The following is a 57,671-nucleotide window of genomic DNA, read 5'->3' as shown; positions in this document are numbered from 1 at the left end:
GGATGCATGGCCTTGTACTGCTAGGCCATATAACATGCGACTGTTTGCATACATGCCGCTGTTATAAACTGACAATGCAGCAGTCAAAATAATAAAGTTCAGTAAATGTGCTGCCCAGCCAATCCCAAGTTGGCTAAAAATCATCACAAATGGACTTTTATCTAAACCACCGAGGTCAAGCTGATTCCACGGAATGAGTGACATGATGATAGCAAGCGAAGCCACATAGAAAACCAAGATTCGAAAGATGACTTGGTTAATGGCTTGTGGAATACTTTTTTCTGGATTTTCAGCTTCAGCAGCAGTCATTCCAATTAGTTCAATACCGCCAAAAGCAAACATTAAAAAGGCGAGCATATAAAATAGGCCCGAGAACCCATGCGGGAAAAATCCGCCATGCTGCCATAAGTTTGCAAAGCTAGCGATAGAATCACTACCCGCGGTAAGCAATAAATATAAGCCAAACACGATCATGGCAATGACCGCCGCAACTTTAATAATAGCTAACCAAAACTCAGATTCGCCATAAAATTTAACGTTGCCTAAGTTCAAACATGTGACCAAAACAAAGAAAAATAAGGCTGATATCCAAGCAGGAATGTGGGGCCACCAGTAATGCACATATTTAGCAACTGCTGTCAGTTCGGTCATCGCGACCAGAATATAAACCACCCAATAGTTCCAGCCCGATAAAAAACCGGGGAATTTCCCCCAATATTTTTGTGCAAAGTAACTAAAGGAACCAACCACAGGTTCTTCTACGATCATTTCACCCATTTGGCGCATAATTAAAAATGCGACCAAACCGACAATGGCATAACCTAAAATAATAGAAGGACCAGCAGACTGGATGACTTGTGCAGAGCCTAAAAATAAACCTGTCCCGACAGCACCACCCATAGCGATTAACTGGATATGGCGATTTTTAAGTCCGCGTTTTAATTGGGAAGATGAATTGCTCAAAATATATGCGCTGAATAAAAAAGCTGGCGCTATTGTAATAGATTGGTTAGGGATAACCTAGTTTGAAAAGGATTTTACTCAGCTAAATAAAAAGGATCCGTACAAAGCTATACGAATCCTTTTTATAAAATGATGTTTTTATAAATTAGAAAGATACCATTTTGCCCGGATTAATCATTGCACCAATACCATACATACTTTTTGCGAGTGGAATAACAACGGGAGCAAGGGTACGACCAAAAATAATATTTTGATGATCAATTTTAGATAACATTTCGAAGTCGTTAGATTGCTCAACAAAGTCATTTGCAATCGCTTTACCAATACGTACCGTCTGAGCAACGCCGTGACCACTCCAACCATGAACAGCATAAATTGGGAATTTATGACCAAACTTACGGCTATCTACTGCACCATTTACGGTTAAATCGGTCGTGCCACTCCAGACAAAATCCATCTCTAAATTTTTAATTTGAGGGAAAACCGTATGAATTCGATGTTCTAGATAATTTAAAGTTTTCTCTGGACCCCAGCAGGTTCCTGTACCTTGGCCACCAAATAATAAGCGGTTGTTAAACACGGGACGGTAGTAATCAATCTGGAACTGAGTGTCATAGACCGGATGCCCAAATGGGAGTAGCTCTTTTGTATCAAGCTCTAGCGGGGCAGTCGTCGCAACATAGGTATAAAACGGAATTGTGGTATTGTTTTGCTCTGATAAAAGTTTAAACGAAGCATGGTGCACGGCTAACACCACAGACTTTTTAGCTTTTACGACAGCATTTGCTGTTTGAACATAAATACCATCTGCTTTTTCTTCTATTGAAATAACTTCTGTTTGCTCATAAACAGTACCGCCATTTTGGCAAAAGCCATAAATTAAACCACGGTTCAAAGCTAAAGGATGAATTTGTCCACCTAACTCATCAATTAAGCCACCTGTATAGTAGTCAGATTTAATATAGTCCATGAGTTCGTGTTTACCCACAATGCGGGTATGGTCTTCACCTAAATATTTTCGTGCATCGGCGCCTTGTGTTAAACCAACTAAATGCCCTTCATGAACGGCGGCGGTAATGTGGCCGTATTTGCGGTCAAAGTTGAGTTGGTATTTTTCCGAGATGTCATCAATGAGTTGCATCGCTTCTGTAGAGGTAAAATGCCAGAGTTTTTTGGCATCTTCATAACTCAAGCGATCGGCCATTTCTTGAGCTTCCCAGCGAGCTAAACCAGGGGTAAGTTGTCCGCCATTGCGTCCAGAAGCTGCGCTACCAATGCGATTTTTTTCTAATAAAACAGTCTCTACGCCTTGTTCAGCTAAATGTAAGGCTGTAGATGAACCTAATAAACCACCACCAATAACCACGACATCACATTCAATATCAGCTTTTAAACTGTCAAAAGTATGCCAATCAGAAATTGAGCTTTCATAGTAGTTCGCTGGGTTATCTACCGATGTGCCTTCTATAGTGGTAGCCTCAAATTTTGCATGTTTCGGATTTAACCAGCTCCACTCTTTGCCTACCTGTAGAGATTTACTTGGTTTATATTCCACGTCTTTTAAAAGTTGAGGTTTAGAAATAATTTTCATGACAAATTTCCTTAAATATTAATAAGCATTACTAATAGCAATGCTTTGTTTTTTAATCGTTTTATAGATAAATAGGAGAATACCCAAAGCTAACCAGAAACATCCAAAAATCAGTGAAGATGAGTCAAGATTAAGCCAGAGGCAAATAATGCTGATTACAGAGATAAGCGGTAAAAATAGGTTTAGAAATTTGTTTTTAAAACCTGCGCGCTGTTTATCTTTAATATAAAACTTCATAAAAACAGAGAAATTTACGGCTGTAAAAGCGGCTAGGGCACCAAAGCTGATGAGGCTTACGACTTGGGCTAAATCTAGAAAAACCGCGGACATTGAAATAAGACCAACAAACAAAACCGAAAAAAATGGTGTACCTAATGAGATATGAATTGTCCCAAAATACTTTTTAGGGAAAATATTATCGGTACCCATTATATACAGTAAACGTGAAGCACTGGCATGAGAGGCAAGGCCAGAGGCGACTGTGTTCATAATTTGTCCGCATAAGAATACGGATTGGAAAAAAGCACCACCCACGTAAAGCACAATTTCAGGTAATGCTTCTGAAGGGTGTTGAAAGCGTAGATTATTTGGAAAATATAGCTGAATAAACCAAGCGGCTGTGAAAAAAATAAGCCCGCCAGCGAGAGTTGTTAACATGACTGCACGAGGAATATTTTTGGTGGGTTGTTTGGTTTCATTAGAAAGCGTGGTAACCGCATCAAAGCCCAAAAATGAAAAGCACAAAACTGAGGCACCCGCAACGAGTGGGAGTAAAGATTGGTGCTCATGCCAGAGTGGCGCCAAAGTAAGCACATGCTCATAACCTTGAGTCGAGCCAATACCCTTAATCACTAAATAAACAAAAATGACCATGAGTATGATCGGTGCAAACACAAACAACAGGCTTAAATTGGCGAGTAATCGAATGCGGAAACAATTCACTAAAGTGACTAGGCTTGCCGATACAAGCACCCAGAACCAGTAAGGCAGGCTTGGGATAAGGGCTGTGAGATAAATCGCAGCTAGCAAAACATTAATGAGGGGTAATAACAAATAGTCGAGTAGTGAACACCAACCGACAAAAAAACCACTTTTAGGCCCTAAACTTTCAGCGGTATAGCTATATGCTGAACCTGATTTTTCTGAATTTTGACTAAATCTTGCATAGCTCCAAGCGGTGAGTAGCATGGCGCCAAGTGCGAGTAAATATGCCAGTGGTACGTGTCCATTGGTAATTCCAGAGACAATACCGAAGGTATCAAATACCGTCATAGGGGTCATGTAGGCAATACCAATAATCGTGACTTGCCAAAGAGACAGTTTTTTTAAGGAAGACGTTTTATTTTCCATGTCATTTCAACCTCAAATTCGTTGTTTTGCTTTTCATCCGGAAAAGCGATGCTATTTTTGAGCCAAAACTTCCCCTAGACCTGAATAAACAAGTCTGTTTGGAGAAACTTTGAACAAAAGCTAGGGGCTGTTTCGCTTTAGTGATGCCCTAAAGCAAGATCAGATATTTATATTTTCGGCTTCACTCTAGATCACGACCAGTTGTAAAGATTGACACGGTCGTGCCAGAAACTGCTCGGGGCTTTGGCCTTTAAATAATGTGCCTGTTCTGATGGTGATATCATTTGAAGTAATCACTCGAGAAGAGTCGTTAATCACAATTGCTTTTTGTTTAATATTTTTAAGCTTCGGCATAAGAATTTTTTCCAGTGCGGAAACTAAGATATCGGTAGCAATCACACCGATAAATTGATCATGAATCATGACTGGATGGGCAAGGGTGATGGTGTATGCACCATTGCAAATATAGTCGACATAGGGTCCATGAATGCACGGACTCTTATTTTGAGCAGGTTTATGGAACCATTCAAAAGAGCGAAAATCTAAAAATCGCTGAGCATTTTGATAGTTTTCAAGTTTAGCTTGTTGTAACTGATCTTCTTTTTTATACCACCATTCGAGTGTCCAATAATCTTGCTCTTCTTGCGTTGCAGGGCTATAACTTGCAAAACCAATACCCTGACTGTAATGGCTTTCCTGTAAGGCCTTTTTAATTTCCTTTTGTAAAGCTGAGCGTTCTGAACCTGAAAGCTTAATGTCTTTTGTTTTTTCAGGTTCATGTTTTGAAAGAATTTTGCTCGCTTTAGTTGCCAGCTTTTCTGTAATGGCTGTCGTTTCTTCAACCACCGTCTTTAACAAATTTTGAAGCTCTTCTATATCTAAATGTTGGGTCATTCCTATAACTCCTAAAATTCCGTATTTCTCACTCGATATTTTATAAGTGCTCTACTTTATTGTTTTTATTCGATAGATAACTTATATCGAAGCATTTGGTCTGTTAGCATCGAAATGATTTTTCGCGCTTGAATAACAGCATCATCTTCATTGCCTTGAACAAAAGATGATAAAAGTTGGTGGTATTGTGCGACGACCAATTGATGAAATTGATCCTCTTGATAAAGCACAGCAATGAGCGGTGCCCATTCGGCTTGTATGGTTAACTCTTGATTTGCCAGTCGAGCTGATTGAGCAAAAGAGGTAAGTGTTAACAAACAACGTAAATCAAGTTGGGCACGCGTGTCTGGTTCAACTGCTTGTTCAAATTGATCAATAAGCTCTTTGATTTTACCCAGTTCATATTCAGTAGTTCTTTGTGCTGCCAAATATGCACCATGGCTTAAAATTGCACTATGAAACTCGCCTAAATCAGCTAGATATTCATTGGAAGCCTGACGCAGAGGGTGCTTGTTTAAGAGTAAATCGGAAGGCAACTCACAAACAAAGCTTCCGCCGTTTCGCCCGCGTCGTGTATCAATCAGACCTTTTACGCGTAAAGTATTTAAAGCTTCACGGACCGTAATGGGTGACACTCCCATTAAGCGAGCTAGATCCGCCTCGTTAGGAAGCTGTTCATTGCTTTTGAGCAATCCAGAGATAATTGCATTTTCCAAGCGTTCTACAACTTGTTCCGATCGAGTTGCCTGAGCGATAGGTGCAAAAATTATCGTATATGCTGACATGGCGAATTCTCTAAAAGCTAAGTCAGAGACTTAGCTTAATGAAACGGATAAATGATTAAAACACGCCATATTGATGGACTGCCTGTTCATCTTCAGGCACAGCTGGTATTGCATCCCAAAGTTCAACAATTTTGCCATTATCTACACGCCATAATTCAAAATAGGCATGTCGATTTCCAGCAATGCTTCCCTCAGAATGTGTCAAGACAAATTGACCATCAGCAATGGAGCGGTGAGTTTTGGAGTATACCAAACCTTGTCCTTCATTACGGATATTGTTCAAAAAATCAATGACTGCTTTAACACCATCGCCAATGTCTGGACTATGTTGAATGAACTGATCGTTGTGAGTGTATTCTTTAAATGCTTCGTAATTGCCATCAATTAATGACTTCTTAAAGAAAGAGGTCACAATCTCACGATTTTCCTCTGGGTCATGGTGAGTGACGATTTCAGTCGGACCATCTAATTGAGTTCTACCACTCACATTTGGCGCGGCTTCTGCCACCAGACCATCCCAGTGTTCCACAATTTTGCCGTCTTTTACTCGGTAAATATCAAAGCCAACTAACGGGTTTTCATCTAATCCTTGAAAGCGGCCATGAATTGCAACCAAGTCACCATCTGCTAGTACACGTACAGCTTCGTGTTGCATGTCAGGACAGTCTTCTACCAATTGGCGAAGGCCCGAAATGCCATTTGCAACCAGTGGTGAGTGCTCTATAAAGTCTTCAGAAAAATAACGGTCCAGAGCAGTGGTGTCGTGCAAATTAAATAGCTCGTGATGGGCTTTAGTCACCAAGTCTTTCATTTCTTGTTTATTCATTTTGATCTCCTTTCAAAACTCATTGTTATTATTCATTTGAACTCATCACATGTTTAACGCGAGTATATTCTTCAAAACCGTAGCCAGATAAATCTTTACCATAGCCTGACTTTTTGAAACCGCCGTGTGGCATCTCTGCGGTTAAAGGAATATGGGTGTTAATCCAAACTGTACCGAAATCGAGTTCACGAGACAGACGAGTGGCGCGGGCATGGTCTTTGGTCCAAACACTTGAAGCTAGGCCATACTCAACATCGTTGGCTTTTTCAATCGCATCATTTTCATCTGTAAATTTTTGAACGGTAATCACAGGTCCAAAAATTTCATTTTGAATGGCTTCGTCGTGTTGTTTTAAGCCACTAATAACAGTTGGTTCAAAATAGAAACCTGGGCGGTCTGCCTGTTTTCCACCTGTTTCAACTTTGGCGTGAGCAGGTAAGTTGTCGATAAACGCTTTAACGTTTTTCAATTGGTTGGCATTGTTAAGTGGACCATAAAGCGCGTCTTGATCATCGGGTTCACCAAAACGGGTATTTTTTGCAGCTTCAACTAACTTACTTAAAAATTCATCATGAACAGATTCAGCCACAATTACACGTGTTGCTGCAGTACAGTCTTGGCCTGCGTTGAAATAGCCTGTTAAAGCAATCATTTCAACTGCTTTGTCGAGGTCGGCATCTTCAAAAACCACTACAGGTGCTTTACCACCAAGCTCAAGATGCGCTTTCGCTAGATTTGCTGCGGCAGAAGCTGCAACTTGTAATCCGGCACGAACTGAGCCTGTAATAGAAACGAGTGCAGGGGTCTTATGTGATACAACTTTTGAACCGACCTGAGCTTGGCCTAACACCACGTTAAATGCACCTTTAGGGAAAAATGGTGCAGCAATTTCTGCCAGTAAAAGCGTACTTTCAGGCGTAGTATCACTTGGTTTAAGCACTACTGTGTTACCTGCGGCTAAAGCTGGAGCAATTTTCCAAACAGCCATCATGAGTGGATAGTTCCAAGGTGTAACTTGCCCAACTACACCGACAGGTTCGCGGCGAATAGAAGAGGTTAAACCTTCTAAATATTCACCTGAAGCAGTGCCATTGAGTAGGCGAGCAGCACCTGCAAAGAAACGAACCTGATCTGCTGATGCACCCACTTCTTCAGATGCAATTAAGTGTTTTAACTGACCCGTATTACGACTTTGAGCCTCAATTAAACGCTCCGCATTTGCTTCAATAGCATCTGCTAAATTCAGTAATGCTTTTTGACGAGTCGATGGTGTACTACGTCCCCAAATTTTAAATGCTTCTTTTGCAGCAGTATAAGCAGCATCAACTTCTGCCTCGGTTGCATTCGGTGATTGTGCATAAACTTCACCAGTCACTGGGCTTACCAAGTCGAAATAATCATTTCCTTTGCTAGCAACATATTCGCCGTTAATAAAGTGTTTTAGTTGAGTTTTAGCCATTTTTTATACCTTGTCCTTAGGTTTTAACATATAACATATAACATATAACATATAATACTATATGTATTATGTTTTAAATTTTCTGTCAAATGCTTTGATGAGAGGATTGAGTGAAAAAAGTTGGGATTTAAATCAAATTAAAATTTAAGTTTTTGATTTGATTATTTAAAAAAATTAAAAAATTTATTGAAGATTTTTAGGAAAGATTCATTGTCGTAATAGTTCAATAGATTTGATAAAAAATCATAGAATAATTTTTCTCATCGAAAGCAGTTTGATGAGCCAAACATTGTGCTTAGCTCATCAATTTCGAGTTCTTATTTATTGAAATTAAAGTGAATGATTAGGTCTTATGACTCGCAAGAAGAATGCTGGTTTCACTGTTATAAATACCTGAAATGTTCCTGATTCTTTCTAAAACTTTATCGAAGTTTTCTAACGTGTCAGAACGTAGCTCGACCAAAATATCCCATTTGCCATTGGTTTTATGCAAACATTCCACGGCACTTTCTAGGCGTAATTCTTTAATCACGGATTGTGCTTTAGTGCCTTCAACCATAATGCTCATCCATGCACGGATGACGTTGCGTTCTGCATTGGGTTTAAACCGTACCGTATATCCGGTAATGATGCCCGAAGACTCTAAATATTCGATTCTCTTTTTGACCGTTGCCCGTGAAACGTGAACTTTTTCGGCTAACTCGGTAACAGACATCCGTGCGTTATCTTTAAGTAAACCTAAAATAATTTGATCAATGTTATCCATATTGTAATTGTCAATTATCAAATTGGTAAAAAATAATTCATTTTTTGCTGAATTACAAATTTTGTGAATCAATTTGATTTTGAATAATAGGGTCATCAGCTAACCCTCATAATTTTAATTTAATGGACTAGATAAAATGAATAATTTTGCAGTTTCACGTAGTGACTTTAACGAGTGGATGGTTCCAGTTTTTGCACCGGCAAATTTCATTCCGGTACGTGGTGAAGGTTCACGTATTTGGGATCAAGAAAATAAAGAATATATCGATTTTGCAGGCGGGATTGCAGTAAACGCATTAGGTCATACACATCCAGTGGCAGTGAATGCTTTAACAGAACAAGCAAAAAAACTTTGGCATGTAGGTAACGGTTATACAAATGAACCCGTTCTACGCCTTGCAAAACAACTCACCGATAATACATTTGCAGACAAGGTTTTCTTCTGCAACTCAGGTGCAGAAGCCAACGAAGCTGCTTTAAAACTGGCTCGTAAAGTTGGTTTAGATAGCGGCGTTGCTGGCAAAAGTGGCATTGTGGCATTTAATAATGCTTTCCATGGCCGTACCTTATTTACCGTTTCAGCGGGTGGTCAACCTAAATATTCACAAGACTTTGCACCACTTCCAAATGGTATTAACCACGTTGCCTTTAATGATTTAGAAGCTGCAAAAGCGGCCATTAATGAGCAAACTTGTGCAGTTATTGTTGAGCCGATCCAAGGTGAAGGCGGCGTTATTCCTGCTGACATCGAATTTTTAAAAGGCTTAAGAGCACTGTGTGATCAGTTCGGTGCCTTACTTATTTTTGATGAAGTGCAAACGGGTGTAGGCCGTACAGGTGCACTTTATGCCTATATGAACTCTGGTGTTATTCCAGATGTGTTAACGACTGCAAAAGCACTAGGTGGCGGTTTCCCAGTCGGTGCAATGTTAACAACCGATAAGTTTGCTCCGCATTTTTCTGTCGGTACACATGGTACGACTTATGGTGGTAACCCGCTAGCAAGTGCGGTTGCTGGTGCAGTATTTGAGTTTATTAATACACCTGAAGTTCTGAAAGGCATTAAAGAGCGTCATGATTATTATAAAAAAGCTTTAAATCAATTAAATGAAAAGTATGAAATCTTTGAGACGATTCGCGGTGAAGGTTTATTGATTGGTTGTGCTTTAAAAGACAAATTTGCTGGTAAAGCAAAAGATATTAATAACCTTGCGGGCGAAGAAGGTTTACTGAGTCTTATTGCTGGTCCAAATGTTGTACGTTTTACGCCATCTTTAATTATTCCATTTGCTGATATTGATGAAGGTCTAAAACGCTTTGAACGTGCGCTTGCTCGCTTTGTAGAAATTCAAAAGGATGAACAAGCAGCATGATGATTATCCGTTACATCGAACCTAAAGATGTTAATGACCTTTACCTGTTGGCTCAAAAAGCGGGTTTTGGTTTGACATCTTTGCAGCCAAATATGGAAAAACTTGCTGCTCGTATTGAACGGGCGTGTAAGACAGTCGCAGGCGAACTTCCAAAGGCAGATCAGGTTTACTTATTTGTTTTAGAAGATACTGAACTCAATAAAATTGTCGGTGTTTGCGGTATTGAAGTCGCACTTGGCTTAAAAGAGCCTTGGTATAACTTCCATGTAGGAACACAAGTTCATGCATCTGAACCCTTAAGTGTTTATAACGCTTTACCTACTTTATATTTGAGTAATGACCATACCAACTGTAGTGAGCTTTGTACTTTATTTTTAGACCCTGACTATCGCTTAAATAAAAATGGCAAATTTTTATCTAAAGTCCGTTTCTTATTTCTCTCAGCATTCCGTCAATATTTTGAAGAAACGATTGTTGCTGAAATGCGTGGATACTCTGATGCAAATGGACAGTCACCATTTTGGAATGCGGTAGGTCACAAGTTTTTTAATATCGAATTTACCAAGGCCGATTATTTAAGTGGTGTAGGGCAGAAGGCTTTTATTGCTGAGCTGATGCCAAGACATCCCCTCTATGTCGATATGTTACCTGACGATGCTAAAGCTGCGATTGGCATTGTGCACCCAAATACTCGACCAGCCTACAACCTCTTGCTTGAAGAGGGGCTACGCTATAAAGGCTATATCGATATTTTTGATGGTGGTGCAACGCTGCAAGCGGATATCGAAAATTTACGGGCGATTAAAGAAAGCCAGTCTGTAACGGTTCAAATCGAACAGCCTCAAAATATCGCTGTAGGGGATGAGTCTTACATTGTGGCCAATGATGATTATGAAAATTATCGCGCCATTCTTGTGTATAGCCAGCCTCATCAGAACATATTGCAGTTAACAAAAGAACAGGCAAAACAATTGAATGTCGAAAATGGCTCTTTAGTTCGCGTGCTAAGTGTTCATGTTAAACAAGTTTCGAGTCCAGAAGTGGTCAATAAACTCAAAGCCACTGAATATTTGCGAATGGCTGTTAATTAAGCGGAAATTACTATACATTTCACCAAATTTAAGAAGGAATAATATATTATCGCTAGCGCAAGATGGGTATATGGATAAATACAATCTTGCTCGCTGAGCTGGAATTAATTAGCCTGTTTTCCTATATAAAAGGTAAATCAATAAAATATTTAATTAGTTTATATATTTTAAAGGTTTATTGAAATTATATTTTGGAGAGCAGGTTAATATAATAATGAAGGAAAGGATTTATGATTAATTTTTATTGTTATAGGTGATAGCTTTTAAAAAGGAATTTATAAGGTCTTAAGTGATTTAATAATATTTTTAGAATGGTTTAATGGACTAAATTAATAATCATATAATTTGTTTATTATTAAAGCATTTACGACGGTTGCTATAAATTGGAGTAAATATTACATGAGTAAGAATAACGGAAAGCAGTTCCTGGAAGGAGATCTTCTTGGTAGTCAACATATGACTGAGCAAGAAGAAGAGAAATTGCAGCGCTCATTGACAAATCGTCATATTCAAATGATCGCAATTGGTGGTGCAATTGGTACTGGGTTATTTATGGGTTCCGGGAAAACATTAAGTGTTTCGGGTACTTCAATTGTTTTAACCTATTTAATTATTGGTTTCTTCTTTTTCTTCGTGATGCGGGCAATGGGTGAATTGTTGCTTGCGAACACTAATTTTAAAACGTTCGCCGATTTTGCAACGGCTTATCTTGGTCCGTGGGCGGGGTTTTTCCTTGGTTGGTCCTACTGGTGTAACTGGATTATTACTGCGATTGCAGATGTGATTGTAATCGGGGGGTACATGCAGTTTTGGTATCCTGATTTACCCGTTTGGATTCCTGCATTTACTTCATTGGCCGTCTTAACCATACTCAACTTTGTGGCCGTTCGATTGTTCGGTGAACTTGAGTTTTGGTTCTCACTCATCAAAATTACTGCAATTATTCTATTTATTCTGGCTGGTATTTATTTAATAGGTACTGGGTTCACTTCTCCAAATGGGGTTAAGGCCTCAATGAGCCATTTGTTTGAAACAGAGTCGATGTTTCCTTATGGCGTAACTGGTTTCTTGGCAGGTTTTCAAATTGCCATATTTGCGTTTGTGGGTATTGAGCTTGTCGGGACGACTGCTGCTGAAACTAAAGATCCGCATAAATCACTTCCGAAAGCAATTAATTCTATTCCTTTACGCATTTTATTATTCTACGTCGGCGCGTTGGTTTGTATTATTGCGGTCACATCTTGGGCAAAGGTTTCACCAGAAAAGAGCCCATTTGTAGAAATGTTTACTTTGGTTGGATTACCAATTGCGGCAGGTTTAATCAACTTTGTTGTTGCGACTTCAGCTTTATCTTCTGCAAATAGTGGGATCTTTGCGACTAGCCGTATGTTATACGGTTTAGCTTTAGACAACGACGCACCTAAAAGCTTTAGTAAACTCTCAAAAAGAAAAGTTCCAATTAGAGGACTCGTATTTTCAATGGCGTGTGTAACGGTTGGAACATCTATTTTATTTATTGTTCCAAATGTCATGACAGCATTTACGATTATCTCAGCGCTGACTTCAATTTTATGTATTTTTACGTTTATGTTGATTGTGCTTTCTTATATTTATTATCGTAAGAAAAGTCCTGAGCTACATATCCAGTCAAAATATAAAATGCCGGGTGGGTTATTTATGGCTTGGATGACCATGTTGTTTTTAGTGTTTACTATCGTAATTTTGGCTTTAGACCATGATACTTTAATTGCACTTGAGTGTTCACCAATCTGGTTTATTGGTTTATTTATTGCCTATAAATATAAAAAGAAAAAGATGTTGCAGCTTGATATCTTGAAAGCTCAAAAGGTTGATTATATTTAATCTAGAAGATGAAATGCTTTTAAAGCTAGGCGTGTGTCTAGCTTTTTTTATGCTCTTAAATATTGAGATATATATTGTGTTTATGTAAAATAATGTGATTATACGTACAATTCTGTATATGAGATGTTAACTAAGAACTTTATAACTTCTTCTATTATTCTTTTTGCGGGTTTCCACCAATATGTCTATGCCATCGAAGACGTTTCTTTGCCCAGTCAGGTGCTTCAAGATCAACGTTTAAAAGAGCTTAACCAGCAATTACAAGACCAAATTGCTCAGCAAACTCCTTACCAAAACACCAAGCCATTACAGGATTTTAAGCATTTAGTTGTTAAAGAAAGCCCATGCGTAGTGGTTAAAAAAATTAGTTTTATCCCTTTAAATGATCAGTCTGAGTCTGAACTACAGCAATTTAACTTTGTGGTTAAAGCTATAAAAAAACACCCACAGAATGTTTTGGGTAAATGTATTGGAACCCAAAGTTTACATAACATCGTGAACTATGCCCAAAATGAACTTTTAAAAAAGGGTTTTATTACCAGTCAAATTGTCGTGAGTCCGCAAGACTTAAATCAGGGGAATTTAAACCTGAGTGTGCAAATCGGACGCTTGAATAAGATTGTTATACAAGAAGGAAAAATTTCATCATTACAGCTTAAGACTGGGGTGCCATTTAAAACGGGCGATATTGTGAATCTAAAAAGGCTCGATCAGGGGCTGGAAAATCTAAAGCGTGTCTACGCAGTAGATATGCAAATTACTCCCGCAAGTGTTCAAGATAAAGAATTAACGGGCTATAGCGATTTAATACTCAAACTTCAACCCCTACAAAAAGTTAATTTCAATTTAAGTGTAGATGACTCGGGTAATCAGGACACTGGTACCTATATGGGGAATATTGGGCTAGGTATCAATAACCCGTTTCATTTAAATGATATTTTATCGTTAAACGTGAGTCACTCATTAGATGACTTTCATGAAGACTTAAACCGAAGTTATTTCATTAGTTATCAGTTGCCTGTTGGTTATTATGATTTAGGTCTTAGCTATAATGACTATCAATACAAGCAAACAGTCTTAGGGGGGAATGGTCCACTGCTTTACCATGGTAACAGCCAACAAACCAACCTGAATTTATCTCGTGTGATTAGCCGTAGCGGGCAGCATAAAACCAGCGTGTATGGAAAGCTTTATCATAAAGAAAGCCAAAGTTTTATTGACGATATTGAAATTAATGTTTTACACCGAAGAACCTCAGGCTGGAATTTAGGAGTTCAACACCGTCAATATTTAGGAAATGCGGTATTAGACGGCAGCATCGATTACCGTCGTGGGATGGGGGTAGGTGCCCGAACTGCACCAGAAGAAAATATTACCAATATTGAAGGAAAACATCTTCCTGTTGAAGGTTACTCCCGTGCTCCACTTTTAAGTGCTGATTTACGTTTTAACACACCATTCCTTTTGCTCGATAAACCTGCCCAGTACCGCCTTAACTGGCGTGGGCAATATGCACCTAAAATTTTAGTACCCAATGACCGCTTTTATATTGGTGGTCGCTATAGCGTGCGTGGCTTCGATGGTGAGCTCATGCTATCCGGAGATAACGGGCAGTATGTACAGCAAGAAATCAGCTTGAATGCACCAATTCCGAATACCCAGTTTTACATGGCGGTCGATCAGGGCTGGGTAAATGGCCGTAATAGCATACCGGGTCAGCGTTATTTACTCGGAAGTGTTTTAGGGTTACGCACCTATCAAAATAGTTTTTATCTGGATGCCTTTACAGGTCGGGGGCTGATTGCACCTGACAGCATAAAAAAAGACTGGGTTACCGGTTTTAGTATCAACCTTTCTTATTAATTTACTTTAGAAAAGACTTCATTCATGAACAAGAATAGTTATCGCATTATTTATAGCAAAGCACGTCAAATGTTTGTGGCGGTGGCCGAAAATGTACGAAGCCAAACCAAGGCATCAGGCCAAAGTGAAGCAAGTAGCCAGAGCAATATTGATAACACTGAATCTCAGGCATTTCATGAACTCTGGCAAGTGAAAGCATTGGTTGCCAGTATAAGTTTGTGGATGCCTTTAGCACCTGTCTATGCGGGTATTGTGGCGGATAGTGCCGCAAATGCTGCGAATAGAGCAGTGATTGGTGCTGGTAAGAACTCGGCTGGTACAGTTGTTCCTGTCGTTAATATTCAAACTCCCAAAAATGGGATATCCCATAATATTTATAAACAGTTTGATGTACTGGCTGAAGGTGCCGTCCTGAATAACAGCCGCCAAGGGGCTACGACACAAACAGTAGGAAACGTTGCAGCCAACCCGTTTTTAGCCACAGGTGAAGCGCGAGTTATTTTAAATGAAGTAAATTCATCAGCCGCTTCACGCTTTGAAGGGAACTTGGAAGTTGCAGGGCAAATGGCAGATGTGATTATTGCCAACCCGTCTGGTATTAATATTAAAGGTGGTGGCTTTATTAATGCCAATAAGGCAATTTTTACCACAGGTAAACCTCAGCTAAATGCTGATGGCAGTATCAAGCAATTTACGGTTGACCAGGGAAAAATTACGGTTTCAGCAAACCCTAATTCTAAATTTGGACTAGGCGGAAATAATAACGATGCAAATTATGTAGATCTCTATGCCCGTGCATTAGAGCTTAGTGCTGAACTACGTGCCAAAAATGATATTCAGGTCATTGCCGGGGCGAATAATGTCAGTGCAGATTTACAGGATGTTACTGCTAAAACTGGTACTGGAACCGCACCGACATTGGCGGTAGATGTTAAAGCACTGGGTGGAATGTATGCCAATAATATTTACTTGATGGGAACTGAAAAAGGTTTGGGCGTGACGAACGCAGGTACTATTCAGGCAGTTAACAATCTGGTGATTACCAGTGCCGGAAAAATTGAGCACAGCGGCACAATCAGTTCGACCAGTAAAACCCAAGGTTTAGTGAATATACAAACAACGGGTACTGGTGCAGCTGCCGACATCAACTCATCAGGCAGTATTAATAGTAATAGCATGTTAAATATCGATTCGGGTAATAACCTGAATGTAAATGCTAAAGAAATTATTATTAATAACGGCAGCCTAGCATCTTCACCTTTAATCGTTAATGCCAAAGGTAATATCAATCTGGCTGCTGATACCCGCATTATGGATGACTCACAAGGTGGAGATGTCTATATTGATGCAGCGAATATCAATCTTGCCGCTGGGTCAGAACTCAAAAGTAACCGTGGTACAGCAACCATACAAGTACAAAAAGACTTGGTTGCAGCCAAAGGCGCAAAACTGATTGCTGCCAAAGATTTAAATGTTTTAAGTAATGGTAAGTTATCACTTACTGAGAACCATATACAGGCATCATTAGGTTCAATCAACCTACAAGCCAATTCGGCTAATACCCAAAACCTGATTGATCTCCAAGGTGGGACGATTTATGCAGGTAAAGATCTCAACCTGTATAGTTCCGGAGATTTAAATCTAAAGAATCTTGGATTTTCACTTGAAAATGCTGCAACACGTGTTAAAAACATTAAAGCCTACAGTGGACGTGATCTGGTCTGGAACAATGCTGACAAGGCACTTCCGCTGATTACAGGCATGGTTCAGCTGGATGCAGCCAATAATTTAACCGTTACAGCAAAAGAAATCTCGAATAAAGACAGCATTCAACTCCATGCCAATCAAATAACACTCAATAGTGCACTGACTTCACAAAAGAATATTGATGTCAGTTCTGAAATTGCTGATCTTGTTTTAAGTCAGGCACTCAAGGCTCAAGGTGATATTAATCTAACCGCACTTGCTGGTGGAGTTACTGCAAATAGCTTAAAGGCCACATCTTCGGCTGGAAAGATTTCTATACTCGCGAATAAAAATCTGAATTTAAACTCGACCCAAACAACCAAGGCGATGCCTTCGGCTGATAAAGATGAATTAACAACTGATCAATCCGTTATTAGTGGTTTAAAAGGTGTAACACTTGGCTCGATTGGTGATGGCACCGTTAACTTACAGTCAGTACAAGTTAATGCGAATCAGGGCGATATATTAGTTTCGAGTAATAATGGAATCAATCTAAAGGCTAATACCGATGTAGTTGTTACTGGGGATACGGGCCGATTTAAAACGGTAAATAATGTTCTAAAGGGACAAACAGTTTCGATAGAAAATAGCAAATCTGATATTAAAATCCAAAATACAGACCTCAGCTCAACGGTTGGTAAACTTGCGATCAATAGTAGAGCAGGCATGAGTACAATTATCGATAGCGTATTAACGTCAAAAGGTAATACTGAACTCTATGCAAAAGATTTACTGACTTTACAGGGTGTAAATGCTACATCAGACCAGCATCTGGCGGTAAGCTCTGGCCGTACGGTTTATAGCAATGCTGAGTATACGCCAGCGACCAAATGGATTGCGGATAAAGTAACAAACTTAACGTCTAAAGGGGTAACCTCTGTAACGGCTACAGGAAACCAAGTATTACAAAATACAAATTTAACAGGTGGAGCTGTTTTATTAGAAGCGGGCGGATTTATTTTAGGCCAAACTGGATTGAACTTAAATGCAGTCGGAAGTGATTTACTCAAGAATGATACAAAGTTAAACAGCCTGAATGGTGACCTAACTATCCAGACCAATTCTAATTTAACGATTGATCCTAAAGTTTATAGTTTAAAAGCAGTGGGTGATATTGAACTTGTTTCTAAAACTGGCACTTTAACTTTAAAAGGCTATGGAGGAACAACTGGTAATGGATCGGAACAATTTGTTAAGTTGGATACAGCAAATGGCGGTATCAATTTAGAAGGTGCTAAAGTTGATATTCAAGGTTCACAGTTAACTGCACAAAAAGATATTAAGATCGTTTCTAGTAAAGATGATGTACTAATTGATGGATTGAAAAATAATATTACAAATAAAATAAGTATTAGTAAGTTAGAGTATTCAAAGAAGGAATTGGAGAATATTAATAATATAATACAAAAATTTAAAGATACTGAAAACTTTAAGTTGTATAAAAATAGTATTGATAATATTAATAATTCAATTAATAGTAAAAGAAAAGAATGGGAAAGAGCCGTAAGTGACGATCTTCATTCAAAAAAAAGGGCGCTTTCTGATCAACTAAAAAAATTGGAAGAAGAAAGAGAAGATATAAGAAATAAATTTAAAGATATTATTGATCAAGAAAATAAGTTAAATAATTTATTGGATGAGAGGAATAATTATTTTATTTATTTTGATTCTAATGTTAGTGGTTCTGAGCACTCTGAAACTAAATTAAATTCAAAATCAGGAAATATAAATGTTACTTCTGCTAAAGGCTTATCTATTAGTGGAGGAAATATTTCGGCTCAATCGGGACAAGTTAATTTAGAAGCAAATGGTGTTTTAGCCGAACAGTATAAATCTTCAATTAATAGTGGGGCTAATCAGCCACCAAAATCATTAAATGCAAGTATCATTATTGATGGTCATACAGATTTTTATGAGAAAGGTACTGAAAGTGAAGGGAATTATAGCTTTAGAACATTAGTTAGCCCTACCATTATTAATGGTGATAAAGGGGTTAACATAAGAACAGTAGGTAAAACTAAAGATGATAATTTAGTTTTACAAGCTACCGGTATTACTTCAAAAAATGGTGACGTGAAAATAGAATCAAATAAAAGTATTTTATTTGATGCAGCTATTGAGCAAAGCTATGATCTGACCACTACGACTGAAAAGAAAAAATCATGGGGTGGTTTAAAGAAAAAGTATATTACGACTGTTTCTGAAAATAATGACACAAATGCAGCTTCAGTTGATATTTCTGCAAAGAATATTTCTATTGAAACGAAAAAACTAGATCCATCAGTAGCTGCTCAAACTCCAGATAATAATATTGATATTTATTCTGGGCGCTTTACTGCTGATGGTGGAACAATTTCGATTAAATCTGGGGGAAATCTTAACTTTTACACTGTGGAAGAATCTTCTAGCAGTACAGTGGATGTTACAAAGAAAACCTCATATTCTAAACTTATCTCACTTTTGGGCTCATCAAAAACTACTACTAATACAACAAGAACTCAAATTAGTGAATTACCTGCAACTTTAAAAGCAGATTATATTAATACGCAAGCGGTTGATAAGACGAAGCTTGTTGGAACAGAGTTTGATTATTTAAAAGGTGCAACGATTGAAACTGGAGGAACACTTGAGTTAATAGCCGCTAAGACATCTATTACAGATCTTGTAAAAAAAGAAAAAAGCTCATTAGCTTGGCAGGCTATGCAGGATAAAGGCTCAATTACTGAAACTGCTCAGTTACCAAGTTTTAACGGTCCAGTTTTACCTACTTTTAAAGCTGCAGGTGGTTTAAGTGTACAAGTTCCAATTAGTGAAAAAGATACTAATAAGGTAGAGCTACGTGATGCGATTCTTAATTTAGCTAAGCAACCAGGAAATGAATATTTAAAAGAGTTTGTTAATCGAAAAGATGTAGATTGGCAAATAGTATTATTAACACAAAAAGATTGGGACTATAAATCACAAGGTTTAACAGGTGCAGGGGCTGCAATTATTGCAATTGTAGTAACAATGGTTACTGCAGGAGCTGGAGCGGCAGTAGTAGGTGCTTTAGGTGGATCTGCGGCTACTTTAGGTGGATCTGCTATTGCTATGACACAAGCGGCATTAACATCTTTAGCTACTCAAGCAAGTGTGAGTTTAATCAATAATGGTGGTAATATAGGAAAAACACTTAAAGAGTTAGGAAGTAAAGACTCAGTTAAGAATTTGGCGGCTTCAGTTGTGACCGCTGGTTTATTAAGTCAAGTTAGTACAGCTCTAAATTTAAAGCCAGATAGTACTGTTTTATCAGATAGATTAATAAATAATTTTACAACCTCAGTAGGATCAACTCTTGTACAAACAGCTATTAAAGGAGGTGATTTAGAAGAAAATCTTAAAGTTGCTTTACTTGCAGGACTTGCGGGAGCTTTACAAGGTGAGTTAGCAAGTCAAATTGGAGATAGTTTATATAAGGCGGATCCAACAGTATTACAATATACAATTCATAAGATTGCTCATGCAGCCGCTGGATGTGCTGTAGCTGCAGCAACTAAACAAAGCTGTGAAGCTGGCGCAATTGGAGCAGGTGTAGGTGAAATTATCGCTGAACTTATGATCCCCTATGGGAAAACTGCATTAGATTTAGATGATAATGAAATTAATAGAATAAAAGGAGTAAGTAAGATAGTTGCTGGTTCGATATCTGCTTATGCTGGTTATGATGTTAATACAGCTGCAAATAGTGCAGATACTGCTATTTCCAATAACTCATTACCTAAATTAGCAACTTCTGGTGCTAAGATTGCTAAAAAAGTATTAGATCAAATAAAAAAATGGCCTAGCAATAAGCCTTTAGAGCCAAATGATGTTACAAAAATGTTTAAAGATGCTGGCGTGCAGGAAATAGTAGATGTTGCTAATAATATAAAAACTTTGGTTAGTCCGACTTCCACATGGTTTGAGAAAATATCTGCTGCTGTAGATTTGGCTGTAGGTATTGATATTAAAGCTGGTAAAGATGTTGCTTTAGCAATGAAAGATAAGCACATAATCCAACTTAAAGATCCTGGCCCTATACATCATATTTGTACGAACAAAAATTGTTTGAGTACAGCGAGAGGGGGACCTTGGACACCACAATTTCAAAAATATTTCGACGGTGCTAGCTTGGATATTAATAAATCTGTTGAAAATTTAGTGGCATTAGCTGACCATAAAGGTCCTCATCCGAAAGAATATCATGCTTATGTTGAGAAAGAATTAAGATTAGCTGTAAGTGGAAAACAAGCTAATACAGCAGAATACCGAAATGCAGTGATAGCAACATTATCCAGAATAAAATCAGAAGCTTTAGTATCTGGATCACAAGTTAATAAATGGCTAACTAAAAAATAGGATGATGTAATGACTTACTATGAAATGAAAGCTGATTTCTATGAGTTTCCTCATCAATATTTTATTACTGAGATTGTAGGATTCGATAATCCTAGAGCTCAGATAGATTGGGATGAGTTTTTGTTAGAAAATAGTGTCAATAAGGGAAAGAAATATATTGCTATTATTGATAGTGGAAACCAAGAGGTCGATTTTACTACAACCTTTTATGGTTTTTGTGTCATTAGCCATAGATTCAAGCTTTTATTAGAGGAATATAGGCTTACTGATTGTATGGTTGTTCCATTAGAGTTTAATAAGCAATTATCTCAGCAGTTTTATCTCTTAATAGATCCCTTGCGATATGATTGTGTAGATGAAACTAATTCTGATTTCCAAAAGTTTATTGAAAACGATCCTGTAAGGCCCGATCTTGCGGGGCACTATAGGGCATTCTTTAAGTTAATTATTGATGCCGAAAAAACTGAGAATGCTGATTTTTTTCGAATTGATAAAGAAAATGCTACTATCATTGTAAGTCAGAATATAAAGGATATTTATGAGACAAATCATCTTACAGGGGCATGTTTTACTAAGGTGACTGTAGGCCAGTAATTTTAGATAGTAAATTTTTATTATTTTTTAGAATAAATTAGTTCAATATATGAATGACTTGATATATAAATAGTGTGATAAATATTTATATTAATTGTTGATCAATGAAAATCTACTAAAAAAAGCCTCATTACGAGGCTTTCTTTTATATTCTTTATTTAATACTTGGATCGCCTTTTTTCAAGAAAAAGCGAATCGCTAATTTTTGAAGGAATGTTCCATAAGGAGGGTGGAAAAGCTGAGTCGGGAAAAACCGATGACGAATAAAAACTGTTTTAGCATGTGAAAGTTCGCGGAAACCTTCCTCACCATGATATGACCCCATGCCTGAGTTGCCGATACCACCGAAAGGAGCATCATGGTTAACTACATGCCAACCCCAATCATTGATGGTCACACCACCCGAATGAGTCTCACGCAAAATACGATCACGTTCTATTGAACTATGCGTAAAGCAATAAAGGGCTAAAGGCCGTTCGTCCGATTTCACATAGGTAATCGCATCATCTAAAGAATCATAAGCCACCACAGGTAAAATAGGGCCAAAGAGTTCTTCTTTCATAATTCGCATGTCTGGCGTGCAATTCAGCACAATGTGCACAGGCATCCTGCGACCTTGTTGGTCAAAGCTATAAGTATCGCAAGGAATAATAAGGGCACCTTTTTCTTGCGCATCGGTCAAAATATCTTGAATACGTTTTAAATGGCGGCCGTTCACAATGGATGTGTAATTCTCATTATTTTCAATGTTTTGACCAAACATTTTTATAAAGCTTGATTTCGCAGCTTCAACAAATTCATCAATACTTTCTTTGGGAACCAACGCGTAGTCAGGCGCTACACAGATTTGACCACTATTAGTTGCTTTGCCATGGGTAATACGTTTTGCCGCATCGGCAAGTGGGTAATTACGGCTCACAATGGCCGGTGATTTGCCACCTAACTCAAGTGTAACAGGTGTTAGATTTTCAGCAGCAGCTCGCATGACGACTTTGCCAATGGCAGGAGAACCTGTAAATACAATATGGTTAAATGGCAAAGAGGTAAATCTTGCTGGGTCTGTAATTTCTTCACCAAACACGGCTACTTCATCTTCGTTAAAGACTTCGGCAAGCATGCGTCTTAGCATGGCATTGGTATTTGGTGTAATTTCAGGGAGTTTAATCATGACTCGGTTGCCTGCAGCTAATGCGGCAATGAGTGGGCCAAGTGCTAAATAAACTGGGAAATTCCAAGGTACAATCACACCAACCACACCTTTAGGTTGGTATTGCACACTTAAACGGTTTGATAAAAATAAAAGCTCGGTACGGCGTTTACTTGGACGCATCCAGCGGCGTAAATGATGAATCGCATGATCAGCCTCTAACACAGAACCAAGCAAATCTAGTAGTTTAGATTCATCTACCGATCTAGAACTAAAATCGGAATTAATCGCAGCAGCTAAAGCATCTTGATAACGGATAATTTGTTTTTTAAGTTGATGCAGTTTTGTGCGGCGTGCTTCAAGACTTGGATAGGGGTCTGCCTCAAAATTGGCATGTTGTTTGGAAAAAATAAGTTCCATATGTTCAGTGGCAGAGCCGCTATATTCTTTTAAAGTGGAGCTTTCCATTATTGTTCCTTCCATACTTTTGCTTATCATACTTTATGCTTGAAGTGTCGTATGGTCGATGTTAAATTGAGACAACAAGAGGTAGTTTAGTGCCATTATGCACGTCACTCTAGGGATGGTGTGATTTAAATGCCTAAAAATCTTTATAAAAATGCGAATAGTGTTATCGAAGGAAATTATGATAATACACTCTTAGGTGCCAATACATATTTGCTGGGTTTAACCAGTTTATTTGATGAAGTGGGGTCGCAAGGCCATTCAATATCCGATGTTTTATCTGGCACAAATATTTCGCCAGATGCTATGAATCAATCCTCTTTATATATTTCCCAAGTCCAAAAAATTCAGCTATTTCAAAATATTCAAAAACTATCTCACGATCCTTTAATTGGACTACGCGCAGGACAAAAGCAGCGGTTGTCAGATTTTGGGGTGTATGGCTACGCACTATATTCTTCGCGTAATTTTAGACAAGCGGTAGAGCTTGGTATTCGACACATTAAGCTTGCAGGGCCTATTTTAAAGAAGTCATTTTATATTCGAGATGATGTTGCCGTTTTTGAAGGGCAGGACATTATTGCACTTGGTAAGCTTTTACCTTTAGTGTGCGAGTTTTGGTTTAGCTCTATGCAAACTTTAATTGAACGAGTGCTTGAAGGACCATTTCAAGCGAAGAAGCTTTTATTACCATACCCAGCGCCTGACTATGCAGAAGAATATGAAAAAGTTTTTCATTGTCCCGTTCAGTTTAATGCTGGGGTGATGCAATGGCACTTTGATTTAAAGTGGCTCGATGTACCTTGCCCAAATGCCAACCCGATTACCGCTGATATGTGTAAATCGTTTTGTGAGCGGATGCTAGGTGCTGCTGAACTTGAGGAGCCTGAGTTGGTGAAAACAATCCGTCTAATATTATTGGATGGAACAGGGCTTTTTCCATCGGCTCAAGAAATGGCCGAACGCTTACATATGTCAAAGAGGACCTTACATCGACGCTTGGCAGGGTTTAATTTGACTTACCAAGAGTTGTTAGATGAGACTCGGCGCCGTCTTGCGGATGAATATTTGCGAGAAACAACTTTAACCGTAGATGAAATTGCCGAAAGAATTGGCTTTTCAGATACTTCTAATTTTAGAAAAGCCTATCGCCATTGGACAGGCATTTCACCAAATGAGTATCGAATACAGTACCTAAATTAGGTTAAAGTTTGTCTGTTATTTAAATCGAGAAAGTAGCTTTTTCTGCAAAAATGGATTACAGAGCAAAATCGCAAATAAAATAATAAATATGCCGATAATACTGAATAGATCCGGTAATTCATGCCAAAAAACAAATCCCCAAATTCCTGCAAAAATAATAGCAATGTAATTCATTGGGCCAATTTGTCCTGCCGGCGCTAAGCTGTAGGCATAAGACATAAACAGTTGACTAATATTAGCTAAAAGTCCTGCGGCAATGAGTAATGCTAATTCATGCCAAGTGAAAATACGCCAATGCCAAAACATCGGAATAGAGGAAATTAAACTACCAAAAACACAGAAGTAAAAAACGATACGTTCAGGTGGCTCTGTACTGGTTAAAGCTCTTACGGTGACAAAGGCCATTGCTGATAAAAAGCATGCACCCAAGCCAATAAAAGATAATGCGTTAAATAGACCTTGATCGGGTTTAGCGACAAATAAAACTCCAATGAGCCCAATCACAGCGGCAAAAATCATAGACTTGGTAATTTTTTCTTTTAAGAAAAGCCATGCAATCAGTGGAATAAAGATAGGAGATGAATAACTAAAAACCATGGCGTTCGATAGTTTTAAGTTCGCAATGGCATAGAAAAAACCATACATAGCGGCTAGCCCGACAATGCTTCGCCAAGTATGCATCCAGAGTTTATCGGTTTTAATAAAATCTAGCCCCTGTTTAAAGAGCATCGGAATAAAAATAAATAAACCTACTGCATTTCTAAAAAACACGACGGTCGCATTGTCCACCGTTTGTGAAGCAAAACGAATGCACACTCCCATAATGGAAAACAATAATGCCGACGTCATAAGACAAAGCAGTGCTTTTCCAAGTTGTGTAGAGGGGAGGTTTGAAGCAGTTTGATTTTGCATAGAGAAATACAGTTCTTAATTTTCGATGTTATTTTAGCAGCGCTGTTAAGTTTTAGTGAAATGTGTCGTAATTAATAGGGGAAATAAGAAAGATGAGGTGATATAACCTCATCTTCTAAACCTTATTAGGTCACTGGTGCAGGGTTAAATACAGCGAGTGAGTTATGAATACCCCAACGGTCCGACCACGTTTGCTGCTCACCACTAGCCACGCGTAAAATCATTTCAAAAAGTTCCCAGCCCACTCCTTCAATAGTTTTCTTCCCAATCGCAATATCGCCAGCACTGATATCAATTAGGTCATACCAACGGTTTGCAATATTGTTTCGGCTTGCCATTTTAATGACAGGTACGGCTGCCAACCCATAGGGTGTACCGCGGCCTGTGGTAAATACTTGAACGGTAATACCCGATGCCATTTGCTGCGTACCACAGATAAAGTCACTTGATGGCGTTGCCGCAAAAATTAATCCTTTTTTAGTTGGTCTTTGACCCGGTGCGAGAACTTCTACAATAGGTGAGCGGCCCGATTTGGCGATCGATCCCATCGCTTTTTCTACAATGTTATTCAGTCCACCTTTTTTATTGCCGGGTGTGGTATTGGCACTTCGGTCCACTTGGCCTGCTGCTAAGTAGTCATCGTACCATTTCATTTCTCGAATTAAATCTTTGGCAACTTGTTCATTTGCTGCACGTGGAGTAAGTAGGTGAATGCCATCGCGGACTTCTGTAACTTCCGAAAACATGACTGTACCGCCACATTGCACAATCAGGTCAGCTGCGAAACCAACGGCAGGGTTAGAGGTAACTCCCGAAAATGCATCACTCCCACCACATTGCATGCCTACAACTAAATGAGAAGCTGGGACTTCTTCTCGAGTACGTTGATTAAGCTTTTCAAGGTGTTGTTCCGCCACGGATAAAATATGGTTGACCATACTTTCAAAACCGTTGTGGCGTTCATCTTGCAATTGAATAATATCTTCGTTTGCTAGGGGAATATATTTGTTTTCTTTAGGAATGTTTAGAAGACGTTCGGGTTGCATTTTTTCACAGCCCAGACTCACAACCATAATTTCTCCACCAAAATTAGGGTTGAGTGCAAGATTATGAATTGTACGAATAGGAACAATTGCAGCGGGTGCATCGATTGCCACGCCACAACCATATAAATGATTTAATCCGACTACACCATCTACATTTGAATATTTAGGAAGTAAATCACGTTCAATAATTTTAACGACATAATCGACAATACCTTCAACACAGTTAACACTGGTTGTAATACCTAAAATATTCTTTGTGCCGACACTGCCATCTTTATTTTTATAACCTTTAAATGTATATCCGCTCAAGGTTGGAAGCTTTGGATCAGGACGAGTTGCTAACTCAAGATCATCTAGCTCAGGTGCCTTAGGCATTTGGGTAACGGCTTCATTTACCCATGAACCTGCGGATAAATCTTTATTTGCATAACCAATAATTTCCCCATAACGAACAATTGCTTCACCTTGCTTTAATGACTTTAATAAAACTTTATGTCCCTGCGGCACATGATCAACCAAGGTGAGTTGGTATTCTTCAATATGTGTAGAAGGTGGTAAACCGCCGTCATTCACTACAATGGCTACATTATCAAGAGGACTAATTCTTATGAGGAGAGGCTTCAGCATGATCATTCCTTGTATACATTTGAAGAGAGGTCATAACGCTTAAGTTAGTTAAGCGTTATGACTTAAAGTTTTAAGAGGTAGGTTTTAACTCGAAGCGCTGGATTTTGCCGACAATAGCGGTATAGCAAATCACTGCTGCAATCGCATGCACACCGACATAAGTCAATGCAAGGTTGAAAGAACCAGTACTTGCTAAGATATAGCCGATCACAATTGGGGTCACGATTCCTGCCGTATTACCAAACGCATTCATCATTCCTCCTGATAAGCCCACCATTTCTTTTGGTGCAACATCAGACATGACTGCCCAACCTAAAGAGCCGATGCCTTTCCCAAAGAAAGATAAGGACATAAAGAATACAATTGCTGCTTGAGAGTCGACGTAATTACACATAATGATTGAGGTTGAAACCAAGAATCCGACTACGATAGGTAGCTTTCTTGAAAAGCTTAAGCTGTAATTCATTCGAATTAACTTATCTGAAATCAAGCCACCTAAAATTCCACCTACAAAGCCGCAGAGTGCAGGTGCAACTGCTGCAAAACCAGCCTCTAAAATGCTGAGATGTCTTTCTTTGACAAGGTAAACAGGGAACCAAGTCAAGAAAAAATAGGTCAGTGTATTTACACAATATTGCCCAATAAAAATACCGAGCATCATACGTGAAGCAAGCAATTGTTTAACTTTACTCCAAGTAATTTTCTCTTTTTTACTATTTTGGCTATTTTCACCCATGTCGAGTAAAGCACCTTCTGAAGCAATATATTTTACTTCTTCGGGATTTACTGTTGGATGATTGGTTGGGCTATAAATGACCTTAAGCCAGATAAAGGAAAGAATGATTCCAAGACCACCCATGACCCAGAAAATAGACTGCCAGTGGACGGTTGCAACAAGCCAACCCATTAGGGGAGCAAAAAGTACGGTTGAGAAATAAGAGGATGAGTTAAAAATGGCAGCGGCAGTTCCACGTTCTTTGGTTGGAAACCATGCGGCAGCAATTTTACTGTTACCCGGAAAAGCAGGCGACTCAGACAAACCAACTAAAAATCTGAGTACAAAGAGTGAAGTAATGATGGTCGCAGTATCACCTAAAATGTCGGTAAAACCGATTAAAACCGTGAATAAAGACCATAAAAACAGACTCCAGAAATATACACGGCGAGCACCAAACTTATCGAGTAGCCAACCACCTGGAATTTGACCAATTACATAGGCCCATGCAAAGGCCGAGAAAATATAACCCATGGTGACTGAGTCGATTCCCAGCTCATGAGACATTGGCGTTGCAGCCATTGAAAGGGTTGCACGATCACCGTAATTAAAAGCCGTGACCAAAAAAATCATCGCAAGAATGTAGTAGCGAGTTTTTGTATGTTTGGCTCTTTGCTGAGTCACTACAGCAATATTTGTTTGCAGATTATCCATATACAAACTCTTTTTAATAATCGACCTATTTGCATATCCGTGAAATAGGTGACGTCATGTCAAATTCATCGATAGAATAGATGAGAAAACGGAATTTTGTATCTACTCTATAGTCCTAGTTCTAAAACCGCGTCTTTAGATGTATGACATCATATGATTAAAAATATTATTTTGGCAAGTAGGGTCGAAAAATAATTTTTATGCGGGTTTATATTGACAAGTTGTCTGATGTCTTATAAGTTTTGGTAATGAAAAAATAGTATCAGAATGCCAAGGAGTATTTTAATGGCGACCTCTACACCTATCGTTAAATCAATTCGAGTAATTCCTGTTGCTGGACATGACAGCATGCTGCTCAATTTGAGTGGTGCTCATGGACCTTATTTCACTCGTAACATACTTATTATCGAAGATAACTCTGGAAATATTGGTGTAGGTGAAATTCCGGGTGGAGAAAAAATTTTAGCGACATTAAATGATGCTAAAGCCTTGGTAGAAGGGCAGCCGATTGGCGAATATAAAAATCTACTTAAAAAAATTCAGCAAACTTTTGCTGATCGTGACAGTGGTGGTCGAGGCAATCAAACCTTTGATTTACGTACCACAATTCATGTTGTAACGGCTTATGAGTCAGCATTACTGGATTTGCTTGGCAAGCATTTAAATGTGAATGTCGCAAGCTTACTAGGTGAAGGCCAGCAACGTAGTGAAGTTGAAGTTTTAGGATATTTATTCTTTATCGGTGACCGAAAACAGACTTCATTAGACTATGCGACTACACCTAAGCATAACCATGACTGGTATAAAGTCCGTCATGAAAAAGCGTTAACACCCGAGGCAGTACAGCGTTTAGCAGAAGCATCTTATGACCGTTATGGTTTTAAAGACTTTAAGTTAAAAGGTGGTGTATTACAGGGCGAACAAGAAGCTGAAGCTGTTACAGCAATCGCGCGCCGTTTCCCGGATGCGCGTGTGACACTTGATCCAAACGGAGCATGGTTTTTAGATGAAGCAATTGCTTTAGGTAAACATTTAAAAGGTGTGCTGGCCTATGCGGAAGACCCGTGTGGTGCAGAACAAGGTTATTCAAGCCGTGAAATTATGGCCGAGTTTAAACGTGCAACAGGCTTACCCACTGCGACCAATATGATTGCTACGGACTGGCGAGAAATGTCGCATAGTATTCAATTGCAAGCTGTTGATATTCCTTTGGCTGATCCACATTTTTGGACATTGGAAGGTTCGGTTCGAGTTTCACAGCTCTGCAATATGTATAACTTAACGTGGGGTTCGCATTCTAATAATCACTTTGATATTTCACTTGCCATGTTTACCCATGTTGCTGCCGCTGCGGTAGGTAAGGTAACGGCAATTGATACGCACTGGATTTGGCAAGAAGGTACAGATCAGCTCACTAAAGCACCGCTTGAAATTAAAGACGGTAAAATTCAGGTGCCAACAGCACCGGGACTTGGGGTTGAGCTGGACTGGGATAGAATTAATCAAGCCCATGAACTGTATAAATTAAAAGGTTTAGGGGCTCGTAATGATGCCGATGCGATGCAATTTTTAATACCAAATTGGTCATTTAATAATAAAAAGCCGTGTTTGGTTCGTTAATGTTTTACCGATATCTTTGAAAAATTCGCTTTTTGAGTTTTCTTAATGCTTTGCTGTCCATATGGGCAGCTTTTTTTATGTCTAACGATTAGTCCTAATATTGAGAGTTTTTAAAGATGTTTTATAAAACAATAGGTTAAATTATTTTAGATAATGAACTTTGATCTTTTTAAAAAATTTAATTTTTCAGAGGAAAAATATATTGATTAAAATAAAATTTATGATGTAAGATGTCTGACAACATAAACATGTATGGATATTTTCTAATGGATGCTCTTGAGTTAAAAAACATTGTTTCTGATGGCCTTCTTTCTTTTCCGGTTACTGACTTTGACCAAAATGGGGACTTTAACAAATCTTCTTATGCAAAACGTCTTGAATGGTTAGCGCCTTATGGTGCAAGTGCATTATTTGCTGCGGGTGGTACAGGCGAGTTTTTCTCGTTAACTGGAAGTGAATACTCTGACGTGATTAAAACAGCTGTCGATACTTGTAAAGGTAGTGTACCGATTATTGCTGGGGCAGGTGGTCCGACACGTCAGGCGATTGAACAGGCAAAAGAAGCAGAGCGCTTAGGTGCACACGGTATTTTGTTAATGCCGCATTACTTAACTGAAGCAAGCCAGGAAGGTTTGATCGAACATGTCAAACAAGTATGTAACTCAGTAGATTTTGGCGTAATTTTTTATAATCGTAGCGTTTCAAGATTAAATCTCGATTCAATCCAAAAATTAGCCGAGATGTGCCCGAACTTAATCGGATTTAAAGACAGCTCTGGTCAAATCGATATGATGACAGCAGTGACTCAGACTATGGGTGATCGTTTGTCATATTTAGGTGGTTTACCAACAGCAGAAGTTTTTGCAGCGCCATATAAAGCCTTAGGTTGTCCAGTTTATTCATCAGCTGTATTTAACTTTATTCCAAAGACTGCAATGGAGTTTTATAACGCGCTTCGCAGTAATGACTTTGAAACAACTAATCGTTTAATTAAAGATTTCTTCTTGCCATTGATAAAAATTCGCGACCGTAAATCTGGTTATGCTGTAAGCATGATTAAAGCAGGTGCCAAAATTGTTGGGCACGACGCAGGTCCTGTGCGTCCACCATTAAGTGATTTAACTCAAGCAGACTATGAAGATTTGGCTGCTCTCATTGTGACACTTGGTCCGCAATAATTCTAACTGTTTAGGTATTGGAGCTTTAAAATGAGTAAAAATAACGGTCGGCAGTTTATTAATGGCGAACGCGTTGCTGCAAATGCACCAGCTTTAGAAAGTATAGCTGCAAAAGACTATCAGCCAACAGGTTATGTATTTAGTCAGGCAACACTTGAAGAAGTAGATCAGGCTGCTCAAGCTGCGCATAACGCTTTTTTAGTTTATAGCCAAACGACTCAAGAACAACGTGCATCTTTTCTTGAAGAAATTGCTCGCCAAATTGAAGCATTGGGTGCGAACTTGCAAGAGGTTGCTTCACTTGAAACAGGTTTGCCACTTGCTCGTCTTCAAGGGGAGACAGGGCGGGTTACTGGCCAGCTAAGACTATTTGCTGAACTTTTACGCCGCGGCGATTTTTATGGTGCCCGTATTGATGTGGCATTGCCAGAACGTAAGCCTTTACCGCGTGTCGATCTACGTCAGTATAAAGTTGGGGTAGGGCCAGTTGCCGTGTTTGGCGCGAGTAATTTCCCACTTGCATTTTCAACTGCAGGCGGTGATACCGTAGCTGCTTTAGCAGCAGGGTGTCCGGTTGTCTTTAAAGCACACTCTGGCCATATGGCAACTGCTGAGCTTGTTGCAGAAGCCATTGAAAAAGCAATTGAAGTTTGCGATATGCCTAAAGGCACATTCAATATGATTTTTGGTGGCCGTATTGGCGCAAACTTGGTAGAACATCCACTGATTCAGGCAGCTGGTTTTACGGGTTCTCTTGAAGGCGGAATGGCACTTTATAACCTTGCGCAGAGCCGTCCTCAGCCAATTCCTTTCTTTGCTGAAATGTCGAGTGTGAACCCTGTGGTGGTTTTACCTGAAGCACTTCATTCACGTGGTGAACAAATTGCTCAGGATACGGTTGCCTCATTCAATATGGGATGTGGTCAGTTCTGTACAAAGCCAGGTCTAATTTTAGGTGTAAAAGGCCCCGAGTTTGATCGCTTTATTACGGCTTTAGTTGAAAGCACGCAAAAAGCTGTGCCTCAGGTTATGTTGAATGAAGGTACTTTAAAAAGCTATCGAACTGGTATTGATGCATTAATAAATGAAGCTGGTTTTGAAGTTATTGCGACAGGACAAGAGGCCGAGCTAGTTTCTCAAGCAAAAGCACATCTGTTTAAAGCGGACCAATCTGTTTTATTGTCAGGCAATCCGAAGCTTCAACATGAAGTTTTCGGGCCAATGTCGATTGTGATTGCAGTCGAAGATGAAGCCACTCTGTTGAAGGGGATTGAAGCTTTAGGTGGACAGCTTACAGCAACCATTATTGGTGATGAAAACGAGTTGTCTAAGGCAGGCGAGCTTCTTGATTTGTTAACCCGTAAAGCTGGCCGTGTATTGTTTAATGGTTTCCCAACAGGGGTTGAAGTGTCTGATGCGATGGTGCATGGTGGGCCTTTCCCTGCAACAAGTGATGCACGCGGAACTTCGGTAGGTACGGGAGCAATTGAGCGCTTCTTGCGTCCGGTATGTTTCCAAAATACGCCACAAGTTTTATTACCCGATGTATTAAAAGATAGTAATCCACTACAGATTACTCGTCTGGTCAATGGACAGTTAACTCAGGCTCAAATTTAAAAGTTGTGCAGCTCAATTAAAGCTATTGGGCTGCATATTTTTTAACTTATTCAACGTATTATTAAATATCATCAGAAGCATAAGTTGCTTACTTTTTAAATATGTGTGAGGGTTTGATAAGAGAGATAAAATATTTTGATTTTAATAACTTAGAGGTATAAAAACCGAATATGACTATCGTCTAAGTTTATAGTAAAATGAATTTTCTAATTTTTTCAACATTTCATGAGTTCTTCAAATTATGTCTAGTGCAATTAAACCTAGATCAACAAAAAAACTAAGCCAGATTATTGTAGAACAACTGATCGAAAAAATTCAGTCTGGAGACTTCCAAGTCGGAGAGAAAATTCCGACCGAACTTGAATTAATTGAAACTTTTGAAGTAAGCCGTTCTGTTATTCGCGAAGCAATTACTGAGTTGCGTTCATTAGGGTTTGTCGAGACTCGTCACGGGATTGGTACTTTTGTAAAAGAACAGACAGTTGAGCAAAATTTTTTGCTGTCTAATGCCAGTTTAGAAACCATTAACGATATTGTTTCTTTACTTGAGCTTAGGATTAGTCTTGAGTCGGAAGCTGTCTTTTTAGCATCTGAGCGCCGTAAGCAAATCCATATTGATAAAATGAAAGCTGCGCTTCAAGACTTTGAGCGTCATATTTCATCAGATGCCAATGATGGTACGGTAAAAGCTGACTATGATTTCCATATTGCCATTGCTGAAGCTTCTGAAAACCAATATTTCGTTGATTTTCTAAAGTATCTTGGCGAAAAAATTATTCCACGTGCACGTTTAAAATCTATTGAGCAAAGTCCTGAAAACCGCGAAGAATATTTAAAAGCGGTTCACCATGATCATGTCAATATTTATAACGCAATTGTCGATCAGGATGGTTTATTGGCCCGACAAATGATGCGAGCTCATTTGTCTAAAAGTATTAAAAAGTTTAAGCAGTGAGCTTGAGCTAAGATTGGGCAGAGTAAGATAAAAAGAGAGCTTAAGTAAGCTCTCTTTTTATCTTATTGGATGTTATTTACAGCTAAAGTTTTCAGCTTTTTCGCTATCACCTTGACCATTGTAACGGGCGATCAGTGGGTAAGGGCAAAGTGGACGGGTGCGGTCTGGCGCCCAGTCTTGTGGAAGCTCAGTATTGATTTGACCACTTGGGTTACCTGCGCCGCGTGCGGTTGCAATGATTTTGTCAGGTGCTTGTCCATATTCCACCCAGTTAACTAAAGCAGTCAATGCATCAAACTGGTCGGTCGCAATACCATCACGGGTATGGTTCATACCCGGAACTCTAAAGAAACGCGCAAATTCAGGCGCTGTACCTTTCGCATCATTTTTATAGTGTTGTAGCAGTTGATCGTACCAATTTTGGGTGTCATCTACAGAGAAAACGCCATCTGCTGTGCCTTGTACCACAATCATTTTTCCACCGTGATTACGGAGTTTATCTAGATTAAGTTCATCAGGTGGCATCATGAAAGACATCGAACTTTCAGTATAAACATCATTGGTTGCCGAGAGTTTTGGATAGTCGGTATCGAAGTTAAAATTAAAGGCAAATTGTCTAGAATTTTGAGTCACAGTTGGGTCTGGTGGAACCTGAAAAAGAATTCCAACTGCAACGGGGTCACGTGCTGTTCCCACAGAAGATTCAAATTTCCAGCTTGCCCAGTTACTACCGACTAAACCGGGGTCGAAAGGTTGGGTTGCATAGAGGGCTTGTCCAGCAGAGTTTACAGGACCACGGTAAATGTTGGCTAATACATCAATTTGTTCGGTGCTTAAACAAGTCCCATCTCTTGTGCTTGAGCAAACGGGTACATGCTTATGAATATCAAAAGCTGTACGGCAAGCTTCGACATCTTGAACCAGCCCATCTGCAACACCGTCTAAGGCATCGCATCGATCTAAAATAGCTTTTGCTAATACTTTGCGCTCTGGAAGAGTTAGAGCAGTACTTAGGTCATTTTCATCTGTTGCGACACGACGAAGCTGTTGTGCTGTGTAGAGTTGAGCTGCGGCTGCACGAGGTAGGTGAAAACCTGGTGTACTCGCTAGAATTCCGTCATATTGGTCGCCCAAACGAGTTGCGGCAACCATGGCATGACGGCCACCGTTCGATGTGCCGCCTGCATAGGAGCGATCTGGTAATTTTCCATATGCGGCTTTAATTAGGTTTTTTGCCATAGGCGTGAGTTTGGTAATTGCACCATAGCCGTAGTTAATTCTGGCTTGAGGGTCTAAACCAAACATTGGATTTTGTGAAGCGTTATGTCCGGCATCGGAGGAAATAACAGCAAAACCATCATGCAGGGCATTGGTGAGTGGGCCACCGCTGCCGACCTGACCTGTTGCAGGAACTAAATTACCATCGGTTCCGCCATTACCTTGATAGAGGAAACGGCCGTTCCAGTCTATTGGTAAGCGCATTTCAAAACCAATTTGATAAGTTTGTCCATCGACAGGGCTTACCCGTTGATCCATATAACCTTTGACCAAACAATGTGCGCCAATCGGTTTGTTGGCGACAGTCAATGTACCTGCTTCTTGAAGGGTAGCTGAGCTAATAACGGTATTGTTGTACTGAAATCCGAGTAAGTCTGAACAGCTTCCTGTCATTTTTACGCCAACAGCAGGAGATAACTGCGGTGGTTTGGTTGTTGAGGGAATCGTTGTGTCATCACTATCACTTCCACAGCCTGCCAAAGAACCAAGCATGGCAAGTACTAAAGCGGAGTGGGTCAAAATTCGTTTATTGTTGGTGTAATTCATTTATTCATATCCTTATTGAATGAATGGTCGCAATTAATCTAAAACCAGAAAATTAGCTGTGCTTCGTGCAATCATTTTGTTGTTTTGCCAAGCTTCACTTTCGAGATTTAGTACAGTTTTGCCTTGTTTAATGAATCGGCATTTTGTAATGACTTCACCCACAGCACAGGGCCTTAAAAAATCCATTGTTAAGTTGATGGTGGTAGCGGGTTTATGGTTATTGGCCAGATATGCAAAAAGTCCCATCACGTCGTCAAGCATGGCGCAGATCATGCCACCTTCAACGGTGCCGCGTGGATTGGTAAAGCTTTCTAGCGCCGTGTAGTGGATGGTGAGTTCAGTGTTTTGTTCATTCCAATGGATATTGTGTCCACCTAAATGGTGATGGATGGGTGGTAAGTGTTCTAAAGTTTTTTGATTCATAATGAAGGCTCCATCCTTTTTGTAAGTGTTATAAAAATTATTATTTCAGCGTATAGGCATCATAAATAACCGCTTTGCCCAAACGCATTGCACTACCTACCGCAACGGTCTGGTTAAGCCATGAATATTGAGGTGAGCTGGTTTCAAACTGCATGGTAATTTTGAAATAGTAATTTTTCGGGTCGACATCTTTGCCTTGGGCAAGCTGTTTTAGTGTTTCTGCCGAGCCATGTCGGTAACCTTTGGTTTGAAGGTAAATAAGCGCACCATCATTGGTTTCTAATAGATATCGCGTATCAATAATGGCTAGCCCTTTACTGTCGACAATTTGCCAATCTGCGCCATTATTTAAAATGCGGCCCTTAAAGGATTTGCCTTCGAATGTCCCACCTGTAATGGGAATAATTCGGCGTTTACCAGCATCACTGGTCGTGCCTAATTCCCAAACAGGTGCATTTAGATCAACACTAAATTTTGCTAAAGGCTCAAGCTGAATGGGTGGTGGGTTATATTGCGTTTCGGCATGAGACAGGGCAATGAGACAAATTCCGCAGAGTAGTGTTACAACTTTCTTCATGATGAATTTCCCGAAATAAAAAGAGGTTCTATGTGTGACAGAACCTCTGGTTTTAATTATTTAAATTTCCATGTGTAGTCGATGTTGATACGGGTTTCGTTTACAGGTTTGATGTTGGCTGTAGAGAGCATGTTGTTGTCATAAATGGCGTAGCGCGCGCGTAGCCCTAGATTTTTTAACCAGCCACTTTGAACGGTGTAGCCTAAATCAAAGTCTGTTTCGCGTTCTTTTAGATTGGTTCCACCTAAGTTGGGTGCATAAATATTGTGACCTGTGGTGTAACGGGTCATAAACCGTAAACCCGGAACATAATCTTTAAAGTCATATTCATAACGGAAGCTATAGGCTTTTTCTTTTGGGTTTAAAAACTCGCCCGGCCATGTATCAATGAGTAGACCAGTTTCACCTCCGGTCAAATACGGAAAAGCGGTGTCGCCATGATGTTGGAAGGTGCCAAAAATAAATTTATGGTTTTGATGTTTAAGTTCGAAATGCGCATGATAAAGGTCATTATCGACTAAACCTGCTTTTGCTTGTCCATCATCGCGGCTGCGGTAGTATCGTAATTGTGAACTAAAGTTGGTGGTGTCATTAATTTTGTGTTGATGTAGTGTGCCGACCATGGTTTGGTTATAAAGGTCATCAACATCCATGTAAAAAGCGGTGAGTTTGAGTGCAGGATTAAACTGATAGTTTCCACCTAAATAATAGAGTCCATCAGTTTCGGCACTTTTAAATCGTCCATTCACCCCAGAAATTTTAATTTTTTCATAGTTGGTCGAATCCCGATGATTTACTTTATCAAGATAGGCTGCCTGTAAATCAAAATCTTTAATATCTTTACTGGTCAGTGAAATTCCTCGATAGGTTTGAGGAAGCAAACGAGCAGGTGAAGCCACTAAAACAGGGTTCATTGGCATGAGCGTACCAATGCGTAACTCGGTCTGACTCATTTTCGCTTTTGCTGTGACCCCAATTTCGCCATAAGAGTCAGCAGGTTCATTGGTGCGCGTGTCTCTAGGTAAGTTACCTGTACCTCCATGCTCTGCATCGGCATCAAGTTTAAAACCCGCCGTTGCAAGCACATCCAGCCCAAAACCGACAGTCCCTTCGGTATAACCTGAATTGGCTTTAAGAATAAACCCTTGTGTCCAGTCCTTGGCAGCAGGGTAAGCAGATTGCTCTTGATAGTCGCGGTCAAAATAGAAATTTCGCGTGGTGAGTTCTACTGAACTGTTGTCAATAAAATTGCCAGCCCACACTGAACCTGAGAGCATAAGGGTAGAGTACATCCATAATTTCGACATAGCATTTCTTCCTGAAATATCATTTCTTGTTTTCAACAAGGCATAGTTGTTGTGTCTGCCTTGTTTGGTTTTTAAATCGAATTATTTTCCGAGCAGTTCTCGGGCCACGATTTCTTTCATAATTTCATTGGTTCCCCCATAAATTTTTTGTACCCTTGCATCCACAAAAAAACGCGAGATTGGGTATTCCTGCATGTAACCGTAACCACCAAAAAGCTGAAGTAATTGATCAATCACTTCACATTGGACATCGGTGATAAAGCATTTCAGTGCGGCAACTTGAGTGACGCTTAACTGGTGTTGTTGATACAGCGCTGCACATTGGTCTACAAAAGCTTGAGCGGCTTTTGCTTTAATTTGCGCGTTTGCGAGTACAAACCGCGTGTTTTGCATTTGACTTAAAGGTTGTCCGAAAGCTTTACGCTCTAATACATAGTCTTGGGTCAGTTCGATGGCGCCTAAAATTGACCCCAAAGCCATCATGGAAATACTCAAACGTTCGCGAGGTAACTCTTGCATTAAATAAGCAAAGCCTTGTCCTTCTTCCCCCAAACGCTGAGTTGCCGGCACACAAACATCATCAAAAAATAGTTCGGCTGTATCTTGGGCATGCAGCCCGATTTTTTGTAAAGAGCGACCTTTTTTAACGCCGTCTAAAGCAGCATCAACTAATAATATTGAAATGCCTTTTGCTTTAGCTTGAGGGTCAGTTTTTGCCACCAAAACAATCAGGTCGGCATGTAATCCATTTGAAATAAACGTTTTTGAACCATTCACACGATAGTGGTCATTTTCTAAAATGGCTTGAGTGCGTATAGCCTGTAAGTCTGAACCTGCATTTGCTTCGGTCATGGCAATTGCAGTGACGACTTCACCTGTCACCATTTTCGGTAACCAATAGCGTTTTTGCTCTTCAGTTCCGATATTTTGCAGGTAAGGAGAAACCAATTCATTTTGCCCGCCAATGGCGACAGCTAAAGATGCAAAGCCAGCTTGAGCAGTTTCTTGAACCAACATGAGTGAGTAGTGCACAGGAGCGCCATAGCCGCCATATTCCTCAGGCACATCGACGCACAAAAAACCATTCTCCCCAAGACGAAGCCATAGATCACGTGGGATAAGGCCATCGTGTTCCCACTGTTCATAATACGGGGCAACCTGTTCTTTTAAGAACCTGCGATAGCTGTCCCGAAATAGTTCAAATTCTGTATCGTGTGGCATGTTGAACCTTTTTTAGGCAAAAGTGAGGCTGTAGCTCAAACCGAAATTTGAGCTTCCTTTTTTATTTCAATTGCTTATTGTTTTAAGGTGGGCACCCGAATAATCAGTGGGTTATCAGTCTGCTTTTGATAAAGCTCATCAATTAAAGCTGCACGACGTTTAGTAATACTGCTTTGATTGAGATTGCCTTTATCAGTCACTTCGCCTGCATCGAGTTGAGGTGGCTCGGTCATTAAATAAAGCATTGAGACTGTATTTGAACTGCCAGTCGCATCTTTATTAAAGGTGGTTAAAAATTGGCGGAACCATTGTTGGACTTTAGGATGCTGTAATATCTCTGTTGCAGAATGTTCACCAAGCTTAAGACCTGCATATTGAGCACACGCTTCTAATTTTGGAAAAATCAGAAAACCCACAGCATTCAGGTTTGAACCAGTAATACAAACATCTTGAACCAGTAAATTACCTTGAATCAGTACTTTGTTGCGTAGTGTGCCCACATTCACAAAAGTACCCGTATTGAGTTTAAAGTCTTCGGCAATTCGTCCGTCGTACATCAGACCTTTAGTTGGATCATTGATGTCGACTAAACGCACAGCATCACCCGTATGGAAAAAGCCTTCATCGTCAAACACAGTGCTTTGCTGGTCTGCCTTAAGACGCCAATAGCCTTTCATGACATGCTTGCCACGAACACAAAACTCTAGTTTGTCGCCACATGGCACTAGCTTAATTTCGCATCCCGGAGCAGGGTATCCAATAAAACCAGCCATCACACGTGGGCCAGTGGTAAAAGCACAAGAGGGAGCAGTTTCAGTCATGCCCAATCCACTCATTATGCGAATTTTTTCTCCGCAATGTTGCTGAGCAATTTTATCGAGTCTGTTCCAGCCCGCTTCTGAAAGCGCTGCACCTGCAAAGAATAGAATTTTAACTTTGGCAAAAAAGCGGTCTCTTAATTCTTCATCTTTTTCTAAAGCGTCGGTAAGTTCTTCCCAACCTTTTGGCACATTTAAATAAACGGTTGGAGAAATTTCTTTGAGATTACGAATAGTTTCGTCAAATTTTCCTGCAACGGGTTTGCCATCATCAATGTAAATCGTACCGCCGTTATAGAGTGCGATGCCGACATTGTGACTGCCGCCAAATGTGTGGTGCCAAGACAGCCAGTCGAGTAGGACAGGCGGCGTTTCTTCAAACTCAGGGAAAGTTTGTAATAACATTTGCTGATTAACACACAACATTAAATGCGTGGTCGGCACAGCTTTAGGGAGTTTGGTTGAACCTGACGTAAATAAGAACTTGGCAATTTGGTTTTCATCAAGGGTTTGATAAAACTCTTGGACATTTGAAACAGGCGTATCTAAAAGCGATTGAAAAGATGTGCAGATCTGATCGCCCACAATGCCTTTATTGGTCACCACTTCAATATCAGGCGTAATACATGCCTGAATCGCTTTGGCAAAAGCTTGTCCATCGCTGGCATAAACCATACCAGGTGTGAGCACTTCAAACACATGTTTGAGTTTGCCAAAGTCTTGAGAAATCAGAGAGTAGGCAGGGGAAATAGCCGAGAAAGGCACACCCGCCAGCATGGCACCCATAGAGAGTGTTAAATGTTCGAGATCATTGCCACTTAAAATGACCAGAGGTCTTTCTTGGCTTAAATTACGGTCATGCAAAGCTTGAGCAATGTGCCATGCACGTTGTAAAACTTCTGCATAACTCAGTTTGACCCATTCGCCTTGAGCATTGCGTTTTGCTGCAAAAATATGGTCGGGTTTGGTTTGTGCAAAATGAATTAACCGATCTGTCAGTTTTTGTGGATACGGTTTTAATTGCTCTTTTGGGCTGATATAGAGCGTGTCATCTTTGTGGTGATAATGAATATCATGTTGCCCTAATTTTACGAACCGTTCGCGGTCTTGTGATTGAGTGGCATTCATTTGCATTTCTTTCACTCCATGGAAAGCGCATCACTGCGCTTTATTTTTTTGCATCATGCAATTTTTATTTAATATGTTGTTGTCCGCATTAGCCTGACTAAATCGGGTAATGACGTGATTGGGTTTGAATGGTAATCCAGCGTAGTTCGGTAAATTCGGCAACAGAGACTTTACTACCAAAACGTCCGTAACCACTCGATTTTGTTCCGCCAAATGGCATTTGTGCTTCGTCATGTACGGTTGCGCCGTTAATATGACAAATACCCGAATCAATCTGTTGAGCGACTTCTAATGCCTGTGAAATATTTTGGCTAAACACTGCCGAAGAAAGACCGAACTCGCTGTCATTTGCCAGTGCTACGCCTTCTTCAATGCTTGAAAAACGTTGAACTGTGCATACAGGTCCAAATGATTCTTCACGGTAAAGCAGCATGTCAGGTTTAATATTGAGCACCAGCGTCGGTTGCATGGTGGTGTCTTCAATATGAATGCCTAAAGGTAAGTCAGCCCCTTTGTTTTGGGCATCTTCCAACAAATGCTGAATACGGCTTGCAGCGCGGCGACTTTCTAAAACACCCAGCACATTGTCTTTTGAGGTTGGATTACCTGCCTGAATAGAGCGGGTTTTTTCAATCAGTTTTTCAATAAACTGATCGGCAATATTGTCTTGAACCAAAACACGTTCGGTTGACATACAGATTTGACCCTGATTAAAGAACGCTCCAAAAGCGACTGCATTTACGGCTTCATTAATATCAGCTTCATTTAAAACCAAAACAGGGGCTTTGCCACCGAGTTCGAGTAAAACTGGTTTTAAATATTTGGCAGCAGTCTCGGCAATAATTTTTCCGACTTTGGTTGAACCCGTAAAATTAATACGCTTCACTGCTGGATGAGAAACTAAACGCTCCACGATTTGTGGGGCATCTTCGGCGGCATGCGTAATCACATTGACCACACCTTCACCAAGCCCCGCTTCATGTAACACTTCACCAATGAGACGATGTGTTGCTGGACAAGCTTCAGATGCTTTTAATACAACGGTGTTGCCACAAGCCAAAGGCATAGCAAGCGCACGTGTTGCCAAAATCACAGGGGCGTTCCAAGGCGCAATACCAACAATGACACCGCAAGGAACCCGTACACCCATTGCAAGATTGCCCGGCACATCTGACGGAATCAGGCTTCCATCAATTTGTGTGGTCATTGCTGCTGCTTCACGTAACATGTTGGCAGCAAGGTGAACGTTAAACCCATACCATGTTGCAGTTGAACCTGTTTCTTGCATTCCAGTTTCAATGAATTGCTCGGTTTTTTGGTCCATTAAATCGGCTGCTTTTAATAAACGTAAGCGACGTTCGGTAGGCGAGAGTTTCGACCATACTTTAAAAGCTTGTTGTGCCGATTCGATTGCACGGTCAACATCTTCCAGTGTTGCGGCAGCAGCTTTACTGGCTACTGATCCATCAATTGGGCTAATACGCTCAAAAGTTGCCTGATTTGATGCATCAACAGATCGACCGTGAATAAGTAACTGTACATTTTGCATGGGTTGCGTCCTTACATTGCCATTAAAGTATCAAAAGTTAACCAGTACGTTTATAACTCTGTAAACCCGGTTTAATTGATTTTTCATCTAAGAATTGTTTCAAACCTTCTTGGCGGCCATTTTCTGTATCGCGGTGGATACATTGATCAAGTTTGGCATATAAGTAGTCTTCGTTTTGGTCCCATGTCAGTTCGCGGCAACGCTTAAATCCATTTTTAGCGGTACGAAGAACCACAGGGTTTTTCTCAAGTAAGCAATTTGCAAGTTCAGTCACTTCTGCTTTTAATTGGGCAAGCGGTACGCTTTTGTTCACAAGGCCCATGGTTTCAGCTTCTTTACCACTAAAGGTTTTACCCGTCATGATGTAGTACAAAGATGCACGGTGACCTACGGTATCTGCCATTGCTTTGCTTACAAGGTTACCTGGCGGGATTCCCCAGTTAATTTCAGATAAACCGAAAGTTGCTTCATCTGCTGCAATTGCGAGGTCACAAGCCACTAAAGGTGAGAAACCGCCTCCAAAACACCAGCCGTTGACCATAGCAATAGTTGGTTTTGAATACATACGAAGAAGTTGCCACTGCCAGCGACAAGAGTCACGGCGAATACGTTCTTGGAAAATTTCAGGCTGAGTGTCGACTTCACGGAAATATTCCTTCAAATCCATACCCGCTGTCCAAGAGTCACCAGCACCAGTCAAAACTAAAACACGCGCATCTTGATCAAGCTCAAGAGTTTCGAGCACATCAATCATTTCACGATTGAGTGTTGGGCTCATGGCATTTTTCTTTTCTGGGCGGTTTAGTGTTACCCATGCAATTCCATCTTCAACTTTGACATCTACTGTTTCCCAGCGGTTTTCATAACTCATCTTCATGCTCCTTGAATGATTTTTTGCTGTTCTGGGATTTAATCTAATATCAGTTAAACTTACATTCAAGTCTTTTTCATAAAATTTCATAAATATTTTTTAATTCATTGTATTTTAAATGTTAATTATTTTTTAAATTAATTTAATATAAAAATATGTTGATTTTTTAGTAAGTTTAACTGATATTTCTGGTGTGTTTAAACAACAATACACAAAGGGCTAAATGGAACGACTAGTCAATAAAGGACAACACAATGGAAAAAATATCAGGACAGCCTTCAAGGGCAAAAATCACGTTGCTACTGTGCTTTGCCATAGCAATTTTTGAAGGGTTTGATCTTCAATCAATGGGGGTAGCCGCTCCACGCATGCGGGCTGAGTTCATGTTAGACAATGCCCAGATGGCGTGGGCGTTTAGTGCTGCAATTTTAGGGACGTTACCAGGTGCAATATTAGGCGGTCGGTTTGCTGATATTGTCGGGCGTAAGAAAATTCTGATTTTTAGTATTTTACTTTTTGGAATTATGTCTTTGCTAACGGCTTATGCTGCTAACTTCAGTTTGCTATTACTCATTCGTTTTTGTACAGGTTTAGGAATGGGTGGAGCACTTCCGATGATGATTACACTTGCCTCTGAAGCTGTACCTGACCAGCACAAAGGCACCGCAGTGAGTATTATGTATAGCGGCATTCCTTTTGGCGGATTACTCACTTCTGTGGTTGCGATGTCGTTGGCAGGCGATGCAGAGTGGCGTCATATTTTCTATATTGGTGGGATTGCACCTATTTTACTCATTCCACTGATTATGCGCTTTTTACCTGAGTCAAATGATTACCTGCAACGTAAAGTTCAAGCGCAAAAAACGACACCATTCTTGGAAGTTTTATTTGCCAAAGAACGTCGTATGTCAACCATTCAGCTTTGGGTCAGTTTTTTCTGTACGCTAGTCGTACTGTATTTCTTGTTGAACTGGTTACCGTTGCTGATGGGTGCGCAAGGCCTATCAAAACTACAGGCAAACTATGTACAGATGGGCTACAACGTTGGCGGAATTTTAGGTTCAATCCTCATGGGCGTATTGCTTGATAAATTACGCATGAGCTTTGTGATTAAGCTGATTTATCTCGGCATTTTATTTTCGCTTTGTTGTTTAGCAATTTCTCCGACCGTTGCTTTACTTGCACTTTCGGCAGTGGGCTGTGGCTTATTTATTGTAGGTGGACAATCCGCTTTGTATGGTCTGGCAGCAATGTATTATCCAACTGAAATGCGGGGAACTGGTGTAGGTTCAGCAGTTGCAATTGGCCGTATAGGTTCTTTTGCTGGGCCTTTAATGGCTGGCTTTTTACTCTCACTTGGACAAAGCTCGACCATCGTGATTGGTTCAAGCATTCCAGTGATTTTAATTGCAGCGATCTCTGCATTACTTCTTGTCAAAAAACCTAAACAGCCTGTACATTTAGTACAAAGCTCAGGTGCTCGCTAAGTTTTAACGAAAGTATGGGGGTTAGAACCTCATACTTTCACTACAGATTTTCTTATGATGATTGAAAGGTTATGGTACGTTCGAATTTAGTTCCAAAAAAAGTAGAAGATGAGCCTAAGTTAAGTTATATGATTGCTCGTGTTGACCGAATTATTAGTAAACATTTAACAGAACATTTAAAAGAGCTTGAAATTACCTTGCCGCAATTTACTGCACTTTCTGTTTTAGCTTCAAAAAGTAATTTATCCAATGCCAAGCTTGCTGAGCGCTCTTTCATTAAGCCGCAATCAGCCAACAAAATTTTGCAAGATTTACTGGTGAATGGCTGGATTGAGAAAAAACCGGACCCAACACATGGCCGCCGTATTTTAATTACGCTGACTGAAAGCGGTATTGAAAAGTTAAACAAATGCAATGAAGTGGTTTTAAAAGTTGAAGAAAAAATGCTTGAAGGCATTGATATTAACCTGGCTTATTTAATCCGTAATAATCTCGATATTATGGTCAATAATCTTAAAAATCTTTGATTGAATGTAGTTTGCGATTTAATTTATTAAACGTAGTACACATGCTTAAGCACTGATTCACACAGAAAATTTATTTCATTTTACAAATGAACTTGCTAGCATCGAAGTGACGTTTTTGGTGATGTGTGGCAGCGAATGTCTTCAGGACAACAAGTTTTACTTAAACTAAGAAAAATGATTATTTCAGGGGAACTTGAAGGCGGTGCCAGAATTGCCGAAATTCCGACTGCCGAGTTACTTGGTGTTTCAAGGCAGCCTGTTCGTATTGCCTTTCGGTTGCTCGAGCAAGAAGGCCTCCTCATTAAAAACCCAACTCGTGGTTACACGGTTCGTGAAATTTCAGAGCAACTTGTTCATGATGCGCTCGAAGTACGCGGTGTGTTGGAAGGGTTGGCTGCGAAAACTTTGGCAGAACAAGGCTTAAGCGAAGAGCAGAAAAAGACGCTGCAACATTGCATTCAAGAAACTGAAAAACTATTTAATGAAACAGACGAGTTTGGTGATGCTGAACTGGAACGTTATCACCATTTCAACGTCATTTTTCATGACACGATTATTGAAGGCGCGCAAAACGTCGCACTCATCCAAGCCTTAGCGAAAAACAATCAATTGCCGATGGCGTCTGCTCAAGCCATTACCTATGACCAGAATCAAGCTTTGTCTGAATATCGTCGTTTGCACTATGCGCATTTACAGCATTGTTCGATTTTCGATGCATTGGTACATCGTCAGGCAGGGCGTGCTGAAACTTTAATGCGTGAGCACAGTAGTGTGGTGATTTTGGGTGAAACGCTAAGAAATGTTCTCAGCGCTTAAGGTGAAAGAAGTTCCTTTATTTTCGAATAAAGGAACTTGAATATTAAAGCTCAATCACAAGATTTTTAGTTTTTGCACGAGAACAGCAGGGCGTAAACTGGTTATTTAGTGCATGTTCCTCATCGGTCATAAACATATCTCGATGATCTGGAGTGCCTTCTACAACGCGTGTAATGCACGTACCACAAATACCTTGTTCACACGAAACAGGAATATCAAAACCATTTGCAATTAATGCTTCTGTTGCTGTCTGCTCTGGTAATACTTCAATTCGGCGGCCCGTACCTTTCACTTCAATGGTGAAAGCTTCATCGTTGGACGTATCTACCTTTTGAGCAACAAAATGCTCTTGATGTAACTGTTCGCTATGCCAACCCGCTTGTTCGGCCGAGCTCATGACAAACTGCATAAACCCTGTAGGTCCACATACATATAAGTGTTTATCAGGTGAAGATTGGCCCAAAGCTTCTGCTATATTACATTCGGTGTCTGGTTGGTCTTGAATGTGAAAATGAACTTGCTTACCAAAGTGCTCGGTTAAATTGCCATAGAAGGCAATCATTTCATGACTACGAACGAAGTAATGTAATTCAAAAGGAATATTGGCCGACTTAAGCCGATATGCCATCGACAAAATAGGGGTAATACCGATACCACCCGCAAATAAAACCGCTTGTTTGGTTTGAGGATGAATTTCAAATAAATTACGCGGCTCACCAATTTTTAAATGATCGCCTTCACGATATTCAGTGTGGATGCAACGTGAGCCACCGCGTGAATTGGCATCATGTAAAACGCCAATCACATAACGATGCTTTTCAGTGCAGCAGTTTGAAAGTGAATATTGACGGGTGAGGCCGTTTTTTAGGTGCACATCAATATGCGCACCTGCTTCAAAACTCGGTAGCTCTGTACCATTTGCTGCAACCAATTCAAACGCACGAATGGTCGGGGTAAGCTGGTGAATTTTTTGAATGATAACGTCCATGTTCATGCTCCTTTAAATAATCCGAATGTTTGGAAACTTCTGTGCGGACGTTTCAGGAGGTGTTTTATTTTCTTCGGCAAGTAGTCGGTCAATGACCTTACGGGACTGGACACCGCCTGCGTCGATGTTGAGCATTAGTAACTTGCGATGTGGGTTGTTTAAAATATTTTGTTGTTGTTGCTCCAGCATTTCTAAATCTTCAGTAAAGATTTTGCCTTGACCTTCACGAATTTGATCGGTGAGTTCAGTATTGTCTGGCTGGAAGTTACGTGCCATTCCCCAGAAATACCAGTGAGAGGTTTCAGTTTCTGGTGTAATAAAATCAACCACAATTGAGGAAACTTTTTTGTCACTTGGTGCGTGATAACCACCATGTCCGGCATGCGCTACACCCACTTCAATATGAACATTACTTGGCGCAAAGAAGTGACAACGTTGCCAACGGTCAACTGGTACAACGTCTGCCAAGTGATTACCGCGAAGGGCCATTTGCCAAAATGGAGGTGCGATCACATTTTCCATATAGCGTTCGGTAATCACATGATCACCGTCAACTTTAGTGACTGGCAGGGCTTCATCAATTTCTTTTTGTCCAATACTGCTGGAGTGAACATAGGTTTCGTGTGTTAAATCCATCAGATTATCGACCATCAAGCGATAGTCACACTGAATGTGAAACAGGCCTCCGCCATAGCTCCATTCAGGATGATCTGCCCATTCTAAAGTTGGCAGTTTTGCTTCATCTGCTAAAGCTTTCTCGCCTGGCCATATCCAAATAAAACCGAACTTTTCGACAACTGCATATGATTTGTTGCAAGGGAAACCGTTTACACGTTGGGATGGCATTGAAACCGTCTTTCCGTCACAACCCATAACTAGTCCATGATAACCACATACAAGGTTGCCATCTTCGACATAGCCAAGTGAAAGTGGGGCACCGCGATGGGGACAAAAATCTTCAACGGCTGCAACTTGGTTTTCTTTACCACGATAAAAAACAATTTTTTCACCACAAATAGTGCGACCTAGTGGTTTGTCTTGGATTTCTTCTGGGCGGCAGGCAACATACCAAGCATTTTTAATAAACATTGTGACGACTCCTTATCACTTATTGGATCCAATTTATAACAAATAAAAATATTGGTCAATTGATAAGCAGTATATTTATTCAAAAGTATTGTTCTTTAAAGTTGGTTAATTTGTATATTTTTAAATATTATTAAGGACTTTTGCTATTCTTTGGAATTTTAGAGTGAAATTTTTATTAGTTTTTATTTGGATCCATAATGACTTCAGTTAAGCCATTATGGGAGTGTAGAGATTTAGAAATTAACCGTGTAGTGAAGCATCATGCGCTGTTCATCCAGACTGTTGCCGTGTTTGGTGTCGTAATTTATATTTAAGAAAAGAAACTTAAGATTTTTAACCCAAGCATTTAGGTCGTATTGAATCAACACGTCACTTTCTTGCTCAAAATTATTTTGGTTTATGGTCTGAAATGAATCGCCATAAATGTATTTATAGGTGATTTTTAAACCCTTGATATAGTCTTTAAAGTCATACGAGGCAACGAAATGATAAGACTTTTCATCTGCTTTGGTAAACGCGCCTAAGGTCCAGTTCATCATATGGGGGATGGGCATATTGTCGAGTTTTGGAATTCCATCTTTGCCAAAGTTTTCTTGGTAGCCAATTCCAGTTGTAAAGTTGCCATGTTTGATGAAATGCATAGCGCCTACAGATGTATTATCATATTCACCAAGCTTTGATTTGCCAACATCGTCGTGGCGAAACACACGTAATTTTGTGGTGTGCTGCTTTGTCCATTGGTAATCAAAAGCAAAGTAACTTTGATTGATGAGATCTGTTAAGTAACCATTGTAAAATTTCCAATGATATCTAGGTGTTTTGCCATCCCATTGAAAGAAATAGAGTCCGTCAGATTCATGTTTTGATATGGCGAGTTTGTGATAGTCCTCCTCATTTTTTGGTGAATAACGGTTAATCAAACCCAGCTCGAAATTTTGTTGTGGTGTCTTATATTTTAATTCCAAGCCTTTATAGTTAACTCGTAATTGATGTGTATCCACTTGTGGCGTAAGTGGTGAGTCGGGAATAATTTCCCCTATATTTATCCGAAATTTTTGATATTCAACTCCAGCACCTAAGCCATATTTAACTTGATCTTGTGCTTGTTTTTTAGTGTTAGGGTCAAAGGGTATGGCCATATCATTGGTGTGTTGGTCGCTACTTAGGCGATAAGCATATTGAATGCTTGGATTGAGGTGGAGCTGTACATCATTAAGCTTGGTTGACCAGTCACCACGATAAATCAGACCTTGGCTCAAGCTATGAGTATCGGGACTAGTACCATTTTCATATTGTCTGTCGAAGTTGAATGTTTTTAGTGTGAGTGTATTTTGAAAATTAACATCGACTGCACTATGAGCTAAACAGCAGGCAAGGGTTGTCCCTGAGAAGAAAATCCCATAAATAAAAATATGCTTCATTTTTAAATCCGTTTAAAAGCGTTTTACTGTTCTAAATCCGACATGGCTGGTGGCAAGGTCGAGTTCTTGTGGATGCCTCGCGGCAGCACGATAACGCGCGCAATAGTTGGTTGCACATAAATAAGACCCACCTTTAATCGTGTATTGCAAAATCTGTTCGTGACTTTGCCGATATTTCGATGGATCTCCCATATGATGATCTCTTGGACCTGTATAGGGTGTTTGCGTCCATTCCCATACATTGCCAATCAAGTCATATAAACCAAATGGGTTTTTACTAAAACAACCAACAGGGGCAACATCCTTAAAACCATCTTCCTGAACATTTTTGTATGGAAATTCACCTTGCCAGAAGTTGGCTACAATATGGCCTTCGTGGGTCGGGCCAATATCGGAGTTTTGCTGAAAACCTTTGGCTGCATATTCCCACTCAAGCTCAGTCGGTAAGTCATGACCTAGCCAGTTCGCATAAGCGTAGGCATCATTCCATGTCACCATACGAACAGGCTCGTGAGGCGCGGATTGTTTAGGGTTATTTAAGCCCCATGGATGTTTCCAATTGGCCCCTTTTTCAAATTTCCACCACTGTAATTCTTCAACTGGATGATCAGGTTGTACAAACATAGCTGCGCCGCCTTGCTTCTCTGCATCGGTGACATAACCCGTTTGTTTAACAAACTCTTGAAATTGAGCATTGGTGACTTCAGTCGCATCAATTAAAAAAGCGGGAACTGAGGTTGCCTGTAAGTTTAATGGGCGTTCATCTTCATAACCTTGTGTGGTGCCTAAAACAATTTTTCCTTGCGGAAGCTTGACCATGCCTGCTTCTTTATTGTTAGGCCATCCCGAAGGAAGGCCTGAATAAGAAGTACATTTAGCTTTAGTGCCTAGGTCGGGCAAGGTGGTCTGTTCTAGTTGAGGTGTGGTTTTTTGGCACGCACAAAGTAAGAGAAACGATGAAAGCATCATGATCTGTTTCATCTGGTTTTCTCTACTTTTTGTTGTATTGCTCAAAATCCACAACACCATTTTCATCGGCATATCTTAAATATTTATCATTTAAGACTTTGACGATCTCAGGATGTTCTGCATAAACATTATGTTGCTCATTAAAATCTGTTTTTAAATTGTAGAGCTCCCAGCCATGGCTCTTAAATTTAGAAGGTGAGTTTTCAATAAGTTTCCATTGGTCAGTTTTGGCGTAGCGGCTGCCATGCAATTCTTTAAAGTCATAATAATTAACAGGTCGAATACGGGCTGTATTGTCTTTAAAAGCAGGGATCAGACTAAAACCAGATGGTTTAATTTTGGTGCTTGAAGTTGGATAAACCTGATTATTTTGAATACCAGCTAGCTCCATCACAGTTGGGAATATATCTCTGACTGTCGCAAAGTTATTGTTAATTCCATGTTGTTTAGAAATCTGAACAGGTGATTTAACAATAAATGGGACTCGTACTCCGCCTTCTGAAGCAGCTGACTTCCAGTGGGTAAATGGTGTGCTGCTCACTTCGGCCCAGCGTGGTCCCATATAAACATATGAGCTGGCGTTGCCTATATTTTCATAGCGATTGTCGGCATCACCCATTGGGAAATTATGATCACCACCTTCAGCACCGTTATCTGACATAAACACAATCAAAGTATTGTCATATAAATGATGCTTTTTAAGATATTGAATGACATCACCCACACGGTCGTCTAACTGGGTAACCATGCCCGCATAAACTTCCATTTTACGCGCTTCGTATTTGCGCTCTTGTGGGGTGAGTTCATTCCAGCTTTTTGTGCCTAAAGCTTGGTTGCCACGCTCGACTGGGTATTCTGCATTTGCAGGAATTAATCCTAATTTCTTTTGTCTTTCAAAGCGCTGTTTACGAATCGCATCGTAGCCTTGATCGTATTTACCTTTGTATAAGTCTCTATAATGAGCAGGTGCTTGTAGGGGCCAGTGTGGAGCGGTATAGGCTAGATAGGCAAAAAATGGTTTTTGCGCTTTATTTTTGTCTAAGTACTCAAACGCTTTTTGTGTAAAAAAGTCGGTCGAGTAGTAGTTGTCAGGCAAAGTGGTCTTTTGACCATTTTCAGTGTATTGGGTGTTGCGCGGATAGTTCTTAGGTTGGTCTTTAAAGTGTAAATCGAAGCCATCGAGTAGAGCAAAAGATTGATCAAAACCACGAGCTTTAGGGTTTTGGTCGGGAGCATAGCCTAAGTGCCATTTACCGACCATGAAAGTGTAATAATCTTTAGTCTTTAAAATCTCTGCGAGTGTATACGCATTTTGAGTTAAGTGACCTGAATAGCCATCAATTTTGAGTAGTGCACGCGGACTATCGGCGCCAACCAATTTTTCTTGTCGTTTTGAAGTTTCATACATGGCACCTAAACCCACCAAGTGATTATCTGCACCTGTCATAAGTTGTGCACGAGTAGGTGAACACATTGATGAAGCATGAAAATTAAAAAGCATTTTTCCTTGTTTTAATAGGCTATCAATATGAGGGGTTTTAATTTCGCCACCATAAGCGCCAATATCTGAAAAGCCAAGATCATCGGCCAAAATAATCATGATGTTAGGTGGTTGTTGATTTTTTGGAGGTGCTGCTTGCGCCGTGTAAAACAATTGGCTGGCAAAAAAAAGTCCCAATGTAAGCTGGCTTACTCTTTTGAGTTTCATAACAACAATCCTTTGATGTTTTAAAAATGCATCTTGCATTTCCTGGAAATAAACTGAGCTTTTTTTGGCTAAAAAATGCTCTGGAATCGATCATAATAGATTTTTTAATATGGATCCATAAAAATATTCAAGCATTCTAATTTTATGTTTTTAATAATTTTATACTTATATAATTTATGTGTTTATATACTTTTTAATAATCCGTTTATAATTTTAGTTGATTTTTTGGATCCAAATATTCAGTATAGAAAAAGAGCAGGATGCTCAAAAAACAAATATTCCTCTAGGTCATTATGGATACGGATATGCATAACCACCCAATCGCTCATCTAGCAATGTCGTGTGTATGTCTTATCCAAGGGAGATACACAAATGGAAAGAGACGTTCTAAGTGAGATCAATCAAAACAATATGAGCCGCTATCAATGGTTCGTTATTTTGATCTGTATTTGTCTCAATATTATTGATGGCTTTGACGTGATGGTAATGGCATTTACTGCTCCATCCGTGTCAGCAGAGTGGTCACTTTCAGGCGCACAAATTGGCTTGTTGTTAAGTGCTGGCCTTTTCGGCATGGCTGCCGGTTCCATTTTTCTTGCACCTTTAGCCGATAAAATTGGCCGCCGTTTACTCATCTTAGTTTGTCTTGTAATTGCAGGTCTTAGCATGCTGGGCTGTGCTTTTGTACAAAGCCATGGCATGTTGGCAGCACTTCGATTTATTACAGGAATTGGGGTGGGTGGCATCCTTGCGAGTAGTAATGTCTTGGCAAGTGAATATGCCAATGCACGTTGGCGCAGTCTTGCTGTGAGCTTAATGTCTACCGGTTACGGAATTGGTGCGACACTTGGCGGGGTACTATCACTGGCATTGATTGAGCATTTAGGTTGGCGCTCAATCTTTTTAGCAGGCGGCATTACTACTATTGCAATGTTGCTGATCAGCGCATGGTTATTACCTGAATCTTTAGATTACTTACTCGCGAAACGACCAAAACAGGCACTAGAACGAATTAATGCAACTGTAAATCGTATGGGGCTTAACGAATTACCAGTTATGCCGCGTTATGAAAAAATCAGCACGCAAAATGGCAGTGAGCTGGGCAAATTATTTGCTGGTCAACTTGGATTTCAAACACTTTGTTTGTGGTTTGCATTCTTTTTAGTGATGTTTGGCTTTTACTTTGTCATGAGCTGGACACCAAAAATTCTTATTTCAATGGGGATGTCGCCACACCAAGGCGTAAGTACCGGTATTTTAATTAGTATTGGTGGGATTTTCGGGGCAGCCATCATTGGTTTATTGGCATCACGTATGAAAATCTTCTATGCCTTAAGCCTGTTTTTAGGACTAACCTCGGCATGTGTTTTCCTATTTGTCGCTGTCTCATCTCAAGTCAGCATTGCACTCATGGTGGGGTTATTACTTGGCACACTCATTAATGGCTGTGTGGCAGGTTTATATTCTATTTCTCCAACAATTTATGATGCTGAAATTCGTAGTCGCGGCGTGGGCTATGCAATTGGTTTTGGACGAATTGGGGCAATTTTATCGCCAACGGTTGCAGGCATCTTCCTGGATAAAGGTATAGCACCCGCAACGCTTTATGCCTATTACGGTGTGGTGTTTATTTTGGCTATTTTCCTGATTTTAAGTTTGGGTAGTGCTTTTTACCGCAGTCAAAAAGAGCAAAACTACTCTCTTAAAACAGCACCTTAATCCATTAAAAATTAAATAGTTGAGATAAAAAATGAAAAAGACGCCATTGTGGGTGGGGGTATGCTTGTGCCCATTATTTAGTCAGGTTGTGCATGCTGAGTTTATTGCAGACAGTAAAGCTGAGCTGACACTACGTAATTTTTACTTTGACCGAGACTATAAAAAAGACCCATATCCCTATACAGCAGCCAGAGATTGGGCGCAGGGTTTAATTTTTAAAGGACAGTCTGGTTATACTGAAGGTGCGGTTGGGTTTGGTGTTGATGTACTGGCAATGGCAGGTTTTAACCTGATGGGAAGCCGTGCTGATGACTATGCGCGTAGTGGCTTATTACCAGTGAATACCGATAACTCGCGTGATGATTATTATGGAAAAATAGGCATTACAGGAAAGGCTAAATTTAGGAAAAATGAACTTTTTGTGGGGGACTTAGTTCCACAATTACCGACCATTTTTTCATCGCCAGCGCGTTTGTTCCCTCAGACTTACCGTGGTATCCGTTTTGTTTCAAATGAAATTCCAAATCTTCAACTCGAAGGCTTTTATGTCGATGAAGTACGTCAACGTAATTCGATTCGTTATACCGATGTTGGAACAGACAATATCAACCATCGTTTTGACAAAGCGGCAACCACCGATTCTTTTTATACGTTGGGAGGAAGTTATCAGTTAAAGGATTACCGTTTGCGTGCTTATCATGCTGAACTCAAAGACATTTACCAGCAACAATTTTTAGGTTTTAACGGCAAACAACCTTTAAATGATCAACTTAATTTTTTAAGCGACGTGCGTTTTTTTAATAGTGAGGAAACTGGAAGCAAAAAAATAGGAGAGGTCGATAACCGCCATATTAGTGGCTTATTTGGTTTGAACTATCAAAACCATACAGTTTCTTTGGGCTACATGCAGTCATTTGGCTCGACTGGTTTACCATTTTTGTCGGGAACCGAAAGTCCGGTTGTGCTTGATTTTATGAGCTCTGACTATTCAAATAAAGACGAAAAAGTCTATTCGATTCGTTATGAATATGACTTTAAAAATGCGCGGGTAGGTGATGTTTCATTAAACGGACTGCGTTTTATGACTCGCTACGCAAAAGGTGAAGACATTGATTTGTTGCAATATGGCGATCAGCGTTTTAAAGAAGAGTCGATGGAATTTGATTTGGGCTATAAAATTCCTGAAGGTAAGTTCAAAGGCTTAGGTATGCGAGCTCGTTTTTCTCACTACCGCAACGATATGCCAAGTAATATGACATTTCATTCGACCAATGAAACGCGGTTGAATGTTGATTACACCTTTAAATTTTAACGTTCAATATTTAACTAAATTCAAGACAAGTTAAAACATTGTGAGCAGCAATGTTTTAACTTTAGTTATCAACTGCACAAAATCCCTCTATAATACCGCCAATCTTATTAAAGCCAATTGAGTCTCTCATTAAACACATGGCTTTAATCTCTCTTTTTTTAAGTCAATTTCTTCGCTGTGATTCGGCTTATTTTTCAATATTTAGAATTTTATGTGTCTGCGCTGACACATAAAAATATTTAGGTGCCAGCATGGAAATCAAGGTTAATTATCTCGACAATCTTCGACAGGAAGCTAAGTTCGATGACTTTACGGTAATTGCCGATCAACCAATTCGCTACAAGGGTGACGGTTCGGCACCGGGCCCATTTGACTACTTTTTAGCATCATCAGCATTGTGTGCAGCGTACTTTGTAAAAGTGTATTGTGCCGCTCGAGATATCCCAACCGATAATATTCGTTTATCGCAAAATAATATTGTTGATCCTGAAAACCGTTATAAGCAAACCTTTAAAATTCAAATTGAATTACCAGCTGATATTTCAGAGAAAGATCGCCAAGGTATTTTACGTTCGATTGACCGTTGTACTGTTAAAAAAGTGATTCAGACTGGTCCCGAATTTATTATTGAAGAAGTTGAAAGCATCGATGCAGATGCGCAAGCATTGTTATTGCCAAGCTTAACTTCAGAAAGCCATACTTTTATTCAAGGTAAAGACCTGCCATTAGAAGAAACCATTGCCAATATGTCTGCTATTTTGGCAAATTTGGGCATGAAGATCGAAATTGCATCTTGGCGTAATATTGTTCCAAATGTATGGTCGTTACATATTCGTGATGCCCAGTCTCCGATGTGCTTTACCAATGGTAAAGGTGCAACTAAAGAAAGTGCTTTAGCGTCTGCATTAGGCGAGTTTATTGAGCGTTTAAACTGTAACTTCTTCTATAACGATCAGTTCTGGGGTGAAGATATTGCAAATGCTGAATTTGTGCATTATCCAGATGAAAAATGGTTTAAACCGGGTCCAAATGGTGAATTACCTAAAGAAATCTTAGATGAATATTGTCTTGAGATTTATAACCCAGATGATGAGTTGCTTGGCACACATTTATATGACACCAACTCAGGTAATGTAGAGCGCGGTATTTGCTCGTTACCTTTTGTGCGCCAGTCTGACGGTGAAGTTGTCTATTTCCCATCAAATTTAATTGAAAACTTGTACTTAAGTAATGGTATGAGTGCTGGGAACACTTTGGCAGAAGCCCAAGTTCAATGCTTGTCAGAAATTTTTGAACGTGCTGTAAAACGTGAAATTTTAGAAGGTGAAATTGCACTTCCAGATGTTCCTGAAGACGTATTAGCAAAATACCCAAGTATTGTTGCTGGTATTAAAGGTCTAGAAGAGCAAGGCTTCCCAGTATTAGTTAAAGATGCATCGCTAGGTGGTCAGTTCCCAGTAATGTGTGTGACTTTAATGAACCCGCGTACGGGTGGGGTGTTTGCATCTTTCGGTGCGCATCCAAATTTTGAAGTTGCGTTAGAACGTAGTCTGACTGAATTACTTCAAGGCCGTAGTTTTGAAGGCTTAAATGATTTGCCTCAACCGACTTTCCAAAGTAATGCGGTCACTGAGCCGAACAACTTTGTTGAGCACTTTATTGACTCAAGCGGTTTGGTATCTTGGCGCTTCTTTAGCTCTAAATCTGACTATGACTTTGTTGAATGGGATTTTTCTGGCGAAGGCGAAGAGTCGAATGCAGAAGAAGCTGCAACATTGTTCGGTATTCTCGAAGAGATGGGCAAAGAAGTATATATGGCAGTATACGAGCACTTAGGTGCGACAGCTTGCCGTATTTTAGTACCGGATTATTCAGAAATTTATCTTGTTGAAGATTTGATTTGGGACAATACAAATAAGGCACTTTCATTCCGTGAAGATATTCTAAATCTCCATCGTTTGGATGATGAGCAGCTTGAGGCATTGGTTGAGCGCTTAGAGGAATGCGAGTTAGACGATTACACTGAAATCACCACACTCATTGGTATTGAATTTGATGACAATACAGTTTGGGGTCAACTCACTATCTTAGAATTGAAATTGCTAATTTATGTTGCTTTACAACAATTTGAAGAGGCAAAAGAGCTTGTCGAAACTTACTTGCAATATAACACCAACA

Annotated in this window: 42 protein-coding genes (2 of these 42 cut by a window edge); 17 read left to right on the top strand and 25 right to left on the bottom strand. The window is 39.8% G+C overall.

What is annotated here, in order from left to right; genetic code table 11:
* From RMB06_RS17125 to RMB06_RS17090, 8 genes are all read right to left on the bottom strand, one after another.
* Nucleotides 1-963, bottom strand: the 5' portion of a protein-coding gene (locus tag RMB06_RS17125) for an amino acid permease (protein WP_079381166.1). It extends 396 nt beyond the left edge of the window; the window shows 963 of its 1,359 coding nt (coding positions 1-963); the start codon lies at nt 961-963; its stop codon lies off the left edge, out of view.
* 145 nt (nt 964-1,108) lie between these two features.
* Nucleotides 1,109-2,554, bottom strand: a complete 1,446-nt coding sequence (locus tag RMB06_RS17120; RefSeq protein ID WP_311080495.1) for an FAD-dependent oxidoreductase — start codon at nt 2,552-2,554, stop codon at nt 1,109-1,111.
* An 18-nt stretch (nt 2,555-2,572) separates the two neighbouring features.
* Nucleotides 2,573-3,904 carry an APC family permease gene (locus tag RMB06_RS17115; protein WP_311080494.1) on the bottom strand — a complete coding sequence of 444 codons (1,332 nt, stop codon included), beginning with the start codon at nt 3,902-3,904 and terminating at the stop codon, nt 2,573-2,575.
* Nucleotides 3,905-4,090: 186 nt separating this feature from the next.
* Nucleotides 4,091-4,798 (bottom strand): cache domain-containing protein, encoded by a 708-nt coding sequence (locus RMB06_RS17110; RefSeq protein ID WP_057085886.1) that lies wholly within the window; start codon nt 4,796-4,798, stop codon nt 4,091-4,093.
* Nucleotides 4,799-4,863: 65 nt separating this feature from the next.
* On the bottom strand, nt 4,864-5,583 hold the full coding sequence (locus tag RMB06_RS17105; RefSeq protein ID WP_057085885.1) for a FadR/GntR family transcriptional regulator: 720 nt from the start codon (nt 5,581-5,583) through the stop codon (nt 4,864-4,866).
* Nucleotides 5,584-5,638: 55 nt separating this feature from the next.
* Nucleotides 5,639-6,409 carry a nuclear transport factor 2 family protein gene (locus tag RMB06_RS17100; RefSeq protein WP_002120573.1) on the bottom strand — a complete coding sequence of 257 codons (771 nt, stop codon included), beginning with the start codon at nt 6,407-6,409 and terminating at the stop codon, nt 5,639-5,641.
* Between the two features lie 28 nt (nt 6,410-6,437).
* Nucleotides 6,438-7,868, bottom strand: coding sequence for a gamma-aminobutyraldehyde dehydrogenase (locus RMB06_RS17095; protein ID WP_119685431.1), 1,431 nt, complete (start codon nt 7,866-7,868; stop codon nt 6,438-6,440).
* A 343-nt stretch (nt 7,869-8,211) separates the two neighbouring features.
* Nucleotides 8,212-8,634 carry an Lrp/AsnC family transcriptional regulator gene (locus tag RMB06_RS17090; protein ID WP_002120489.1) on the bottom strand — a complete coding sequence of 141 codons (423 nt, stop codon included), beginning with the start codon at nt 8,632-8,634 and terminating at the stop codon, nt 8,212-8,214.
* A gap of 136 nt (nt 8,635-8,770) precedes the next feature.
* On the opposite strand from RMB06_RS17090, the gene RMB06_RS17085 reads away from it, so the two are divergent.
* The 6 genes from RMB06_RS17085 (at nt 8,771) to RMB06_RS17060 (ending at nt 21,540) form a co-directional block, all read left to right on the top strand.
* The gene (locus tag RMB06_RS17085) at nt 8,771-10,006 is read left to right on the top strand and encodes an aspartate aminotransferase family protein (protein WP_311080491.1); all 1,236 of its coding nucleotides are present in this window, start codon (nt 8,771-8,773) and stop codon (nt 10,004-10,006) included.
* A complete protein-coding gene (astA, locus tag RMB06_RS17080; RefSeq protein ID WP_002120521.1) occupies nt 10,003-11,097 on the top strand; it encodes an arginine N-succinyltransferase in 1,095 nt (364 codons plus the stop codon). The genes RMB06_RS17085 and astA overlap by 4 nt, the downstream gene beginning before the upstream one ends.
* Nucleotides 11,098-11,496: 399 nt before the next feature.
* Entirely contained in the window at nt 11,497-12,960 is a 1,464-nt protein-coding gene (locus tag RMB06_RS17075; RefSeq protein ID WP_017481360.1) for an amino acid permease, read from the top strand.
* A gap of 123 nt (nt 12,961-13,083) precedes the next feature.
* Nucleotides 13,084-14,823 carry a ShlB/FhaC/HecB family hemolysin secretion/activation protein gene (locus tag RMB06_RS17070; protein ID WP_311080489.1) on the top strand — a complete coding sequence of 580 codons (1,740 nt, stop codon included), beginning with the start codon at nt 13,084-13,086 and terminating at the stop codon, nt 14,821-14,823.
* A 24-nt stretch (nt 14,824-14,847) separates the two neighbouring features.
* Nucleotides 14,848-20,946, top strand: coding sequence for a DUF637 domain-containing protein (locus RMB06_RS17065; RefSeq protein WP_311080488.1), 6,099 nt, complete (start codon nt 14,848-14,850; stop codon nt 20,944-20,946).
* A 9-nt stretch (nt 20,947-20,955) separates the two neighbouring features.
* Nucleotides 20,956-21,540 (top strand): imm11 family protein, encoded by a 585-nt coding sequence (locus RMB06_RS17060; RefSeq protein WP_017386404.1) that lies wholly within the window; start codon nt 20,956-20,958, stop codon nt 21,538-21,540.
* Nucleotides 21,541-21,694: 154 nt separating this feature from the next.
* Here RMB06_RS17060 and RMB06_RS17055 read toward each other — a convergent pair whose 3' ends face one another.
* The gene (locus RMB06_RS17055) at nt 21,695-23,155 is read right to left on the bottom strand and encodes a coniferyl aldehyde dehydrogenase (protein WP_002120537.1); all 1,461 of its coding nucleotides are present in this window, start codon (nt 23,153-23,155) and stop codon (nt 21,695-21,697) included.
* Nucleotides 23,156-23,284: 129 nt separating this feature from the next.
* On the opposite strand from RMB06_RS17055, the gene RMB06_RS17050 reads away from it, so the two are divergent.
* Nucleotides 23,285-24,355 carry an AraC family transcriptional regulator gene (locus RMB06_RS17050; RefSeq protein WP_002120545.1) on the top strand — a complete coding sequence of 357 codons (1,071 nt, stop codon included), beginning with the start codon at nt 23,285-23,287 and terminating at the stop codon, nt 24,353-24,355.
* Between the two features lie 15 nt (nt 24,356-24,370).
* Here RMB06_RS17050 and RMB06_RS17045 read toward each other — a convergent pair whose 3' ends face one another.
* The 3 genes from RMB06_RS17045 to RMB06_RS17035 form a co-directional block, all read right to left on the bottom strand.
* The gene (locus RMB06_RS17045; RefSeq protein ID WP_001181015.1) at nt 24,371-25,267 is read right to left on the bottom strand and encodes a DMT family transporter; all 897 of its coding nucleotides are present in this window, start codon (nt 25,265-25,267) and stop codon (nt 24,371-24,373) included.
* Nucleotides 25,268-25,392: 125 nt separating this feature from the next.
* A complete protein-coding gene (gene garD, locus RMB06_RS17040; RefSeq protein WP_032042120.1) occupies nt 25,393-26,940 on the bottom strand; it encodes a galactarate dehydratase in 1,548 nt (515 codons plus the stop codon).
* A gap of 70 nt (nt 26,941-27,010) precedes the next feature.
* Nucleotides 27,011-28,369, bottom strand: coding sequence for an MFS transporter (locus tag RMB06_RS17035; RefSeq protein ID WP_002120540.1), 1,359 nt, complete (start codon nt 28,367-28,369; stop codon nt 27,011-27,013).
* 285 nt (nt 28,370-28,654) lie between these two features.
* On the opposite strand from RMB06_RS17035, the gene gudD reads away from it, so the two are divergent.
* From gudD to RMB06_RS17015, 4 genes are all read left to right on the top strand, one after another.
* The gene (gudD, locus tag RMB06_RS17030; RefSeq protein WP_002120503.1) at nt 28,655-29,989 is read left to right on the top strand and encodes a glucarate dehydratase; all 1,335 of its coding nucleotides are present in this window, start codon (nt 28,655-28,657) and stop codon (nt 29,987-29,989) included.
* A 266-nt stretch (nt 29,990-30,255) separates the two neighbouring features.
* Nucleotides 30,256-31,167: a 5-dehydro-4-deoxyglucarate dehydratase gene (gene kdgD, locus RMB06_RS17025; protein ID WP_016802994.1), complete on the top strand. Its 912-nt coding sequence runs from the start codon at nt 30,256-30,258 to the stop codon at nt 31,165-31,167.
* Nucleotides 31,168-31,197: 30 nt separating this feature from the next.
* Nucleotides 31,198-32,784 carry an aldehyde dehydrogenase (NADP(+)) gene (locus RMB06_RS17020; protein ID WP_002120529.1) on the top strand — a complete coding sequence of 529 codons (1,587 nt, stop codon included), beginning with the start codon at nt 31,198-31,200 and terminating at the stop codon, nt 32,782-32,784.
* Between the two features lie 241 nt (nt 32,785-33,025).
* A complete protein-coding gene (locus RMB06_RS17015) occupies nt 33,026-33,739 on the top strand; it encodes a FadR/GntR family transcriptional regulator (protein WP_014206150.1) in 714 nt (237 codons plus the stop codon).
* Between the two features lie 72 nt (nt 33,740-33,811).
* On the opposite strand, the gene RMB06_RS17010 is transcribed toward RMB06_RS17015, so the two are convergent.
* From RMB06_RS17010 to RMB06_RS16975, 8 genes are all read right to left on the bottom strand, one after another.
* Nucleotides 33,812-35,563: a tannase/feruloyl esterase family alpha/beta hydrolase gene (locus tag RMB06_RS17010; RefSeq protein ID WP_311080480.1), complete on the bottom strand. Its 1,752-nt coding sequence runs from the start codon at nt 35,561-35,563 to the stop codon at nt 33,812-33,814.
* A 33-nt stretch (nt 35,564-35,596) separates the two neighbouring features.
* Nucleotides 35,597-35,986 (bottom strand): PaaI family thioesterase, encoded by a 390-nt coding sequence (locus RMB06_RS17005; RefSeq protein WP_063098395.1) that lies wholly within the window; start codon nt 35,984-35,986, stop codon nt 35,597-35,599.
* A 40-nt stretch (nt 35,987-36,026) separates the two neighbouring features.
* On the bottom strand, nt 36,027-36,563 hold the full coding sequence (locus RMB06_RS17000; protein ID WP_202732790.1) for a DUF3237 domain-containing protein: 537 nt from the start codon (nt 36,561-36,563) through the stop codon (nt 36,027-36,029).
* Between the two features lie 56 nt (nt 36,564-36,619).
* On the bottom strand, nt 36,620-37,870 hold the full coding sequence (locus RMB06_RS16995; protein ID WP_311080476.1) for an OprD family porin: 1,251 nt from the start codon (nt 37,868-37,870) through the stop codon (nt 36,620-36,622).
* An 81-nt stretch (nt 37,871-37,951) separates the two neighbouring features.
* Nucleotides 37,952-39,091 (bottom strand): acyl-CoA dehydrogenase family protein, encoded by a 1,140-nt coding sequence (locus RMB06_RS16990; RefSeq protein ID WP_063098398.1) that lies wholly within the window; start codon nt 39,089-39,091, stop codon nt 37,952-37,954.
* 74 nt (nt 39,092-39,165) lie between these two features.
* Nucleotides 39,166-41,052, bottom strand: coding sequence for a feruloyl-CoA synthase (locus RMB06_RS16985; protein ID WP_311080472.1), 1,887 nt, complete (start codon nt 41,050-41,052; stop codon nt 39,166-39,168).
* A gap of 82 nt (nt 41,053-41,134) precedes the next feature.
* Nucleotides 41,135-42,586, bottom strand: a complete 1,452-nt coding sequence (locus tag RMB06_RS16980; protein WP_311080470.1) for an aldehyde dehydrogenase — start codon at nt 42,584-42,586, stop codon at nt 41,135-41,137.
* 37 nt (nt 42,587-42,623) lie between these two features.
* Nucleotides 42,624-43,463 carry a p-hydroxycinnamoyl CoA hydratase/lyase gene (locus tag RMB06_RS16975; RefSeq protein ID WP_169538806.1) on the bottom strand — a complete coding sequence of 280 codons (840 nt, stop codon included), beginning with the start codon at nt 43,461-43,463 and terminating at the stop codon, nt 42,624-42,626.
* 248 nt (nt 43,464-43,711) lie between these two features.
* On the opposite strand from RMB06_RS16975, the gene mhpT reads away from it, so the two are divergent.
* The 3 genes from mhpT (at nt 43,712) to RMB06_RS16960 (ending at nt 46,287) form a co-directional block, all read left to right on the top strand.
* Nucleotides 43,712-44,944, top strand: coding sequence for a 3-(3-hydroxy-phenyl)propionate transporter MhpT (mhpT, locus tag RMB06_RS16970; protein ID WP_017400394.1), 1,233 nt, complete (start codon nt 43,712-43,714; stop codon nt 44,942-44,944).
* Between the two features lie 71 nt (nt 44,945-45,015).
* Nucleotides 45,016-45,471, top strand: a complete 456-nt coding sequence (locus RMB06_RS16965) for a MarR family winged helix-turn-helix transcriptional regulator (RefSeq protein ID WP_032025797.1) — start codon at nt 45,016-45,018, stop codon at nt 45,469-45,471.
* A 123-nt stretch (nt 45,472-45,594) separates the two neighbouring features.
* Entirely contained in the window at nt 45,595-46,287 is a 693-nt protein-coding gene (locus RMB06_RS16960) for a GntR family transcriptional regulator (protein ID WP_005802836.1), read from the top strand.
* Between the two features lie 43 nt (nt 46,288-46,330).
* Here RMB06_RS16960 and RMB06_RS16955 read toward each other — a convergent pair whose 3' ends face one another.
* The 5 genes from RMB06_RS16955 to RMB06_RS16935 all read right to left on the bottom strand — a co-directional run bounded on the left by RMB06_RS16955 (nt 46,331) and on the right by RMB06_RS16935 (nt 52,462).
* Nucleotides 46,331-47,275, bottom strand: coding sequence for a PDR/VanB family oxidoreductase (locus RMB06_RS16955; RefSeq protein ID WP_262451695.1), 945 nt, complete (start codon nt 47,273-47,275; stop codon nt 46,331-46,333).
* A 12-nt stretch (nt 47,276-47,287) separates the two neighbouring features.
* Nucleotides 47,288-48,364 carry an aromatic ring-hydroxylating dioxygenase subunit alpha gene (locus RMB06_RS16950; RefSeq protein ID WP_311080466.1) on the bottom strand — a complete coding sequence of 359 codons (1,077 nt, stop codon included), beginning with the start codon at nt 48,362-48,364 and terminating at the stop codon, nt 47,288-47,290.
* Nucleotides 48,365-48,597: 233 nt separating this feature from the next.
* A complete protein-coding gene (locus tag RMB06_RS16945; RefSeq protein ID WP_311080465.1) occupies nt 48,598-49,785 on the bottom strand; it encodes an OprD family outer membrane porin in 1,188 nt (395 codons plus the stop codon).
* Nucleotides 49,786-49,797: 12 nt separating this feature from the next.
* Nucleotides 49,798-50,751, bottom strand: coding sequence for a formylglycine-generating enzyme family protein (locus RMB06_RS16940; protein WP_199997127.1), 954 nt, complete (start codon nt 50,749-50,751; stop codon nt 49,798-49,800).
* A gap of 25 nt (nt 50,752-50,776) precedes the next feature.
* Nucleotides 50,777-52,462 carry an arylsulfatase gene (locus tag RMB06_RS16935; protein ID WP_311080463.1) on the bottom strand — a complete coding sequence of 562 codons (1,686 nt, stop codon included), beginning with the start codon at nt 52,460-52,462 and terminating at the stop codon, nt 50,777-50,779.
* A gap of 372 nt (nt 52,463-52,834) precedes the next feature.
* On the opposite strand from RMB06_RS16935, the gene RMB06_RS16930 reads away from it, so the two are divergent.
* From RMB06_RS16930 to RMB06_RS16920, 3 genes are all read left to right on the top strand, one after another.
* Complete coding sequence (locus tag RMB06_RS16930) at nt 52,835-54,181, top strand: MFS transporter (protein WP_311080461.1); 1,347 nt, start codon at nt 52,835-52,837, stop codon at nt 54,179-54,181.
* Between the two features lie 31 nt (nt 54,182-54,212).
* Nucleotides 54,213-55,493 (top strand): OprD family outer membrane porin, encoded by a 1,281-nt coding sequence (locus RMB06_RS16925; RefSeq protein WP_311080459.1) that lies wholly within the window; start codon nt 54,213-54,215, stop codon nt 55,491-55,493.
* A 251-nt stretch (nt 55,494-55,744) separates the two neighbouring features.
* On the top strand, nt 55,745-57,671 hold the 5' portion of the coding sequence (locus RMB06_RS16920; RefSeq protein ID WP_311080457.1) for an OsmC domain/YcaO domain-containing protein. The gene runs 272 nt beyond the window's last position; only the first 1,927 of its 2,199 coding nucleotides appear in the window; it begins with the start codon at nt 55,745-55,747; its stop codon lies off the right edge, out of view.

The sequence above is a fragment of the Acinetobacter sp. V104_13 genome (assembly GCF_031798995.1).
In the GTDB taxonomy this organism is placed as follows: Bacteria; Pseudomonadota; Gammaproteobacteria; order Pseudomonadales; family Moraxellaceae; genus Acinetobacter; species Acinetobacter pittii.
Note: the sequence above shows the minus strand (reverse complement) of the source record. Positions and strands in the feature narration are given on the sequence as shown.

Excerpts from the sequence above, each read along its gene's own strand:
- RMB06_RS17120 (WP_311080495.1), bottom strand. The coding sequence starts at position 2,554 with ATGAAAATTATTTCTAAACCTCAACTTTTAAAAGACGTGGAATATAAA.
- RMB06_RS17115 (WP_311080494.1), bottom strand. The coding sequence starts at position 3,904 with ATGGAAAATAAAACGTCTTCCTTAAAAAAACTGTCTCTTTGGCAAGTC.
- RMB06_RS17110 (WP_057085886.1), bottom strand. The coding sequence starts at position 4,798 with ATGACCCAACATTTAGATATAGAAGAGCTTCAAAATTTGTTAAAGACG.
- RMB06_RS17105 (WP_057085885.1), bottom strand. The coding sequence starts at position 5,583 with ATGTCAGCATATACGATAATTTTTGCACCTATCGCTCAGGCAACTCGA.
- RMB06_RS17100 (WP_002120573.1), bottom strand. The coding sequence starts at position 6,409 with ATGAATAAACAAGAAATGAAAGACTTGGTGACTAAAGCCCATCACGAG.
- RMB06_RS17095 (WP_119685431.1), bottom strand. The coding sequence starts at position 7,868 with ATGGCTAAAACTCAACTAAAACACTTTATTAACGGCGAATATGTTGCT.
- RMB06_RS17090 (WP_002120489.1), bottom strand. The coding sequence starts at position 8,634 with ATGGATAACATTGATCAAATTATTTTAGGTTTACTTAAAGATAACGCA.
- RMB06_RS17085 (WP_311080491.1), top strand. The coding sequence starts at position 8,771 with ATGAATAATTTTGCAGTTTCACGTAGTGACTTTAACGAGTGGATGGTT.
- astA (WP_002120521.1), top strand. The coding sequence starts at position 10,003 with ATGATGATTATCCGTTACATCGAACCTAAAGATGTTAATGACCTTTAC.
- RMB06_RS17075 (WP_017481360.1), top strand. The coding sequence starts at position 11,497 with ATGAGTAAGAATAACGGAAAGCAGTTCCTGGAAGGAGATCTTCTTGGT.
- RMB06_RS17070 (WP_311080489.1), top strand. The coding sequence starts at position 13,084 with ATGTTAACTAAGAACTTTATAACTTCTTCTATTATTCTTTTTGCGGGT.
- RMB06_RS17065 (WP_311080488.1), top strand. The coding sequence starts at position 14,848 with ATGAACAAGAATAGTTATCGCATTATTTATAGCAAAGCACGTCAAATG.
- RMB06_RS17060 (WP_017386404.1), top strand. The coding sequence starts at position 20,956 with ATGACTTACTATGAAATGAAAGCTGATTTCTATGAGTTTCCTCATCAA.
- RMB06_RS17055 (WP_002120537.1), bottom strand. The coding sequence starts at position 23,155 with ATGGAAAGCTCCACTTTAAAAGAATATAGCGGCTCTGCCACTGAACAT.
- RMB06_RS17050 (WP_002120545.1), top strand. The coding sequence starts at position 23,285 with ATGCCTAAAAATCTTTATAAAAATGCGAATAGTGTTATCGAAGGAAAT.
- RMB06_RS17045 (WP_001181015.1), bottom strand. The coding sequence starts at position 25,267 with ATGCAAAATCAAACTGCTTCAAACCTCCCCTCTACACAACTTGGAAAA.
- garD (WP_032042120.1), bottom strand. The coding sequence starts at position 26,940 with ATGCTGAAGCCTCTCCTCATAAGAATTAGTCCTCTTGATAATGTAGCC.
- RMB06_RS17035 (WP_002120540.1), bottom strand. The coding sequence starts at position 28,369 with ATGGATAATCTGCAAACAAATATTGCTGTAGTGACTCAGCAAAGAGCC.
- gudD (WP_002120503.1), top strand. The coding sequence starts at position 28,655 with ATGGCGACCTCTACACCTATCGTTAAATCAATTCGAGTAATTCCTGTT.
- kdgD (WP_016802994.1), top strand. The coding sequence starts at position 30,256 with ATGGATGCTCTTGAGTTAAAAAACATTGTTTCTGATGGCCTTCTTTCT.
- RMB06_RS17020 (WP_002120529.1), top strand. The coding sequence starts at position 31,198 with ATGAGTAAAAATAACGGTCGGCAGTTTATTAATGGCGAACGCGTTGCT.
- RMB06_RS17015 (WP_014206150.1), top strand. The coding sequence starts at position 33,026 with ATGTCTAGTGCAATTAAACCTAGATCAACAAAAAAACTAAGCCAGATT.
- RMB06_RS17010 (WP_311080480.1), bottom strand. The coding sequence starts at position 35,563 with ATGAATTACACCAACAATAAACGAATTTTGACCCACTCCGCTTTAGTA.
- RMB06_RS17005 (WP_063098395.1), bottom strand. The coding sequence starts at position 35,986 with ATGAATCAAAAAACTTTAGAACACTTACCACCCATCCATCACCATTTA.
- RMB06_RS17000 (WP_202732790.1), bottom strand. The coding sequence starts at position 36,563 with ATGAAGAAAGTTGTAACACTACTCTGCGGAATTTGTCTCATTGCCCTG.
- RMB06_RS16995 (WP_311080476.1), bottom strand. The coding sequence starts at position 37,870 with ATGTCGAAATTATGGATGTACTCTACCCTTATGCTCTCAGGTTCAGTG.
- RMB06_RS16990 (WP_063098398.1), bottom strand. The coding sequence starts at position 39,091 with ATGCCACACGATACAGAATTTGAACTATTTCGGGACAGCTATCGCAGG.
- RMB06_RS16980 (WP_311080470.1), bottom strand. The coding sequence starts at position 42,586 with ATGCAAAATGTACAGTTACTTATTCACGGTCGATCTGTTGATGCATCA.
- RMB06_RS16975 (WP_169538806.1), bottom strand. The coding sequence starts at position 43,463 with ATGAAGATGAGTTATGAAAACCGCTGGGAAACAGTAGATGTCAAAGTT.
- mhpT (WP_017400394.1), top strand. The coding sequence starts at position 43,712 with ATGGAAAAAATATCAGGACAGCCTTCAAGGGCAAAAATCACGTTGCTA.
- RMB06_RS16965 (WP_032025797.1), top strand. The coding sequence starts at position 45,016 with ATGGTACGTTCGAATTTAGTTCCAAAAAAAGTAGAAGATGAGCCTAAG.
- RMB06_RS16955 (WP_262451695.1), bottom strand. The coding sequence starts at position 47,275 with ATGGACGTTATCATTCAAAAAATTCACCAGCTTACCCCGACCATTCGT.
- RMB06_RS16950 (WP_311080466.1), bottom strand. The coding sequence starts at position 48,364 with ATGTTTATTAAAAATGCTTGGTATGTTGCCTGCCGCCCAGAAGAAATC.
- RMB06_RS16945 (WP_311080465.1), bottom strand. The coding sequence starts at position 49,785 with ATGAAGCATATTTTTATTTATGGGATTTTCTTCTCAGGGACAACCCTT.
- RMB06_RS16940 (WP_199997127.1), bottom strand. The coding sequence starts at position 50,751 with ATGCTTTCATCGTTTCTCTTACTTTGTGCGTGCCAAAAAACCACACCT.
- RMB06_RS16935 (WP_311080463.1), bottom strand. The coding sequence starts at position 52,462 with ATGAAACTCAAAAGAGTAAGCCAGCTTACATTGGGACTTTTTTTTGCC.
- RMB06_RS16930 (WP_311080461.1), top strand. The coding sequence starts at position 52,835 with ATGGAAAGAGACGTTCTAAGTGAGATCAATCAAAACAATATGAGCCGC.
- RMB06_RS16925 (WP_311080459.1), top strand. The coding sequence starts at position 54,213 with ATGAAAAAGACGCCATTGTGGGTGGGGGTATGCTTGTGCCCATTATTT.